This is a genomic window from Pedobacter sp. JCM 36344, from assembly GCF_046546555.1.
GTDB lineage: Bacteria > Bacteroidota > Bacteroidia > Sphingobacteriales > Sphingobacteriaceae > Pedobacter.
Genome location: NZ_JBKHKK010000011.1, coordinates 56,732 through 114,402 on the forward strand (window position 1 = coordinate 56,732; position 57,671 = coordinate 114,402).

Sequence of the window (57,671 nt, forward strand, 5' to 3'; positions counted from 1 at the left end):
CATATGTCCCCTCTCTTCTTTCCTCAGCAAACGATCGCATCGTCAGTGAGGGGATTAAAAACAAAAACAAAAATGGGGAAAGTGCGAAAAAGCTACTGAGTTCTGCGTATCCATAATCCAAAATAGAGGTATCCGGAAAAAACCAAAGAAGCAAACCTGCAGTCAAAAGAAAAACTCCAATGGTTATATATGCCATCAATGAGTTTAAAAGACTGAAGAGTTCTCTTTTGAATACAGCGTACATGTTTCTGATTAAAAGTTGTAACCGACACGCAGGCCGAGGAAAGAACGGGTGCCATTACTTCTTGACCATCCTTCATAACGAATACTTGCATCAATACTTCCTCTATTGCTAATAGGGAATTCCACCCCTAAGGTTGGGTTGTAAGCAAAGGCTGTACCGCTACCGTTGCCATTTGCACTAGAAATAGATATACCGGCTTCAGCACTACCATAAAGATACTCCGAAACAAAGTATCTTAAACCAGCTTTCAATGGCACAAAACCTTCCCTATATTTTATATCAGTAAAAACAGCATCACCGTTGAAACGTAGGTAGCCTATGTTTACGGTAAAGTTTAAATTAGCGTTTATTGGGCTTTGGAAAAGTATTGAAGGCCCTACGCCATAATTGACATTTGACCCGAAGTTACTCTGCGGAAAGGCAAAGTCGATACCTATGCCTAGCTTGGAACTGGAAAGCTGTGCATAGATGCTACTTGAGACAAGTATAAGGATAATTGTTGCGGATATTCTTCTCACGTGTTATTGAATTCTAGGTGGCTATGATATAAACTATAAGCGAAGGTAACAAAAAACACGTTTTATGAGGGAATTACAGCCTCGTCCTATGGTAGATCTTATAATCCAAAGTTATAAGCCAATCTTAAGCCTACAAATCTAGAGGGTGCTTTACTATTTCCAGACCATGCTTCATATCTTGCGCTGAGGTCGATAGTACTTTTATCCGCCACTGGAAACTCAATACCAATATGAGGAGTATAGATGAAAGCCGTTTCCGAACCAGAGCTGGTTCCAATTGCAGCACCCAATTCACCACCTGCATAAAAGTTTTCTGCTAAGAAATACCTTGCACCTACCTTTAAAGGCACAGCTCCATAATCAGCCACCTTTAAGGTTGTGTTACCTACTAAAGCAATGTCTTTACCTTTGAAGTTTAAGTATCCTGCTGTCGCAGTAAAGTTTAATTTATTAGCAATGGGAGTTTGGAATTGCAGGGAACCTCCATAACCAAAATCGTAACTATCGGACGAATTTCCTGTGGGGAAGGCGAATTCTGCTCCGATATCTACTTTTGAACCTGTCATCGCCACATCTTTTGTTTGCGCGTTTAGATTGCTGAATCCTAAAACACCTGCTATTGCTGTTGCTAAAAATAATTTTTTCATGTTCTTAAATTTATGTGTATAATTTAATTTGATTGGTCACACAATTACAAAATCCAGGCCAATAGGGGATCCGCCTATTAAATTATAATAGAATTCAAGGGTAACGTATTGAAGCTAAGCCGTTAATTTTCTAAAGATGTCTTCTAGTGAAGAAGACTGATTACTCGCCTTTAGATCGATAAGCGTATCATTTGCAACTACAGCACCTTTATTTATGATGATCACCTGATCGCAAAGTGCTTCCACCTCCTGCATGATGTGAGTAGACAATATGACTGTGCGTTCTCTTCCTAAATCCTTAATTAACTTACGAATGTCAGCAAGCTGATTTGGGTCCAGTCCAGAGGTTGGTTCATCCAAAATCAATACTTTCGGATCATGGATTATAGCTTGTGCAAGCCCTACGCGTTGTTTGTAGCCCTTTGACAACATATGAATTTTCTTATGCATCTCTTCCTGTAGCCCTACCTGTTCGATCACATCAGCCACCCGTTCATTTATTTTCGGTAAGTCGTAAGTACTTGCAACAAAATGAAGGAATTCCCGAACGTACATATCGGTATACAGGGGCGTATTTTCCGGTAAATATCCCAAAACCTTTTTGACTTGCAGACTTTGCGTTTGAGTGTCAAACCCTGCAATTTCAGCAGTGCCAGAACTTGGGGTTAGATAACAAGAAAGCATTTTCATAGTGGTGGACTTCCCAGCGCCATTAGGCCCTAAAAAACCAAGTATCTTGCCCCGACCGGCCTCAAAACTAATGGAATCAACTACTTTTTGTTTGTTGTAAGATTTTGATAAACCTTTGACTTTAACACCCATAATCAAAAGTAACTAAATCCTTGAAAATGCCTCAAATCGATACTTAAGTTTATCGATTGATTTTTGCACACTTTTGGCTAAGTTTGCATCACTATGGCAAAAAACAATAACGACGAGCAATTTAAAAATGTTATTTCACACGCTAAAGAATACGGTTTTGTATTTCAAAGCAGCGAAATTTATGACGGATTAAGTGCTGTTTATGACTACGGACAGCTGGGCGCTGAATTGAAGAACAATATTAAATCTTATTGGTGGAAAGCCATGGTACAAATGCATGAAAACATTGTCGGTATAGATTCTGCAATATTCATGCATCCAAAAATCTGGAAAGCGAGCGGCCATGTTGATGGCTTCAACGACCCAATGATCGACAATAAAGATTCTAAAAAACGCTACCGTGCAGACCAATTGCTGGAAGATAAAATCGCCCGATATGAGAAGGACGGAAAAGCAGAAAAAGCAGCGAAACTGCAAACCGATATGGACGATGCTCTCAAAGCGGAAAATCTTCCTTTATTAAAGATATTAATTGAAGAACATGAGATCGTTTGTCCCGTCAGTGGCACAAAAAACTGGACTGATGTTCGTCAGTTTAATTTAATGTTTAGCACTCAGTTTGGAGCAATGGCAGAAGGTTCTGATGAGGTGTACCTGAGACCAGAAACTGCACAAGGAATATTCGTAAACTTCTTGAACGTGCAAAAGTCAGGCAGGATGAAAATCCCGTTTGGTATTGCTCAAATTGGCAAAGCCTTCAGGAATGAAGTTATCGCTCGCCAATTCATTATGCGTATGCGTGAATTCGAACAGATGGAAATGCAGTTTTTCGTTCGTCCAGGTGAGGATGAAAAATGGTTTGCATACTGGAAAGAAGCACGGTTGAAATGGCACCTCGCTCTTGGCACTTCAGCAGAGAAATATCGCTTTCACGACCATGTTAAATTAGCTCACTATGCCAATGCAGCTACCGATATTGAATTTGAATTCCCATTCGGATTTAAAGAAGTGGAAGGCATCCACAGTCGTACAGACTTTGATTTGTCACAACATCAGGAGTTCTCTGGTAAGAAAATGCAATACTTCGATGCAGAATTGAACGATGAGGGAAAGCCATACGGAAACTACATTCCATATGTAATTGAAACATCGATAGGTCTTGACCGTATGTTCCTCCTTACAATGATTAACGCCTTTGAAGAGCAGGATTTGAGTACAGACGAAAAGCAAGATAGCAGAACGCTGTTGAGATTGCACCCCTGCCTTGCTCCTATCAAAGTAGCGATCTTCCCCTTGACTAAAAAAGATGGGCTGCCGGAGAAAGCTCGAGAGATCATGAACAGCTTGAAACTAGATTTCAATTGCATTTACGAAGAGAAAGACGCGATTGGAAAACGTTACCGCAGACAAGATGCCATTGGCACTCCATTCTGCCTGACTATTGATCACCAGACACTAGAAGACAACACGGTTACGATTCGTCACCGTGATACCATGGAACAGCAGCGAATAGAGATTAAGGAACTCCAGTTTCTTATCGAAAGTAAAACAAGCTGGAAGAACTTACTTCAATAACAACAACAATAGAAGGTCTGGACTAAAAAAAGTTCAGACTTTTTTTCTTTACCTAGTTCCTGCAAATGTTGGTCTGCTGTTTGTATTAAAATCACAATAAATACGTTATGCGCACATGAGATTAACAGATCTGATGCTTTTCTTCCTCATTCCTTTGCTATCAGTCAATGGCACTACAGAAAAATCCAGACAGGCATCGACGTGGACAAAAGAAGAGTTACGGGCTGCAAATACTGCTGAAGATGAAAAGTACCTTACCGGCGAAGAGAAAGATATGGTGATTTATATGAATCTGGCTAGAATGGATGGGGAAAAATTTTTCAACACCTATTTTCAGAATTACATGGAGCAACACAATCGCCAGATGATCAAGTACAGCAATTACAAGGAATTGAAGATCAGTAAGAGCGATAAGTATTACAGAAGCCTGGAAACTGATTTAAAAAATGTTAAAGGTATGAGTGCCCTATGGCCGGATGAGGCAATGAGTTGGGTTGCCGAGCAACATGCGAAGGACATGAATAAAAATAATTACGCTACTCATAATTCGCTTGATGGACGTACAGTAAAGGATCGAATAGGCAAAATGTATCCACGTAAAGCGTGTGGTGAAAACCTTGCTTTTGGTTACGCTTCAGGATTAGCTAATATATGTATGTTACTGTTGGACAGGGGTGTCCCGAATCTGGGGCATCGAAAAATTATTCTGAGAGACGATTACAAGTTCAATTATATTGGAATTAGTATCCAGCCCCATAAGGGATACAAGTACTGTTCTGTAACTGATTTTGTGGCACTACCGAGATAATAAATTAGTAACTTCGTCATTTATTGATGATCTGAATGCGCAAAGCCTTATTAAGAATAATAGACTTTTTCTACCCCCCATTTTCACGCTGGTTAACGCTGCATACTTTTAGATATTTAGCTTCCGGGAGCTCTACTGTTACTTCTGGAATCGTCACCTATTACATCTGCTACAATTGGATTTTGAAGCAACAGGATGTTCATATCCACATCCCATACTTCCCAAATTTGATAACTGCCCCGTCTGCAGCCCTTGCAATGGAGTCCTTCATCACTTTTTTTATCGGCTTTCTTTTAAATAAGTATTTAATTTTCACTTCTTCTGACTTAAAAGGAAGGATTCAGTTATTTAGATATGGATCTGTTTGGGTAACAAACATCCTGCTCAATTATGCATTATTGAAGGTGCTCCATGATGCTTTGGGCTTCTATCCTACGGTCTCAAAGATGATCATAGCAGTACTTCTTGCGGTATATAGCTACTTTTCCCAAAAGTACTTCACCTTTAGGGTGAAAAAATAAATTCTTATCTTGCTGCACTAACTAGATTATTCTGAAATGAGCGATTTTAATGATTTCAATAATCCGCAAGTTGCTAATCTTCCCAAACACCTGCGGCAATTTATTGTAGCGCAGCAATATGAGAACTATACGCCGATAGATCAGGCAGTTTGGAGATATGTGATGCGTCAGAATTACAGCTATCTGAAACAAGTTGCTTATTATCCATATATTAAAGGTCTCAACAGCGCAGGACTTAGCATTGAATACATCCCGCGCCTACAAACGATGAATGACCATCTAGGTAAGATTGGTTGGGGAGCGGTAACAGTTGACGGCTTTATTCCTCCCGCAGCGTTCATGGAATACCAGGCCTATCGTGTTCTTGTGATCGCAGCTGATATCCGCCACATCAACCACATTGAATACACTCCGGCACCAGACATTATACATGAATCTGCGGGTCATGCGCCAATTATCGCAGATAAAGATTATAACAGCTATCTAAGCTACTTTGGCTCTATTGGCGCCAAGGCGATGTTTTCATCCAAGGACTTCCAGTTATATGAAGCAATTAGAAAGCTTTCTATTTTAAAAGAAGCAGCAAATACTGCGGAGGCAGAAATTAGAAAAGCGGAGCGTCACCTGCAACGGGTATCGGAAGACATGGGTGAGCCATCTGAAATGGCTTTACTAGGTAGGCTCCATTGGTGGACAGTTGAATATGGGCTCATTGGAACGTTAGAAAAACCGAAGATATATGGAGCTGGATTGCTCTCTTCTATCGGCGAGAGCGCATCCTGCATGCAGGAAAATGTCAAGAAGTTATGGTATAATAAATACACAGTAAATTATCCATACGACATCACGAAAACACAGCCACAATTATTTGTAACTGAAACATTCCAGAATCTAATTGACGTCTTAGAGGAATTTGCGGATACAATGGCATTTAGACGAGGAGGCTCTGAGGGCTTAATTAAAGCTATAGAATGTAAAAATCCTGCTACTGCATTATATAGCTCTGGTTTGCAGGTTACAGGAGTATTTACGGACTTAGGCTTGGACAAATCCGACGAGCTCACCTTTATAAAGACTACTGGCCCCTCAGCACTTTCATTGAATGGCAGGCAACTTGAAGGTCATGGCAAGGAGTACCATAGTTCAGGGTTTTCATCACCTGTTGGAAAACTAAAAGGCAGAAACACTATGCTGGAAGATTTCAACGAACATGAGTTAGCGGAAATGGGATTGTTTATTGGCGGAAGAGCACAACTAATTTTTGAAAGTGGAATAGAACTGGAAGGTAACGTACAAACCATTTTAAAACCCGGAGATAAAATTTTACTGATCACATTTGATGATTGCCGGGTTATAGAAAAGAATGGAAATGTACTATTCATGCCAGAATGGGGTACTTATGATATGGCGGTAGGTGCAAGTATTCTGTCGGTATTCAACGGGGCGGCAGATAAAGATTCTTACGAAGAAATCACTCAGATCAGTAAACAACAGACTAACCACCATGTTTATGATGAGAAAACTATTGAATTACATAGAATTTATGCGACAATAAGATCTATAAGAGAAGGAATAGACAGCATAGATGAATTACCTGCGTTATTCCATACAGTAAAAAAAAACCATAGGCAGGATTGGCTGGCTGCATTGGAAATATTAGAGATTGTACATCATAAAATTGTGCTCCCTTCACTGAAAAAAGAGTTAACAATATATCTTGAACTAAAGGCGATCAATGAAAAAGATTATACAAAATTGATTAACGATGGCCTACATGTTATTGCCAACCCCGTAAGCCAACTAATTACCCTGAAGGATGATAATTCAAATACAGCTGATTAAATTACGATAAATATGAATATAATTATCACGGGAGCAAGCAGTGGAATCGGATTCGAAACTGCATTAGAGTTTACTTTAAGTACGCAAAATACAGTGGTTTGTATTGCAAGGACTGTTGAAAAGTTACGTAAGCTTCTGGAGATCGCTAAGGGTATTACACCGGAATGCACTTTGCTACCGGTTGAGTTCGATATTGTGAACGATGATTACCATGCACTTGTCCCATTTTTACAAGAGAGATTGGGGTCCGTTGATATTTTAATAAATAATGCAGGCTCACTGATCAACAAGCCTTTTTTAGAAACATCGGCTGCAGATATGTGGCAGATGCTGGAGAGCAATGTAATGGGTCACTTTAATATGATTCAGCATGTAGTTCCGCTAATGACTTCTGGTAGTCATATTGTGAACATTGGAAGCATGGGTGGTTTTCAGGGAAGCGTGAAATTCCCAGGCCTATCTGCATACTCTTCTAGCAAGTCGGCATTGCATACGTTGACAGAATGTCTAGCACAAGAACTCTCTCATACCGGTATAAAAATTAACTGTCTGGCTTTAGGATCTGCACAAACCGAAATGTTAAAAATGGCATTTCCAGGTTATGAATCACCAGTTATGGCGTTTGAGATGGGCAAATATGTGGCTGATTTTGCGAAGACAGGCCATCGATTTTTCAATGGAAAAACACTACCTGTTGCTGTTACTACACCTTAACAAGTTTTCCACATTTTACCTGTTCGGGGATATTTTTAATATCTTGGACTTATTGATATGAAGAAAACTTTAATTCTATTCAGTCTGATTTGTGTTAGTATGTCGATTGCAACTGCACAGACTACAATACCAGTTCAGTACCAGGAAATGGTTAACAAGCTGATTCGTCAGCTTCCCGAGCAAAAGGAAAAACAGGAAGAAGTTGTTACTACAACTCCGAACAAACTTCTGGATTTTGCGAAAACCATGCTCGGTATTCGTTACCGCACTGCATCAAGCAGTCCATCACAAGGTTTCGATTGTTCCGGCTTTGTTAATTATGTGTTTAGTAATTTCGGGTTTAAAGTACCCCGATCTTCTAGGGATTTCGCGGCCAGCGGTGAAAGCAAAAAGTTATCAGAGGCAAAGATTGGAGATGTTATTCTTTTCACCGGTACAAACAGCAGGTCTCGCACACCGGGTCATGTTGGAATCGTATATTCTATTGATGGGGATGAAGTCAAGTTTATCCATTCTTCATCCGGACATGCAAAAGGGGTTACTATATCGAGCCTTGATGAGGGTTTCTACAAGAAACGTTTTCTGAAAATCGTAAGTATTCTTTAAACTACAACAATACTACTTTTAAAGCTAGCTCAATTTTACCACCTACCAACAAGTGTTTCGCCAATTCGTGTAGTTCGCGCGTTCTATTAACCGTGTCGCCAATTGTTGCATCCAGCACTTCCTTTACCTCTGTTAACATCATTATGCGATCAACTTCTTCTGCCGAGGGAAAAGAGGAAATATTTCCAAGCATTCCAAGATCATTTCCAGTCAATACTACCGAGTTTCTTACTCCCTCTGGTAAAGCGTCAACCCCTATTCCCAAAGTCGTTAATGGCTTGGGAACCTTAAATAAATTATCTTTAGTTACCCTGCAGTACCAATCTCCCCCCAAGCGGGCTACCAAATCTATCTTCTCCTGATCGATCCTACCTTCGCCATCCAGAATTTCTTCCTTAATATGAATTAGTTTTATCTCGGCGAGAATGAGATTCCCAGCTCCTGGGTTTTCTCCAAGATGGATCACCTCAGTTACCATGCACTCTAGTTGAACTGGAGCCTCCGCAACCCTTGGCGGTTTCACCAACTTGGATGGCAACATCGTAAATCCCGACTTGTCAAACTCATTAACACCTAAAGCATACTCAGTGCTAGATAGGCTCATCTGCTGAACCATGGAATAGTTGACAATATTAATTACGCATTCCTTAACTTCTAAAACGTTCTCGAGGGTATGCTTTGTTGTATTGTCCCTGATCCTTCTAGCGGGAGAAAACACACACAACGGCGGATTAGTGCTAAATATATTAAAGAAACTAAAAGGGCTCAAGTTCACATGACCAGCCTTGTCAATAGTGCTGGCAAAGCATATTGGCCGTGGTGCAATTGCATACTGCAAATAGTTCTGCAACTGCACCGGATTAAGGTCTGACGTTTTTAGTGTAATCATGCTAACCCTATTTCTTTAATGCGAGAATTGAGAACTCACTGTCAAATTTAGTAATGATATTACTCAGGCGTCCCAACCCTGCAACTTCCATTTCAACTATATCTCCTGCTTTCAACCATTGTGTGTTATACGCCGGATCTTTCGATAAACCAGTACCATTAAGTTCTAAAAAGCAACCTGTACCTACTGTTCCAGACCCTATTACATCACCAGGTAAAATATCGGCACCATAGGCACAGCGCTCGATGATCTCGGCAAATGTCCAATCCATATCAGCCATATTGCCAGATGATACATTCACTCCATTTACAGAACAGCTCATACCCAAATTGTAGGCATTACCAATATGACCTTCCTTTGGAGTAGTTTTATATTCTTCAAGTTCATCAGGAGTTACCAGCCAAGGGCCAATAATTGTAGAAAAATCCTTGCCTTTTGCAGGGCCGAGATTTAACAGCATTTCTTCCATCTGCAATGTTCTGGCACTTAAATCGTTCATAATCGTATACCCTGCGATATAGCCATCCGCCTCTGCGGCAGTGATATTCCGTCCCTTTTTTCCTATGACTATTGCAACCTCTAACTCGAAATCTAACTTTTCAAAGTGATCTGGCATGCATTCTACATCTCCCGGACCTTGAATAGCATTGTGATTAGTAAAGTAGAAGATTGGGTACTGATCGAATTCAGCAATCATATCCACCTTGCGATTTCTCCTGGCTGTTGCAACGTGCTGTCGAAACGCATATCCATCTCTGCAGGAAGTTGGATGCGGAACAGGTGCAAGTAGCTCATAGAATACCTCTTCCTTGGGTTCGATTTCTTGCAACTTAATCTGATTATCAATCTTCTTCGCTCTTTCCATTAAAACATCTGATCCCTTTAGAAAATCAGCCATGTTATCTGGCAATTGTTTGTCACAAGAATTAAGGTTGTAAATATGACCATGTACAAAGACACCCAGGTGCTCTGTATCCTCCGTTTTATAAGATACAAGTTTCATATTAAGTTAGATTTAAGTTATTCAAAGCTAGATAAATTTAAGTCATCCAACTCTATTAATTAAATATTGGCTATAACAATAACCTATCATTTGTTGTTTATTAGATTTATTACCTAAATTAGCAATCGCGAAAGAGCATGAAACAATACATTAATACATATCAAGATCAAATAGCAAGGCAAGCCTTGTCTTCCTTCAGATATGCGATGTTGTCAAAGCTTATTTTTGCTCAGTATTCCTTTTCTTAGCCACTCTTTGGCCTTTCTGGTAAAACGTATCACGCGTTTTAAATAGTATCTTTTTTATATTTACTTAAATAACTCACCTACGCTTATGCCTATATATCATACGTTAGGATCCATACCTGCCAAGCGCCATACGGTTTTCCGGAAACCTGACGGAAACCTTTATGCAGAAGAATTGGTATCAACAGAAGGGTTTTCAAGTTTATACTCTTTGGTTTATCACTGCTACCCGCCTACTATTGTAAAGTCCTTGGGAGATCCTTATTCTGTAGAACCAATAATTGCTCGAGAAAAGCATTTAAAGCACACTAGCCTGATCGGTTTTAATATTAAGCCGGAAGACGACTATTTAAAGAGTAGAAAACCGGTACTCGTCAATAGTGATCTACATATTTCGTTGGCAGCGCCAAGAAAGTCAATGACTGATTATTTCTATAAGAATAGTCAGGCAGACGAAGTATTCTTTATTCACCAGGGATCGGGCACACTTAAAACCGGTTTTGGCAAAATAACATTCAAATACGGAGATTATTTAATCGTCCCACGTGGAACTATCTATCAATTAACCTTCGATAATGAAGACAACCGCTTATTTATTATTGAAAGTTTTAGCCCTATCCGCACGCCGAAACGTTACCGTAATCAATACGGTCAGCTTATGGAACACGCACCATATTGTGAGCGTGATATTAGAAGGCCTACAGACCTGGAAACGAATGACGAGCATGGAGACTTTAAAGTGTTGATAAAAAAACAGGGTTTGATCTATCCCTACACCTATGGAACCCATCCTTTTGACTTTATAGGTTGGGACGGCTTTCATTATCCCTGGGCATTTTCAATTCATGATTTTGAACCCATCACAGGTCGACTTCATCAGCCGCCTCCTGTACACCAGACATTTGAAGGCCACAATTTCGTGATCTGCTCATTCGTTCCACGTAAGTATGACTACCATCCGTTGTCTATCCCTGCTCCTTATAATCATAGCAATGTGGATAGCGACGAGGTTCTTTACTATGTAGACGGCGACTTTATGAGCAGAAAGAGCGTAGTTAAGGGACAGATAACATTACATCCTGGAGGAATTCCGCATGGCCCTCATCCTGGATCCGTTGAGAAATCAATAGGAAAGGAAAGCACGAATGAGTTAGCCGTGATGATAGACCCTTTCAAACCATTAATGCTAACAGATTATGCCATAGGGATTGAAGACGAATCCTACTACAAATCCTGGTCTTAACATCGATTTAAGACCGCAAATATACTTAGTGAACAACATTAAGCACATAGTTATACAACAATAAGCATGAGTACACAAACATTTGCGGAGAAGATAAGTAAGGCTCAAGATTTCCTACCTATCAATGGCACAGACTATATTGAATTGTATGTGGGAAATGCTAAACAAGCCGCCCACTATTACAAAACAGCCTTTGGTTTTCAATCGATTGCTTATTCGGGACCAGAAACTGGGGTTCGCGATAGGGCCTCCTACGTTCTGCAGCAAGGAAAGATCAGGCTAGTGCTAACATCAGGATTGAAATCTGAGGGTGCTATTACTGAGCATGCTAAAAAGCATGGCGACGGTGTAAAAGTTTTGGCACTCTGGGTTGATGACGCATACAGTGCTTTTTTAGAAACTACGAAACGTGGCGCTAAACCATATGTAGAACCTTATACTTTGACAGATGAAGATGGCGAAGTTCGGATCTCTGGTATTTATACTTACGGTGAGACTGTTCATATGTTTGTCGAGAGAAAAAACTACACAGGCACATTTCTTCCAGGCTATCAGGATTGGGTTAGTGATTATAACCCTGTCGAGACAGGTTTGCTTTACGTAGACCATTGCGTCGGAAATGTAGGCTGGAATAGAATGAATGAAACCGTAAAATGGTATGAAGAAGTGATGGGTTTTGTAAACATTCTATCATTTGATGATAACCAGATCAATACAGAATATTCTGCGTTGATGAGTAAGGTCATGAGCAATGGCAATGGCTTCTCCAAATTTCCAATAAACGAACCGGCTGAAGGTAAAAAGAAATCCCAGATCGAAGAATACCTGGAATTTCATGAAGGCGAAGGGGTGCAACATATCGCTGTAGCGACAAAAGATATTTTGTCTACAGTAACAAGCTTAAAAGCTCGAGGGGTTGAGTTTTTGAGTGCACCCCCGGAAGCCTATTACAACATGATGCCAACGAGGGTAGGTGAGATCGATGAGGAAATTGAGCAGTTAAAGGAACTGGGGATTTTGGTAGACTGCGATGAAGAAGGCTATCTATTGCAAATATTCACTAAACCTGTCGAAGACAGACCAACATTATTTTTTGAGATCATCCAACGGAAAGGTGCACAGTCGTTCGGAGCCGGGAATTTCAAAGCGCTGTTCGAATCTTTAGAACGCGAGCAAGAGTTAAGGGGTAATCTGTAACCTATTATTCATTTGAAAACTCCGGAGGGGCGGCTATTGGTTTAGCTGCCCTCTTTTTTACAGCAAAAAATGGTTATTTTCGAAAACTGATGAGATGAAGACCGCAATGATACATGTCGTAACCAGAGTAAAGCTTTTTCTATTACGGAGTAAGGAGGCATTTGCGCTATTTCAAAAAAACGATCCGTTGCGACTTGCGGGCGCTACCGCTTTCTTCGCAAATTTTGCCTTACCTCCCATTCTTCTAATATTAATCAGGCTTTTCGGATTCTTTTTTGACAGAAAGATCTTCACAACGAGATTATTTGAGCGGTTGTCCGGCATCCTTGACGAGCAAAGCACAACTCAGATCAGACAAACGCTCAGAAATATCAGAGGGGTAGACCATCAGTGGTATGCAACGCTTATCAGCTTTATATTTTTTTTGTTCGTGGCCACTACCTTATTCAATGTTATAAAAAATTCAATGGACCAGATTTGGTCTATCGGAATTAGCGAGGGGTCAGGATTTCTTTTTAGACTGAAATTACGTGCCAGATCAACGGTGATCATTTTGCTGGCAGGTATACTCTTTTTGACCGGATTCATGACAGACAGCATCCAGGCCTTTATAAGTGGGTATATCAGCAATGCTTCTCCAACGTTTGGAAGGATTTTCTTTTGGGTACTGAATCAGCTACTCTTTGTACTAATCGTAACTATTTGGTTTACAATACTTTTCAGATTTCTAACGAACGGAAGACCAAAATGGATTACCGCAATGAGAGGAGGATTATTAACGGGAATTTTGTTTACTACCGGGAAATTCATTCTTAGAATTTTGCTACCTTTAAGTGGTATTGGAAACATCTACGGCACCTCCGGTTCAATTGTACTAATCATGCTTTTCGTATTCTATTCTTCATTTATCTTCTACTTTGGCGCTTGCTATGTTAAAATATTAAGTGACTCCAGAGATACTCCGATCCGCCCTATAAAGGGCACGTTCAACTATGAAATTAAAGAAATACTTAAAGACGCTTAGGCAGCGTTTGGATGTCTAATCTGCTCAAAGCCCTGCATTTCAAAAACTGCAAGTTTACTCAACAAATTGTAGTGAAGCGTTCCGAAAAAGTTAACTATACCTTCATTGTTTTTTCCCTCAATACAAATACTTTCTTTAACGATTTCTCTTGTCCCAAAACTGGGTTCGTTTAAGATGATGTCTTCGTCCTGGATTTTAAAGTTGTTGGCTTCAATAGAAAATTGTTTTAACATTTCAAGGAAGCTCTGTCCGTTTAGCAATAGTTCTCTGATATTCATAACAGTTTTACTTTTAGTTAGGTAGGGGTATGATATCAATTCTATTGCCAAAAAAAAAGGCAAACACAAAATGTTTGCCTTTTTTAAAGTATTGTTGAAAACTTACAGTTTTAGAACAATCTATAGGCTAAGCCGATCGTAAATAAACTCAATTTAGTATTATTGTAACCATCTTTCCCGATCTTAGATAAACCTTGTTCAAATCGTACATCAATACCCAATTTGCTCACATCCAGACCTGCGCCAAACTGCCAAGCAATGTTCTGTCCTTTGAAATCTCCTGATAAAGCATTACCAGCGGCATTTTTCACTGTCTGTTTGTCGTCCACAATAAAAGACACCACAGGACCTGTATTTAATCTTAATCCAACCCCTGCAGCTCCAATCTTTGTACCTATCAAGATTGGCACATCAAGACTTGTAAACTTTACAGTATTTTCAGCACCAGCATCATTTTTTAGCGTAGTGTTCTTTCCGCTTAGATACAGCTCTGGTTGCAAGTGTATACCTGCTGCGCCAATACGTGCCCACAGACCTGCATAGTAACCTGCGCGGTTGTCACTGCTAAAAGTGCTTTCAGTACTTAACTTCGAGAGGTTTGTTCCGGCCTTCAAACCAAACTGAAAACTTGGTAGTATTTGACTGAAACCAGTCAACCCAGAGCCTAGCAATATTGCTAATAGGATTATTTTTTTCATGGTGTAAAATTTAGTGTCTTATATAAATTATTTAAGTAAAAATATGAAATTTTAATTTCAAAACTAATTGCATACTTTTATATAACAAATATGATAGCCGCAGCCTTTGTTTTAAATATCATATCACTATGTTAATTAAGACTCCTGATGGATTTTACCTTTAACGTTTACTCGCTCATTCTCCTTCTCTGCGGAAAAATTACGCTCCTTTTATCCTACTATGTTTATAAAAAAGAAGACGGTGCAGTAAGGTTATTTGGGATCATGATGTTTACCAATGCCATCTGGTCTATCGCCTACGGTCTCGAACTTGCAAGTCTTTCTTTATCTCAGATCACATTTTTTATCAACATCGAATATATTGGTATCACTACCCTTCCGCTGAGTTGGTTCTTGTTTTGTTTGCACCTATCCGGTAAAGAAAAATGGTACAAAAGACCCTTTAACTTTGGAACACTGATGGTAATAACAATAGCGACTATACTTACTGTGTGGACGAACAATTGGCATCACCTCTACTACACATCAATAACAATAGACAATTCGAACTATTTTCCAATGGCAAAAATTGACACAGGAATTGGCTATCACCTTTTCACTATCTACTTTTACATTCTCCTTGCCATAGGAAACTATCTTTTGTTTGCAAAGTTTCGCACAGCAGACCCAATTTATCGCAGACAAAACTACCTGATCATTGTAGCGTCTTTGATTCCATGGATTGCAAATATCACCTATCTCGCTGGCATAAGACCTTTAGGCAATCTAGACATCACTCCATTTGCATTCGTTGCTACTACATTTTTAATTGCGGTGGCTATATACCGTTTTAAATTGTTCGACATCGTGCCTATTGCACGAGGAAAAGTGATGGATCTGATGCAGGATGGCTTTGTAATTCTCGATAACAAAAAGCGGGTTATTGATTGTAATCTTGCATTCAAAAAATACCTGGAAAGCAGCAAGAGGAACAACGTTATCGGCGCAACTCTTGAGGAACTTTTGCCTGGGCAAACGGCGTTTCATCGATCGATCGAAAACCGCTATGCTGGACACGTAGAGCTTAAAATTTCTAATGAATTCGGTGTATTTGATCTTGATGTTGACATTCGCTGCTTGGACAATAATCAACCTAATAGCGATGCCACTATTGTTAAAATGCAGGATTTGACCCAGTTCAAAAAGGATGCGATAAAGTCAAAGGAGCAAACGGAGGAACTAAAACGATTAAACCAGCTCAAAGACAGGATTTTCTCCATTATTGCTCATGACTTACGAGCCCCGCTAGTAAATCTTTCAGAAGTACTAAAAATGATCTCCGATGATGAGATTTCGCCGGAAGAATTCAAAATGCTGGCGCCTATTTTAAGTAAAGACATAATTTACACTACTGATCTCCTGGAAAATATTCTTCACTGGTCCCGCAGTCAGCTTAAAGGCTTTGGGATTAACAAAGGGTTTTTCGATTTAAAGGGTCTTGTTGTAGATGAGGTAAGCTACCACATGCCCTCCGCAAGGGCTAAAAATATAACGATCGTGCAAGATGTATTTCCAGGAGCAATGATCTATGCAGATATGCTAATGATTCAGATCGTGATTAGAAACATACTCAACAATGCAATTAAATTCTGTTACGACAAGTGCGAGATAAAGATATTTGCAGTCTACACTAAAGAACATTTTATTAAACTCTGTATTGAGGACAATGGAACAGGAATGGAGGAATTAATACTTGAAAGGCTCTTCAGCGGAGAAAATCAATCAAGAAGAGGCACAATGAATGAAAAAGGCACCGGACTTGGAATGGTTGTCTGTAAAGAATTTATGGACCGCAATGATGGCAAAATTTCTGTAAGCAGTGAAATAAGCATAGGAACTAAATTTTGTTTGTATCTGCCAGTGGATGAATCTAAAAGTTAAAACGTAGAAACAGCCAGGACTATAGTACCTGGCCTTTGTAGTAGTAGGATTAATAACTATCCTCCAGTTACGTCGTCAATCGCCTGTTGTTCTTTCAAAGCATCAACATTATTTTTAGACCCAAAATTAGTTGTCTTTTCTGCAAAATAATCCAAAATGCTTTTTATGGTGTCCAGATTATCTGCAACTCTTTGGTGCATATCAGGTAGGTCTTGATCTAGTTTTTTATCGCTTAGTTCTATATTGTCTACTTCAATCTTACCAATCTTCTGTATAATTGCCTGTTGTGAATGTTGCAAGTCTTCTAATTCTCTTACAATTTTCTCCATCAATTCAAACTTTTTTAAAGTATCCATTATTAGTGTTTCTAGGTAAATTAATATTTTAATTATATATTGAATCAACCAATTACCTTGCCAAAATTGAAGTACACGACTAGTAATCTGGCTTAGAATATGATACATTAACAAAACTGAAAAGCCAGATTTGGATAACTGATAAATAACTAATACTTTAGTTATTTTTAAATGGAACCTTATGAAGAAGTGTTTAATATTTATATTCGCCATTATTATTTTCCAGACAGTTGGGCTTCAGGCTCAAAGTATTGTGGATAATGATAAACTTTTAGAATTTTATCAGACTCAGCGGTATAGCGAGGCAGCGGCCTACCTGCAAACGGTTTTTATGGAGGATACTCAAGACCCAAAAGAACTATCGCAACTTGCGTATTCCAGCTTAATGGCTGGTAAGCTTGCTGATGCCGAGAAAAGCTATTTAAAATTATATACTCAGCAACCTACAAATCTCTCAACACTATTTAGCCTCGCCAATATCAGCATTAGAAGAGGCATAGATGAAAAGGCCAAGGGATATTACGAGGAGGTCCTAAAATTAGACAGCACAAACTTCAATGTGTATAAGCAACTGGCAAGCTTAAATAAAGACGATATCAATACTGAAAGAATAAAATACTTACGAAAGGCAAACACGCTTAACCCTACCGATGCGGATGTTGCTTTCAGCCTTTGCGAGATTTATTTTAACATGAATTTTTTTGGTGAAGCAAGCAAGGTCTTACAGCCGGCCCTTGCCGCCGATAGCACCAATCTTCAATTGCTCAAAATGAAAATGCCTATTAGTATGGCAAATAAAAAATATGACGAATCGATTGCAACGGGATTTAAGCTCCTAAGCTTTGGAGATAGCTCCACTTTTGTACTCAATAACTTGGCTAAGTCATATTTTCTAAAGCTTGATTATCGCAATGCCTTGAAATATTTTCTAATAATAAGGGATAAATCGTTCGATAATGAAGGTCTGTATTATAATATTGGTCTAAGCTACCGAGGGATCAAAGATTATAAGAATGCTGCCCCCTATTTCGAAAAAGCCATAACAGAAGGAATTTCTACTAAGATTGCTTCCTACTATGGTCTTCTTGGTGACTCATTTGAAGAGGTCAATAAAAATGAAGAGGCAAATGTAGCCTACAAGCGTGGTTTGTTATTTGAAAATAACGGTAGTTTACTATATAATATAGCATTAGTATATGAGACTAGGCTGAACGATAAGAAAAACGCCATCAGCTATTATGAACAGTATTTAAAGACCATAAATGAGAAGGAGCAGCCCAAACTGATTACTTTCATAAAAAACAAGGTTGTCGAATTAAAAAAGTAGTTAGCGTTTAATCAGCTTAGCTACATACTTTCCAATAATGTCGAACTCAATATTAACAGAATCATTAACATTGACTTCCTGAAGATTAGTGTGCTCGAAGGTATAAGGAATAATAAATACAGAAAACTCATCATCTTCGGAAGCAACCACCGTTAAGCTAATCCCATTCACGCATACAGAACCTTTTTCCACTGTCACATTACCCTGATTGCGATCATACCTAAACCTGTATTCCCAACTTCCGTCAAGTTCTTCCCTTTTTATACAAACAGCTGTCTGATCTACATGACCTTGAACAATATGGCCATCTAAACGGCCATTCATTTGCATGCAGCGCTCCAAATTAATTTTACTACCCAGCGTCAAATTGTTGAGGCTTGTCTTCCGCAGGGTCTCTTCAATCGCAGTTACCGTGTGACTGTTGCTTTCTAAAGCGACTACAGTAAGGCATACTCCACTATGGGCGACACTTTGATCAATCTTCAATTCATTGCTAATTGAAGATTTAATAGTAAAATGAACATTAGTACCCTCATGATTGATTGCTAATATTTCCCCTAACGTTTCTATTATTCCTGTAAACATCTTCTTTAAAACTTCAATCTATTCTTTCTCCAATTATCATTCCCCAGGAGCTTAGCAGCTATACCATCAATTTCAGGAGCTTTAAACGCCATCACACCCACCAGTGCTGCGATAAAAGCTTCATCCTGATCATCGTGAATCAGACTTTCAATGTTGAAATACTTACCTACAAAATGTGTATCAAAGTTTCCAGTCCTAAAAGCGTCGTGTTGCATTACAAATTTCCCAAAGTTTAAAGTCGTTTTAATACCGGTAATGTCATATTCATCAATTGCCCTGATCATTCTTTCAATTGCCTCGGCACGGTCGCTACCAAATACTATTAATTTGGCAATCATCGGATCGTAATAAATTGGAATTTCCATCCCCTGTTCAAAGCCATCATCTACTCTTACTCCGTTACCCTTAGGTGTGATGTAAGTTTCTAAAGTACCGATATCGGGTAAAAAGTTGTTGTCCGGATCCTCGGCGTATATACGCAACTCAATGGCATGACCACTAATCTTTAGTTCCTCCTGTGTGTAATTCAATGGTTCTCCACATGCAATTCTAATCTGTTCTTTAACCAGATCCAGCCCTGTAATCATTTCAGTTACCGGGTGCTCTACCTGAAGTCTGGTATTCATTTCAAGAAAGAAGAAATCAAGATTCTCATCCAGAATAAACTCTACAGTTCCAGCACCTATATAGTTGACAGCTCTTGCCACATCAACTGCACAGTTGCCCATCCGGGATCGCATATCTTGAGTTAGGATACTTGATGGCGCCTCTTCAACTACTTTTTGATGTCTTCTCTGAATAGAGCACTCTCTTTCAAACAGGTGTACAATATTTCCATGCGTATCTCCCAAAACCTGGATCTCTATGTGCCTGGGGGATGATACGAAACGTTCAATAAAAACAGCTCCATCTCCAAAGGCAGAAACTGCTTCACTGACAGCTAATTGCATCTGCTCCTCAAAATCTTCTTCGGTATTTACAATACGCATTCCCTTACCTCCTCCACCAGCCGCAGCCTTAATCAGTATAGGAAAGCCAACCTCCACTGCCCTGCGCTTTGCTTCGGCAACATCAGTAATGGCTTCTTCTGTCCCCGGAACCATTGGGATATTGTATTTTAAAACTGCCGCTTTTGCAGAGAGTTTGTTACCCATTATCTCCATAGCCTCTGGTGTTGGCCCAATAAGTATTAAGCCAGCCTCTTTGACCATTCTCGCAAAATTCGCGTTTTCAGAAAGAAAACCGTAACCTGGGTGGATTGCCTCGGCACCTGTGATTTTACAGGCCTCAATTATCTTTTCTCCGACTAAGTAGGATTGATTTGATGGCGCTAGTCCGATGCAGACGGCTTCATCAGCATATCTAACATGCAAGGCCGCCCTATCGGCATCAGAGTAAACAGCAACTGTTTTGATTCCCATTTCTCGTGCAGACCGCATAATTCTCAGTGCTATTTCACCGCGGTTAGCTATCAGGATCTTTTTCATTAGAGATTCTTAATATTTTCTAGCGTAAAATCAATCATTCCAGCATCAATGCCCAAATGAGTTACCATCCTGATGGTATTTTTCCCTGTGATGTTACAGGCAATTCCTTTAGTAGCCATTAATGCAACAACCGCTTCGGCAGAGCGAGAAGAAGCTACCTCAAAAATTACAATATTAGTTTGAACAGGCATTACCGACGCCACGTAACTGGCCTTGCTTAAAGCATCAGCAAGTGTGGCCGCGTGATGATGGTCTATTGCGAGTCGCTCAACATGATTGTCCAACGCATAAATACCTGCTGCTGCAAGATACCCCGCCTGCCTCATCCCACCACCAAAAGCCTTTCTTATTTTGATAGCTTTTCTTATAGTTTCTTTGGAACCAAGCAACACAGAACCAATGGGGGCACCGAGGCCCTTCGATAAGCAGACAGAAATGCCGTCAAAGTACCTACCGTAGTTTCTTGCACTGTCTCCTGTTGCTATAAGCGCATTGAAAATCCTTGCCCCATCTAGATGAAGCTTTAATCCTTTTATTTTACAAAGTGTTTGGATCGGCTCAATCTGGGATAAACTATAACAGGATCCGCCACCTTTATTAACCGTATTCTCCAATACAACTAATGTTGAACTAGGATAGTGAATATTGTATTCATTAATTTCAGGTTCAATAAGCTCTGGTGTTAGAATTCCTCTCTGGCCATTTAATAAACGAACCGATGCCATTGAATGGTAAGCAATTCCACCACCTTCATAACGGTAAACATGTGCAGTCTGATCACATATAACCTCATCCATCGGCTGGGTAAAGCATTTAATAGCTATCTGGTTGGTCATAGTCCCAGAAGGGCAGAACAAACCAGCTTCCATATTGAAGATGCTGGAAAGTTTAGCCTCCAGTGCATTCACTGTTTCATCCTCTCCGAACACATCATCACCAACTTTCGCCGTCATCATAGCATCAAGCATACCCTGTGTAGGCTTGGTTACTGTATCACTTCTAAAATCAACTATTAGGGCCATAAACTATTGTTAAACACAAATATTCATTTTTTTTTTGTTTTAAACAGGTGACACAGAAAAAATAAAGCGAGCGATTCTGTTCTTTTTTTTATGCTCTGGAAGCAATAATTCCAGCTTTTTGTTTGTGTAAAAGGAAAGAGACAATTTTAAATTTGGATATTAAAATAACAAACGTATTTTAGCTTAGTGTTTATTTAACAATATGGTAACATCAAAACGACGAGCAATGCGTTAAAAAGTGACCTTTAAACACAATTAAACGTAGAAAAACTTAAAACAACCAAAACTAAAAGACAAAATTTATGAAAGAAAACCATGTTCAGGCCGTAGGATTATTGACTTTTATTCCTAAATCTAAGTAAGATGATAGTTATTGCAGACGGTGGCTCTACCAAAACAAATTGGTGTTTAATTAACGAGGCGGGCAGAAAAATTTTATTTAACACAGAAGGTTACAACCCATACTTTTCGAGTGAAGAATATATTGTTGAATCATTAAATAACTCTTTACCAGATCATCTTGAAAAAGAAAAACTAACTGAAGTTCATTATTATGGCGCAGGGTGTTCTACAGATGCAAAACGTAAAATCGTTTACGATGCGATGAAACGAGTTTTCACGAACGCAGAAGTTAAAATCGGGCATGACCTTTTAGCATCTTGTCGTGCGCTACTTGGTGACGAGCCAGGCTTTGCCGCGATTTTAGGTACGGGCACTAACAGCTGTTTATATGACGGCACAGATATAAGCCTGAATATCGATTCACTAGGCTATTTCCTGGGTGACGAAGGAAGCGGTTGCTATATTGGCAAAAGGATTCTTTCTGACTATATGAAAGGATATATGCCTAAAGGATTGAGAGAAAGCTTTTACGATAATTTTGCACTAACCAACGAAGACATATTCGACAACATTTACAACAAACCGCTTCCTAATCGTTTCTGTGCAGGTTTCAGTAAGTTCTTGTACGATTTCAAAGACAGTTATGAAGATTATACTTATTCGACTATTGAGTATGCATTTACTGCATTCTTTGAAAATTTAGTTATACACTACCCCAACTATAAAGACTATAAACTGAACTGTGTGGGTTCTGTGGGTTACAGCTTTAGAGATATTTTAAGTGTTGTTGCAGACAAATATGAGATGGGTATCGGTAAGATCATCCGCTCTCCTATAGATGACCTGGTAAATTACCATCTGCACACATCAAAGAAATAAAATAAAAAAGCCCCATATGGGGCTTTTTTATTTTATTTCAATAAGAGTTTAGAAAGATATTTCCTTACCAAACAACTTGGCATATTTCCTTTTATCAAACTTGTAAAGTGTTGCCGCCCGAAAGGACACTCCTTGCTGCTTTTCTTCCAAATCTTTGAGGATGCCAAAACTTAGCATTTTCTTTCTAAAGTTTCTTTTATCCAGCTTCTTATCTCCAATTACCTCATAAACATTTTGCAGCTGCGTAAGTGTAAATTTTTCAGGCAATAGTTCGAAAGCTATAGGCTGATGCTTGATTCTTCTTTTGATTTTTTCAAGTCCAGTTTCAAAAATCTTTTTATGGTCGAACGCGAGTTTAGGCAAATCTTTTACATCTATCCAATTTGCCTTTTTAGCATAAGTACTAATCGGCTTTACGGCCTTATCTCCTCCAAGTCTAAGCAGTGCGTAATAAGCAATGCTAACTACTCTTCCCTGCGGGTGACGGTTAACATCACCGAAGGTATAATACTGCTCCATGTAGATGTTGCTTAAACCGGTGAGCTCATTTAAGATCCTTCCAGCGGATTGATCCAAACTCTCGTTTTCACCAACGATATTTCCCGGCAAAGCCCACCAATCTTTGAAAGGCTCTTCATTTCTTTCAATTAGTAGAATTTTCAATTCTCCTTCATCAAATCCGAAAACAACACAGTCAATGGAGAAAGTGGAATCAAACTTTGGTAAAATTTCGTTCAAAATATTTAATATTTAAGATTCATTAATTTTCCACCACACGCATCTTTCAGTCTTACAAATATAGCCTGATTCTGGTAAATTAAGACAAAGATAAGATTTGCAAAATAGGAATATAAAACCATTTAAATATACTTGCCCGCTCATTACAAAAAAAATACATTAAAAATTACTTAGTGTAAATATTACACCTTATATTCGTATATATTATGAAGCCAAATATTAAAAATATTGCTGTACTCACTTCAGGCGGCGATGCTCCCGGAATGAATGCCTGCATTAGAGCAGTAGTTCGGACTGGGATATATAACGGAGTGAATATGTTTGGGGTTTTACAAGGATACCAAGGATTAATAAATAACAATATTATCCCGATGGACGCGAGATCGGTTAGTAATACAATACACATGGGTGGTACCATTCTTAAAACTGCCCGCTGTTTAGAGTTTAAAACAGAAGAAGGGATGGAAATTGCATTTAAGAATTTACAATCACGAGATATTGATGGTTTGGTTGTAATTGGGGGCGATGGTACATTTACAGGTGCTCAACGCTTCGGCGAAAAGTTTGGAGTACGGGTGATGGGTGTTCCAGGTACAATTGACAATGACCTGTATGGATCAGACTTCACGCTTGGATACGACACCGCGATTAATACTGTCATTGAAGCAATAGATAAGATCAGAGACACTGCTGACTCGCACGACAGGTTGTTTTTCATAGAGGTTATGGGTAGAGACTCCGGTTGCATTGCCTTAAGAAGTGGTATCGCAAGCGGAGCGGAAGCAATTTTGTTACCAGAGAAAGAGACCAGCCTAGATGAACTGATCGCTCAGTTGGAAACAGGAGCCTCCACCAAAAAATCCTCAAGTATCGTTATTGTATCTGAAGGAAATAAGTTTGGCGGAGCATATGACATTGCAAAAAAGGTTAAAGAACGCTTTAATCACTATGATACAAAAGTGACCATATTAGGTCACCTTCAAAGAGGTGGTAGTCCAAGCAGTTTTGATAGAATATTGGGAAGCAGACTTGGTTTTGCGGCTGTGAATGAAATACTTAGAGGAAATACCATGCAAATGGTTGGCTTAAGGGGCAATGAAATTGTTACTACAAGCATCGAAGAAGCATTGACAAGGCACTTCTTTAAACTGGAAAATGACTTATTAGAAATGACAAAAGTATTGTCGATATAAATATTAATGATAGCAGTAGTATATAGCGGTTCTAAAACGGCTTTCTGGAAGATCGCCAGAGATGGAAAAACCATCGCTGACTGTACTATGCCCGGTATCAATCCGTGCTTCAACGATCAAAAAGCAATTCTTCAATTCCTCAATAAAAAAGCAACGCTGATAAATCACGCCGAGAGCATCAAAAAGATTTATGTCTTTGCTGCAGGTGCTTCCTCAAAAGAGCGCAGAGCAGAATTGTCCGAAACCCTCGGCTTATTTTTCAAGAACAGCAAGATCAAAGTGAGGGATGACCTTTATGGAGCTGCGATCTCTGCTTGCTATAATACTAGTGGCATCGTAGGTATTTTAGGGAGCGGTTCAAACTGCTCGTATTTTGACGGAAAAAAATTAGAAAAAAACAACTTCGGACTTGGCTTTGTTCTAGGCGATGAAGGATCTGCAAATTACTTAGGTAAAATTATCCTTAAAAGCTTTATGCAAGGGAAATTACCTAAAGAACTTCAAACTGAGTTTGCTTCGAAATATAATCTTGACAGATCACAAGTTTTGGATAGAATTTATAAGAAGCCGATGGTTCAACAGTTCTTGAGTTCATTTTTTGACTTTTATCTAGATCATCGCAATCACCCTTACATAGCCGCGATCTTAGATAAAGCATTTAATAATTATTTCAAGACCTATCTTTTACCAACGTTAAAATTACATCCTGGCAACGCGATACATTTTGTAGGCATTGTGGCCGGGAACTTTCAGGACGAGCTTCGGGCAATGGCAGCCAAGCATGGATTGGAAATTACCTCGATTACGAAAGAACCCATATACAATCTATTAAACTACTATTCAAATTAAAAAAATGAGCAAAATTGGAATAAACGGCTTTGGCCGTATCGGCAGACTGGTATTTAGAGCTGCTTTAAAAAGAGGATTAGATGTCGTTGCAATCAATGATTTAATTGAGCCAGATTACATGGCGTACATGTTGAAATATGACACTACTCACGGTCGTTTTGACGGTACAATAACCGTTGAAAACGGCAACTTGGTTGTTAATGGTAAAACGATACGTATTACTGCGGAAAGAGATCCTGCAAACCTTAAATGGGATGAAGTTGGTGTAGAAACAGTAATTGAGTCAACAGGTTTATTTTTAACTGAGGTTGATGCTCAAAAGCACATTACTGCGGGTGCAAAGAGAGTTGTATTGTCAGCTCCTGCTAAAGACGATTCAATTCCTACCTACGTAATGGGAGTTAACCATGACAAATTAACTGCTGATCAAACTATTGTTTCTAATGCGTCATGTACTACAAACTGTTTAGCGCCAATCGCTAAAGTTCTGAATGACAACTGGGGTATCGCTGAGGGCTTAATGAGTACAGTTCATGCGATAACTGCAACGCAAAAAACTGTTGATGGCCCGTCTGCAAAAGACTGGAGAGGTGGTCGTGGTGGTTTCTCCAACATCATTCCTTCTGCAACAGGTGCTGCAAAAGCGGTTACTAAAGTTATTCCTGAATTAAAAGGAAAATTAACAGGCATGGCCTTCCGTGTACCGGTAGCAGACGTATCAGTGGTAGATTTAACTGTACGTTTAGAAAGACCAGCAACTTACCAACAAATTAAAGATGCTATGAAAGCTGCTTCTGAAGGCGCTTTGAAAGGTGTTTTAGGATATACTGAAGACGAAGTTGTTTCGTCTGACTTCATCGGAGATGATCATGCTTCAATTTTTGACGCTAATGCAGGTATCGCATTGAATGATCACTTCGTTAAAGTTGTTTCATGGTATGACAACGAGTGGGGCTATTCATCAGCTCTGGCGAAATTTGTTGAGTACTATGGAAACTTAAAATAAAATTCGTTCATACGAGTTTATATTTGGTTAGATAAAGGGATGTTCGTGGATACGACACATCCCTTTTCCTTTATTGAAGTTATCCTTTCACCTATCTAGGTCGAAAATTTAATGGTCAGCAGCCATTATTCGCCTTTTGGCATAGGCGGCAGCTATAATCATCCCCATTCCAATCATGATAGATACATCTGCGAAGTTGAAAACCCCAGTCTGAAAGACGATGAAATCGATATGAAGAAAATCTGTGACTGATCCAAACATAATTCTATCATAAAGGTTTCCAATGCCACCCCCTATTACAAATGCAGCACCGATGATGGTCAGCCTGGAAAGTCTTACTTTGGTAAGAATAAAATACAGTCCCGTTGACAACACGATAGCCGGAAGAATAATTAATAGGGCAAATTTCAGGAACTGTGGGAGAATGCTCCCCACACTTAAGAAAGCACCAGTATTCTCCACCTTTGTTAGTGTAATATTATCGGTAAAAACTTTTATATTCTCATAATAGCCCACCTCTTTTCTAACGATGTTCTTAGAAATTTGATCGCAACCGACATTACAGATCACAATCAGCAAAATTGCAAGTCTGGTAATTCTCAATTTCATAACAAAATTATTTTAGCTAAAATTAGCTAAAATAATTCACAACTAATTTTTGTTGTTCTTTCCTATTAACTAGTCCGCAGGTTTGCAAACTGATAACCTTCGCTAACTTGCGTTTTTTCTTTAACCTGAGTAAACGCAACCTTCACGTCATCTTGAAGCTGAGTAATTACATTTCTGGCCTTGTTGTATGAACATTGATAAATGTCGTGCGCGTTCTGCAATTTGCCTGCCTTAGTATGTTGTCTACTAGTTTTGTAATTGTGGAGTTCTGAGTGTATTGTTCGCTCCACTTTACCTATTTTTAATGTTTTTGCTTCATATAAAATCACCCAATCGTCGTAATTGGCATATTTTGTTAAAGCTGTATTTAAGTCATTTACACGACCTTTTGTATCACCTGTACACCCAACTTTGATCAATTTTCCTTTCAAGGAGCCGGCAATGTAAACGAAACCAACTTTATGTTCCACTAATGCTGCTGCCACTTTACTGGGGTCACATTGTGGACAAAAACCAGCGATGGTCTTAAGATGGTGTGTTGAGTCATTTTCGCACTCTTCTGTGTTGACGGCAATAACCGCGTCTAATTCAGACATATCGGCTTTTAATTCATCAGTCATCCCCATGCCTTTTGCATCATATAATAGCTCGTAAGAGACTTTGTGTTTTTTAAAAAACTCTTGTTGCTCCTTCGTAAGCTGGTCTTTAGTAATCATTTTATAAAAATACGAATATTTGTTGAGTTACCCTTTATCTGAACCAATCAATGAATATCTTATAAGGCAAGGGCATATATGGTAGTGCGCGTTAATGCCCGTTCAGTCATTGTTCACACTTGGTTCACATCAAAGCCACAAACAGGTACCTTTTTGTGAGCAAAGTGTGTGCTAGGTGTGTTTTATGTGAGCACTGGCCTGCACTAGTACCTAAGCTCAGCCGCTATTTGCATCGAACCTACAGCTAAAGACATATAACATTATAATTTAAATTAAATAGGTATCTTGTAAAAAAACAATTTAAATCACAATTTAAAAAAGCAAAACCATGGGAAAGATTAAAAAAGGAATTCTTGGCGGTGTGTCAGGAAAAGTAGGTGCAGTTGTTGGCGCGCACTGGCGAGGTATCGATTATTTACGAGGATTGCCGAAATTGCAAACAAAACCAAGAACGGATCTCCAGCATGCGCAAACCTCCAAACTGACGTTATTCAGAGGATTCCTGTTGGGTATTGCCAGTACAGTAGAAAAGTGTTTTCAAAATCACACCAAGTACACTGAAATGAACGCGGCGCTGTCTTACAATATGACACATGCGGTAGCAGGATCATACCCTGAGTTTGAAGTTGATTTCCCAGCCCTACTTTTTGCAAAAGGCGAGCTGCTTGGATCATGGGGTCCTAAAGCATTATCTAAAGAAACCAGTCAGTTGACAGTTTGCTGGAAGAACAGGCCATTTTCTAATATGAGTGCCGCGGGTGATAAAGTGCAAGTAATTATGTATTGTGTCGAAACAGAGGAATTTCACATCTATGAACAAATTGGTACGCGCTCTGACAAATCAGTAACACTAGCAATTGAGGGTGGTGTAAGTGGCCACACCGTTCATTGTTACTTAAGCTTTTATTCAGAAGCATTTAAAATTTCTTCCACCAACGAGTATATCGGAGAAATTCCGGTGAAATAATTATCTGTAATTTGAGTTGTTATGAGAAAGCTTTTAACCGTGATTGCACTGACACTTATTCTAGGGAGTTGCACAAAAAAGGAGGCCTTCGAGAAAGTGTATCTTTCTCATGTCATCAATCCAGGTGAAAGCTTTAATGAGTATCCATCAGAGATCGACAGCGCGATCACTTTCAATGTTCATCAAGAGAAAGTAGGCAAAACACTTGGCGCAAATCCAAAGGTGTGGTATGGTGTAAAGTTCGGTGATACCGTTGTAAGAATTCAGACAAATAAAGCGGACCCTAACTATTCGAATGAAAAGTTTATTCGCGGGAAGTTTATGAATACTCAGAAAACATCATTGCTTGTCCAAATTGCAGATAATTTTGGCTACAAGGCTAAATTTTACCTGATATCACTAAAAAATCATCAACTAAGCGTGACAGAATTAAGACGGCCGACAGCTCAAGAAGGGGATTTGAATTACATTGGATTAATACATCTCGGTAGCGAAGGCTACCTCCTAAACAACGATTTTTTGATTAACCCGGTTAATTCCCAAGTTTACTTTTTAAAGAGGGAAAATCAGGATGAAAGAATTCAAGGACAGTATTTACTAAAATCCCCCGACAAGGGAACGCTCGTTTTCATGAAAGATTCTTCGCTATATCAAGTAAATTATGAGAACGATGAGTCGATCAATGTTCCTTTAAGGATTGATCCTACAAAACCGGGGTTGTATATGTATATCCAGGAAAACTATGTTTGGAAATCGAAACGACCAAGGTTGAGCTTCCTAATGGAAGATAAAAACCCGCTTGTAACAAATTAATACGCTTACTTTTACATTTGGATATGTCGGCACATCATTTAACTTTGGTAAAAATCAGATTTATTTTAATATTAACCCTTAATCAAATATAAACTCAAATGAAAAATTTATTCTATGCATTAGTCCTATCTGTCTTCCTTTTTAGCTGCAGCAAACATGAATCAGTAATTGTCCCAAAACTTCTTACCGAGACGGAACGTTTCAATTCTTACCAGGAAGGAGATGCGTTATTTATTATGAAATATGGTACAGAGGATCGAATAAAAGACGACAAAAACGCTACAGGTGAGTTCAATATAAAGTTTAGGGATACAACTATTTTTATCCAAAACAGCCCTTCTGATCCTGCTGCAAAGACTGACAAATTCTCGTTCGCTCAATATGTGAATACTCAGAAAACTACAATACTTGCGCAGGTTGCGGGTAAAGAAGGTGAAATTGCGCCAATTTACCTCATCAATTTAAATGAAAATAAAATTGACGTTATCAGCCTTTCACGCCCGTCCACCGGTGCTAAAGACAAAGAATATACACAAGGCCTAATGAAGGTTGGTAAAACAGGATTTGTTGTTAACAATGATTTCTTTATTACCAACGTGAATGCTAAAGCTTATTTACTTAAGAGACAAAACCCAGAGGAACGAATTCAAGGCATGTATTTCAACCTTTCACAGGACAAGCAAACACTTGTTTTCTTGACGACTAATTCTTTATATCAAATTCATTATGCAACTAATCAGGCGAATACGCATGTTTTACCTGCAGACAAGAGTACTACTCCAGAGCTTGCAGCGATTTATATAGCTAATAACTTTAAATGGGTCATTGAAAACAACATTGCATTTCTTAAAAAAATCGGGGGAAATAGTGATAAAGTAGTCGACATCTCAGAGTTCAAATAACTTAAAGAGCTAATGATTTTCGTATATTAGTTTGAGAAAATTAATATTCATGAAAACAGCTCATAAGTTGCCGCTTTTGGCAATGCTTACAATTTTTGCCGCTTGTAATGATAGCGGCAAAAATTCGTCCTCTAATAAATCAGACTCATCAGGGAACGCACTATTAGTCAAAAGTGAGCTCCCATATCAAACTCCACCATTCGATAAAATTAAGGACAGTGATTTCAAGCCTGCATTCGAAGCAGGAATGAATGCACATTTGTTTGAAATTGAGAAAATTGCATCGAATCCCGAAATGCCTTCGTTTGAGAATACGTTAGTAGCCATGGAGAGATCCGGCGAACTTCTAAATCGTGTTAATAATGTTTTTAATACGCTGACAGGTGCCAATACCAACGATGGTTTGCAGAAACTTCAGGAAGAGATTGCACCAAAACTCGCTGCACATCAGGATGCAATCTATCTAAATACGCAACTTTTTAGGCGAATAGCAGATATCTATAATAAGAGGACTACTTTAACACTAGACCCCGAGTCCACAAAATTGATTGAATATTTTTATCAGACTTTCGAGCTAGCTGGTGCTAAACTAGGTGATTTAGATAAGAGCAGTCTTAAAAAGCTAAATGAGCAAGAAGCGTCCCTAAGCGCCAAATTTTCTAATCAATTGCTGGCAGCTGCAAAAGCCGGATCAGTTGTGATTACAGATAAATCTGAACTCGCAGGATTGTCTGATGGCGACGTTAGCGCAGCAGCACAAGCTGGCAAAGACAACAAACAAAATGGTAAATGGATCTTGAAGCTTCAAAATACTACACAACAGCCTATGTTGCAAAGTCTTTCTAACCGTACTACGAGACAGAAATTGTTTGAGGCTTCGTTTAACCGCGCAGAAAAAGGCGATGCAAATGACACCCGTAAAACAATTTCTGAGATAGCAAGAATCAGAACCGAGAAAGCGAAACTAATGGGCTTCGCTAACTATGCGACCTGGAAGCTTCAAGACCAAATGGCTAAAAGTCCTGCCGTTGTAGAAACTTTCTTCGCTAAATTAGTGCCTTCTGCAACAGCTCGAGCAAACGCAGAAGCTACTGATATTCAATCAGTAATTGATCGCCAGAAAGGCGGCTTCAAACTTACAGCTTATGATTGGGATCACTATGCAGAGCAAGTTCGCAAAGAGAAATATGACCTTGACGAAAATCAGATTAAGCCTTATTTTGAGTTAAACAGCGTATTGAAGAATGGTGTGTTTTATGCTGCAACAAAACTTTACGGAATAACTTTTAAAGAGCGCACTGACCTTCCCGTTTATCAAGAAGATGTTAAGGTATTTGAGTTGTTTGAAGAAAATGGAACCGCAATCGGCCTTTTTTATTGTGACTATTTCAAAAGAGACAATAAATCTGGTGGTGCCTGGATGAGTAATCTGGTAGGGCAGTCTGGATTGCTTGGCACCAAGCCAGTAATTTATAATGTTTGCAACTTCACCAAACCTCAGAAGGGTGAGCCAGCACTCATTAGTTTCGATGATGTGACGACGATGTTTCATGAATTTGGACATGCCTTGCATGGTTTCTTCGCAAGTCAGAAGTATCCTAGTCTCTCTGGAACCAGTGTGGCGAGAGATTTTGTTGAATTTCCTTCGCAGTTTAACGAGCACTGGGCAATGGATCCAGTGATTTTCAAAAACTATGCAAAGCATTATAAGAGTGGGGAATTGATGCCGCAAGCTTTAATTGACAAAATAAAGAAAGCATCTGCATTTAACCAGGGATATTCACTAACTGAAACCCTTGCTGCAGCAGCATTGGATATGCAGTGGCATAAGCTTACTGCAAATGACCCATTGCAAGACGTAGACAAATTTGAAACGGCGGCACTAAATAAAACTGGTTTGGCTTTGTCGTATGTTCCGCCAAGATACAGGTCAAGTTATTTCTTACACATATGGGCGAATGGCTATGCCGCAGGGTATTACGCCTATTTATGGACAGAAATGCTAGACAATGACGCATATTCCTGGTTTGAAGAGAACGGTGGCTTGAGCAGAGCTAACGGGCAGCGGTTTAGAAATATGATTTTATCGAGGGGTAATACGGAGGACTATGGGAAGATGTTTAAAGATTTTAGAGGTCATGCCCCAGATATTACGCCGATGTTGAAGAACAGAGGTTTACCTACGAAGTAAGGATTGTGGGATATGCTAAACCTTCTTATGCTGGATACGCACTGCGTTAAGTATCGCCAGCAACGCTACGCCTACATCTGCAATTACAGCTTCCCACAGTGTCGCTATACCGCCAGCACCGAGGACAAGAACGACGATTTTCACTGTCATTGCGAAGGCAATGTTCTGCCAAACAATACTTTTTGTTATTTTACCAATTTTTATGGCAGTGATGATCTTTCCAGGCTGGTCATTTTGAATAACAATATCAGCAGTCTCTATTGTCGCATCGCTACCTAAGCCACCCATAGCAATACCTGCATCGGCCAGGGCAACTACTGGTGCATCATTCACACCATCACCAACAAAGGCAATTATGCGGCCCTGCTGTTTCAGGTCTTCTACCTTTTCTACTTTGTGTTCTGGCAACAATCCGCCGAATGCCTGGTCGATTCCTAGTAAAGTTGCTACTTTACTCACCACACTCTGCTTATCCCCGCTTAGCATGACAGTTTTAAGTCCCAATGCATGCATTGTCTTAATTGCTTCGCGTGCATCTTCTTTAACCTCATCGGCGATACTTAAACAACCCGCATAACTTCCGTTTATTGCAACCATCACGACAGTATCCTCGATGCTTTCGGTCTGCTCATCATAAGAGATATTAAATTTTTTTAACAGGTTTGCATTCCCGGCAAGAACTGCTTTTCCTAAAATACTCGCTTTTAATCCATGCCCAGCTACCTCTTCAAAATCTTTCACGTCCAATTCAAAGTCAATACCATTTTCTTCAGCATAGCTCAATATTGCTACCGCTATCGGATGCGTAGATTTGCTTTCCAGAGCCGCTACAAATTTAATCAATTCTTCTTCGGAATAACCTTCAACCAATACATCCTGAACTTTGAATACGCCTTTAGTCAAGGTTCCTGTTTTGTCCATGACGATGGTGTCTACTTTCGTCATCACGTCCAGAAAGTTTGACCCTTTAAAGAGAATTCCATTCTTTGAAGCCAACCCAATGCCGCCAAAGTATCCCAGGGGAATAGAAACGACCAGCGCACAAGGACAGCTGATCACCAGGAATACTAAGCCTCTGTATAGCCATTCCTTAAAGCTATAATCCGCCACAAAGAAATATGGTATAACAATCACTAAAACGGCAAGCAAGAAGACAATTGGTGTGTATATTTTGGCAAAACGGGATAAAAACAATTGAGTCTGTGATTTTCTGGTGGTTGCATCTTGAACCATCTCCAATATCTTACTAAGCTTACTGTCCTTAAATAGTAACTTCACCTGGACTTCTGCAAGCTGATGTAGATTAATCATACCCGCATACACTGCATCGCCTTTTGATTTGGTATCAGGCTTGCTTTCGCCAGTCAAGGCGGCAGTATTGAAGGTGGCTTCATTTGAATAAAGTATCCCATCTAATGCGACTTTCTCTCCGGGCTTAACTTCAATAACTTCTTCTAGATTAACATCAGCCGGGGCAATATTTGTTGTTTTACCGTCCCGGATCACGGTAACAGAATCCGGTCTGATGTCTAATAAAGCTTTAATACTCCTTTTAGCTTTAGCGACCGCTGCATCCTGGAACCACTCTCCTATCGAATAAAACACCATAACAGCCACGCCTTCACTGTAAGATCCAATGGCAAAGGCCCCTAATGTAGCAATGCTCATCAGGAAAAATTCATTAAAGAAATCAAATCTGATAGCCTTACGATAGGCGAGAAATAGCACATTATACCCTGCTAAAAGATAGGCAGACATATAAACTGGTAATGAAATCGCCAGGGACAAATGTAGGTTAAAGCCAAGTTCCATGACCTGCATGATAACTAGCATCAAGAAAGCGGTTAGTAGTGGCCAATGGCTTAGCCAACTATTTTGCATCATTTATTTCCAACCAATGGCCGTCGGGATCTTTAAAATAGATTTGCTTCACGCCGTCAACTCTGTTTGTAATGGTGCTCGCTTTCCCTGGCCAATCTTCATAATGGACTTTTTTAGCGTCCAGATTTTTAACGAAATCCTCCACAGAGGCTACACTGAAACACAAATGTTCATTCTTATCGTGCTCGTTTCCCACTTTAGCTCCCTGAATTAAATGCAGCTGACCAGCAGAGCCAAGCGTGAACCAAGTGTGGCGATTGTCTTTAAACGGTTCAGGGATCTCCTGCAGATTCAAGACACTTTTATAGAATGCTGTCGCCTTTGCCAGATCGGCAACATAAACAGCGATATGATTTAAAACAGTAACCTGCTTTTTAGTCTCGATTTGAGCCATAACTTTTTGAACTGGAGAGGTGACTAGTAAGATGAAGGCGATAAATAGTACTTGTTTCATTATTGTTTGCTAAGATTTCTTAAGCAAGATCGTTAAAATTCTTGGCATTTGACTTCTGTCATTATCATCAAAATATTCGTCCAGTGCCAACAGTTGAAGCCCATGTTTCTTACCTGCGATGATGAAGTCAGAAACATTATGATTAAAGCAATCTACTACTTGCTGATTGCCCTCCTCTGTATCAAACCTTGCTTTCGTGCCTGTATATTGCATAAAAGGATGCAATTCGCCGATATATACATAACCACCAGGATTTAGCGATTTACCAACTTCATTGAATACATAGTCCAGATTTTCTATGTGTTCTAAAATTAGACTGAAGGTGACCAGGTCATATAAACCATCCTTGAAATTCCATTTACGGGTGATGTCAGCCTGTTTAAACTGCACTTTGTTTGAGGTGAATTTATCCTTAGCTCTCGCAAGCATTTGATCTGATAGATCCACTGCAGTAATCTGTACCGCTTTGTCTATCAACCACTCCGTATTTTTACCGGTTCCACAGCCAATTTCGAGTACCCTATTGAAAGACACACTTGCCAATATCAATTTTAAGGCAAGCCCTTCAAGATCCCTAGTTTTGTTATCGTTAGTATCGTATTGAGCCGCCCAAATGTTGTACGCTTGTTTAGTATTCATATTGACACAAACTTACGTGATTTCGACTATTACTTTTAAAGATTTTTTGATTCAGTTTGAATAATTAGCCTGTAACTGCCTCAGTGATAAAAAAGATGTTTAGTACCACGTAAACAACCAGTAAGGTGATAGAGGAGATCTTATCAAATTTATTGGCAGCGCTAAGTTTGTCTTGCTTAATAAGTCTTAGGGAATAAGCGGTAGAGACAATAACCACAAGTATAAATACAAGCGTGATACCATGAAGTGTATCAACCAATGTGAAGCTAGTGGTTTCTGGTAGCGAGCCATCAATTATATATTTGTTACCAATGACAGCGAAAAGCGACCCCACACTTAGACCAAATCGGGAATCGATACTGTCTGCGTGGATATAAAAGCACATAAATGCAATGAAAAATGCCACATACATTCCCAAGAACATTTTCCAAAAGATCCCAATGGCGTCCCTGCTAATTCCGACACCCACCTTAAAATTACTGTATTCTGTATGAGGAACTTTAAATGACGTGTCGCCAAATGCTGTCTCATAAACCTTTATGCCAGAGGAAACTTTCAAACTATCGATATTCCAGCCGCTGAGCGTAAATCGGGGATCAAATTGTTTTCCCAAAGTATCAGGAACAAAAATTAAGGATTGGGAATCAAATTGCGAATTCTCGACAGACAGTCTTAGAATCTGGTGATCAAAGGGGAAATTATCGATCGACCAGGAATCCTTCATCAGGCACTGGATCTTCATCAGCAAATAAACTTCCTTGCCCGTGCTGTCAATCGTTGAAAAGGACTTAGTAACAGTCTTCGCCTGTGGTATTTCCAAATTTTCTACAAAATCAAAGTCCCTGTTCTTATACTTTAACCACAGCCAAAAGTCTACAGTAAATTGTTTCTCTTTAAAATCGATATCGTGAATGCTGGTCACATAAATACCACTCCTGACCGTATCAGGTATAGTATATTGAGCAGATAAAGATGAGACGAAGCAAATGATTTGCAACGCAAACAGGAGCGAAAATACTTTAAGTGTTTTCAAAAGGATAGTAAGTTTTAGGCGATACTATAAAGATAAGAAAATAACTTTAAGCAGGTTATCCCTTGAAAGCCTCAGAAAGTAATTGGTAGGATCTTAATTTCGCTTGATGATCGTAGATATGAGAACTAGCCATAACTTCATTTACCTGCGTCTGTTCTAAAAATCTCTGAAGATTTTCTCGAATGGTCTCCCTACCCCCAATAAAAGTGCAAGCAAGCATTTGATTGGCCTGCGCCTCTTCATATACATCCCAAACATCCTCCATATTATCTACGGGGGGCTGCAATAACATACGCTTGCCAGTTACGATGCCCTTGAATAATTGGAACAACGAAGTCGCCAGCTTATTGGCCTCAGCATCTGTATCAGCAGCTACAACATTTATACAAGCAAGCACATAGGGTGCTGCCAACTGCGCAGAAGGTTTAAAGTTTTTACGATAGATATCAATTGCCGTCAGAAACTGTGCAGGTGCGAAATGACTGGCGAATGCATAAGGTAATCCGAGTGCAGCCGCAAGATGAGCACTATCAGTACTTGACCCAAGAATCCAGATTGGAATATCAAGGCCTTCGCCCGGAATAGCTCTTACACTACTTTTGGCATTTTCAGTTGAAAAATACTGCTTCAACTTCAATACGTCTTTCGGAAAATCATTAGCAGCATTAAAGCGCTCTCCCCTAATCGCGATAGCTGTAACCTGGTCCGTCCCAGGCGCTCTGCCCAAGCCCAGGTCGATACGTCCTGGAAAAAGAGATTCTAACGTTCCAAATTGCTCGGCAATAACTAGTGGGGAATGATTTGGTAACATAATACCCCCCGAACCGACTCTAATAGTTTTGGTTCCCCCGGCAATATGTCCGATTACTACAGACGTGGCCGAACTCGCAACGCTGATCATGTTGTGATGCTCTGCCAGCCAATATCTATTAAATCCCCAATCTTCCACATGTTGCGCGAGGTCTAAACTGTTTCTAAATGTATCTGCAGGAGTTTTGCCCTCAATTACTGTGGCAAGATCAAGTACTGAATATGGTGTGTTGCTAAGAAGTGTTTCCATGTTATAGTTGTAGGAACAAAATTACAGCCTAATTCTACGAAACTGCTTTCATGTAATGTGATATGACTTTAAATCCACTTTTTACTATCTTGCCATTTTTAATCCAGAAAGAATGAGATTTTTAAGTCGTTGCCTGTTAATCAGTTTTGTTGTGTGTGCTAGTGCTTTTTGTGTTTCCGGTCAGTTACAGAAAGCCGTTATACCGGGAGACTTTGCCGATCCATCAGTAATTAGAAAAGGGAATCAGTATTATGCTGTAGGAACTTCATCAGAGTGGGCTCCACACTTTCCAATTTATACTTCCACAAACCTGAAGGACTGGAAACAAACAGGCTTTGTATTTGATAAGGCGCCAGAGTGGACATCAGGATCATTTTGGGCCCCGGAGTACTACTTTCATAACAACACCTACTTCTTATATTATACCGCAAGACGTAAAAAAGACAATGTGTCTTACATCGGTGTTGCTACGTCTGCCTATCCTGACCGTGGTTTTATAGACCATGGAATCATTATCGAATATGGTAAAGAAGCGATTGATGCGTTTGTATACAATGAGAACGGAGAGCTGTTCATCACTTTCAAAGCATATGGACTCGACAACCGTCCAATTGAAATTTTAGGGAGCAAACTTTCTGCAGACGGTTTAAAACTGGTGGGTAAGCCCTTCACTTTATTTAAAGATGACAAGAAGGTTGGTCTAGAAGGCCAAAGTATCATCAAGAAAGATGGCTTCTACTATTTGTTTTATTCAGCAGGGAATTGCTGTGGAGTTCAGTGTGATTATAACGTGAGGGTAGCGAGGTCAACAGATTTCAAGGGTCCCTACATAGATTTTGATAAGAATCCAATTTTACAGGAGAATGCCGATTGGAAGTGTTCTGGCCATGGCACTTTCGTTAATACGCCTGAGGGAAAGACATTTTATTTGTACCATTCATATAATAGAAAGACCACTGTTTATACAGGCAGACAGGGAATGCTTGCAGAGTTAACCTGGCCTGTTCCTGGAGCATGGCCTGTTTTCAGAGAAGCAAATGGTAGTAATGTTAATAGGACTAGTAGCAATGTAACCGATGACTTTTCTGCTGCAAAACCATCTTTGGACTGGCAATGGGATTTCCGCAACTCTAGTCCTGTTCTGAAGCAAGTTGGCGGAAAATTACAGGTTTCTGGAAGTATCAATGCGAAGAACAAGTCGGGAGTTGCAATTACAAAACGGCCTGTTTCAACCAATTTTGAAATGGTTACTACCGTTGTAAACTACAATACTGCACAGAAAGGTTTAGTTTACTACGGAGACGCCAATTCCTCAATAGGCATCGGTGTAATTGGTAGTAGCGTTGAATTTTGGGAAGTTAAAGGCGATAAAAGAGCAGTGATTGCTAGCGGCCCAATTACCTTAAAAAGTCTTGTCACGCTAAAGCTCAGCGTTGATCAAGACCTTAGCTGCAAGGTATTTTACAAGACTGGTTCATCGTCATGGAAAGAACTATCAGGCTCAGAAAGACCTAAAGTTGATTTCCTAACGCAATGGGACAGAAGCCCAAGGATCGGTTTAAATTTTAAAGGAAGTACGAATCAAAACGCAATATTCTCGTCGTTTATGTTAACTTATAACTAGATCAGCTTATTAAGAACATTGTACTATCACTGCAATTCAGCAATCAGCTCTTTTGCTTTTGAAGCATTTGCAGTCCCTTCAGGAACTTTTTTCAACCATTCTATCGTGGCTGGCTTGTTGTCTTCTTTCAAGAAGCTAAGTGCTACATAGTAGGCTGCATCATATTTAAATGCTGATTCCCCTTTATAAAGACTCATAAAAATTGTTCTAGCCTCATATTCCTTGCCTGTTTCAACGAGCGTGATCGCGAAGTAATAGGCAAGGAATAGGTTTTGAGGGTTAAGCCTATATTCACTTTGCAGTACCCTTTTAGCTTCATGGTATTTTTGGCTATTAAAATATTTTGCTCCTTTAGAAATATTGACCTCCGAATCGTTACCTCGCTCTGCTACTGACATCTGTCTGCTGATAGCATATTTTTCATAAAGACCTGACGACCATGAGGACCAAATTAAGAGGCCGACAATCAACACGGCAGCAATGCTGACGTATTTGATATATGGTTTAACAAACTTATGTTCTTCTTTCATCGTTTTAGTTGAGCTGCCTACCTTGCTTGCTTTAGCACGATGGCTGCTAAAGGCGGAATATCTAAAGAAATAGAGTATTCTCTTCCACTACATTCTTCGTGTTCAGGAAGTAAAATGCCCTTGTTAGCTTTACCACTGCCGAAGAATTCTTCCGCATCAGTGTTAAATATCTCTTTCCATTTGGCTTCAAATGGCAACCCAACCTTATAATCCTGCCTAAACACAGGTGTTAAGTTCAAGATAACAATTAAGGTATCCTTAGCCTTTACCCCTTTACGTTGATAAACAAAGATTGAGTGCTGCGCATCATCTGCATTGATCCACTCGAATCCTTCATGCGAGAAACTATGCTCGTATAGTGCTGGTTCTGACTTGTAAAGTTTATTTAATGCCCTAACGGTAGTCTGCATTCCTAAATGTGGCGGGTGCTGCAAAAGATGCCAGTCTAACGAGTTCTTAAAATCCCACTCGTGGGTCTGTGCAAATTCATTTCCCATGAAAAGGAGCTTGCTACCCGGTTGAGTAAACATGTAAGCATACAAAACGCGCAGGTTTGCGAACTTCTGCCACTCATCTCCAGGCATTTTATAGATCATGGAAGATTTACCATGTACCACTTCATCATGCGAAAAGGGAAGCATAAAATTCTCGCTGAAGGCATACGTAATGCTAAACGTCAGCTGATGATGGTGGTGTTTTCTAGCGATTGGATCATTCTTAAAATACTTTAAGGTGTCATTCATCCAACCCATCATCCATTTCATGCCAAAACCGAGGCCACCGGCATGAACAGGATGAGTCACGCCCGGATAGGTACTGCTCTCTTCAGCAATGGTATGCACACCCTCGTAATTGCTGTAAACAGCCTCATTCATGTCTTTCAGGAATAATATGGCGCCTAGATTCTCCCGACCACCATACTCATTAGTTGCAGCATCTTCGGCCTTTCTTGAGAAGTCAAAATAGAGCATGGACGCTACAGCATCTACCCTCAAACCATCGGCGTGGAATTTATCAAACCAGTATAAGGCATTACTGATCAAAAACGAGCGAACCTCGTTCCTATCGTAATTGAAAATATAAGATTTCCAGTCTGGATGGAAACCTTTACGCATATCGGCATGCTCATATAAATGAGTACCGTCAAAGTTATATAACCCATGGGCATCTCCAGGAAAATGGGAAGGTACCCAATCCATAATCACGGCAATATTACTATTGTGAAGTTCTTCAATAAGGGACATCAACTCCTGAGGAGTTCCATGTCTGGAGCTCGCAGCGAAGTAACCAGTGATCTGATATCCCCAAGATGGATAGTAAGGATACTCCATTATTGGCATAAACTCAACGTGAGTAAAACCCATATCCAGGATATAGGGCACTAGGCTGACTGCGATTTCTTTATAAGTTAATACCCGCTTAGGCTCAGTCGGATCACGCTGCCAGGATCCCAAATGCAGTTCATAGACCGACATTGGTTGGTTAAGCGCATTAAGCTTAGGCCGCTTTTTAAGCCATGCTTTGTCTTTCCAGGTATAGTCGTTATCCCATACCATTGAAGCATTTTTTGGAGGGTGTTCCCAGCGTTTAGCATAGGGATCTCCTTTTTCCAACTCCTCACCGTTGAAACCTTTGACGGCGTATTTATATATTTCCCCTTTTCCAACTCCGTCAATAAAGCCTTCCCAGATCCCAGATTCATCAATCCTTTTATTAAGGTAGTGTGCGCTTTTGTTCCAATGATTAAAATTGCCGATCACCCTTACTTCTTGTGCATTTGGCGCCCATACAGAAAAATAAGTTCCCTCCGTTTTTCCTACCTTGAGCAGATGGGAACCGAACTTCTCATACAACCGAAAGTGCTTGCCTGAAATAAATAATGCGATATCAAAATCACTGAATAAGCTATGGGCAAGCACTTCCATTAGTTGTATATTTTTATAATTGTGAAATTCTTATTGGATCTGAAACGTAAACAGTTACGCTCATCTAACGTAAAATCGATCAATTCTTTATCATCAATGGTAATTTTATTGACTTTGAAAGGTAGCCCGATGATGTTGTGGTTGTATAATTCGTAGGTAGGGGTATACAACCCTGTTCTGCTTTGTTCTATCACAAGATTAGTTGCTGAACCTTTAACAGTAAACTTTTTCTCCGAGTAGATGTCCTGTTCATAAGCGAAGGTATCTCCATGATCCTCGTAAAGGAATGAGTTAACTTCATAATCGCAGAAGTAAACATTTAACATAACTTCGTCGACGTCTTTCTCCCCTACGTATTGCATCACGGGATATTCTGGAATTACAGAACCAGCCCTAATAAACAAAGGCATGTGATCCAGCGCCGCAGCAATATTGTACTCACTTTCTCCGGTTAATACTTCGTGTGTCCAGAAATTAACCCATTTTCCCTTCGGAAGATAAACCATTCTCGAAGTAGCGCCTTGCTCTAAAACAGGACATACCAATATCTTATCTCCAAAAGTAAACTCATCCTGACGGAAACTATTGCTGATATCTTCCTGCTCAAGCATAACCAGCGGTCTTAGAATTGGGAATCCATAACGGTGATGCTCCCAGAATACAGAGTAAAGGTATGGCATTAAGCGATATCTCAGTTCTATATATGTTCTATTGATACTGGTAAATGGCTCTCCAAAGCTCCATGGTTCACGTTCAGCAGTATCTCCCGCTGAGTGAGCTCTCATGAAGGGGGAAAAAGCTCCCAATTGAATCCATCTTGTAAATAGTTCAGCATCCGGCTCTCCGCTGAACCCTCCGATGTCTGTACCAACAAATGGTACTCCGGAAATCGACATCCGTTGACACTGGATGTTACCAAGCTTCAAATGCTCCCAAGTCGCAACATTGTCTCCTGTCCAAACACATCCATAACGTTGCATACCAGAGTATCCCGCACGGGTTATAGTAAATGGACGCTTGTTGCGCATTAATTTCTTTAGGCCGTCATAAGTTGATCGAACCATCTGCATGCCGTAGACATTGTGTGCTTTACGGTGAGAACCTCGAAATCCATCGTAATTGTGCCTAACATCATTAGGAAATGTTCCTGAACCAAAAACTGCAGGTTCATTCATGTCATTCCACACGCCTGCTACGCCAATCTCTACTAATTCTTTATAAAGATTGCCCCACCATTCCCTAACCGCAGGGTTAGTGAAGTCTGGAAACTGGCACCTGCCTGGCCATACATGGCCTTCCATAAAATAATCGTCACTTCTGCGACAGAAAAAGTTATTCTCTTTACCCTCTTTAAATACCCAATAGTTATCATCAACCTTAATTCCCGGATCAATCATTACAACGGTTTTAAAGCCATCATCGGCCAGCTCTTTGATCATTCGTTTAGGATCAGGGAAATGGGTCTTGTTCCAGGTGAAGCAACGGTACCCGTCCATATAATCAATATCCAAATAAATGGCATCACAAGGAATATTTCTTGATCTAAATCCTTCTGCGATCTCTTTTACTTTTTTCTCAGGATAGTAACTCCAACGACATTGATGATATCCTAATGCCCATTTGGGAGGCATCGGGTGAGTTCCGGTCAGCGTTTGATAACGCTTAACCACGTCCATCATATGCGGACCGTGGATGTAGTAATATTGTAATTCCCCACCATCAGCCCAGAAGCTGGTCTTGCTATTGTCTTCGCTTCCGAAGTCAAAATAGGATCGGAATGTATTGTCGAAGAAAATACCGTAAGCTGCCTTATCGTGAACTCCAGTGTAAAAAGGAATTGTACGGTATAATGGATCCTGATCCCAGCCAAATGAATATGCATCTGTATTCCAATTTTGGAAGTGACGCCCACGTAAGTTCATGTTGCCCGACTTATCTCCTAGTCCAAAGAAATTTTCTTCCTGCTGGCATTTTTTAGTCGCGTAAACATAGTAACCACCAAACTCTACATTCTCTTCCCAGTGCATCGGTACGGCATCTTCGCTCATGACCATTTGACTCTGGTTTTCGATAAACGAAATGTGAAAATCCGATTTACGGATTTTGCAGGTGATCGTATTCGTAGACACAGTGTAACTGTCTTCCACTTCTTCAAGTTTGAAAGTCGTCACCTTTTGATCCACAAAGGGTACAGCATAAGAAAATTCATCTAAGAAAACACTGTGTGGCGCAAGGCGCACGCGAATGATCTCATCGCTAACTACCCTAATTTCAACCCTGGCACTTCCGTCGCCAAAGAAAAATTTATTACCCTCGACAGATGCCTTCTCAACACTGCCAAGATATTGCTTAACAATTGGCTGTAAATGAGTAACCGGGTTATTTAAGTGCTGAACTGCTTCTTCAACGGCTTCCTGCTTATTTATAATTTTATTGGTCTCCTTGTTTGGATCAGTAATTTCTTCCATAAAAATCTCTTGAGTGTATATCTTCCCTGTTCGATAGCTTAATTTATACATCTAAAGTGTTAAAATTTCCACGAATACCAAAGTAATATTAAAAGATAAACCCGTTTTAAAAAAAAGCCCTGACTGTACAGTACAGTCAGGGCCTCCCAAGAAGTAATAAATTTGAACTATGGATTGAAAGTTAAGCCAATATAGTACAATGCGCCAACAGAAGGATTTCCGTAAGAAGTATAGTAATATTTGTTCAAGATGTTTGATCCACCCAGTTTAATCATTGTTTTTACAGAAGGGATTTTCAGGTTGATTTGAGCATCCACTGTTCCGAACGCAGGAACGTCCCCAGAAGAAAATGAAGAGTTCCAGTAGAATGCATCCTGCCAGCGGTAAGCAACATTAAAACCTACATTTTTCACAATTTCGCTATTACCCAATCCTAAGTTATAACGTACGGTAGGCGTGTTAAAATCGTTGATATAAGCTGTTGGAAGATCACCGATCTCATTGTAAGAAACGTTTCCACTCAGGTTGTAATTGGAAATTCGGTAATCAAGACCAAAGGCTGCACCATAGGAAGTAACCTCTCCTTTAGCATTAACCGGAACACCGAATTTAGAAAAATTACTACCGTTTTGTTGGTAAACGTCAACAGACGTAATGAAGTTTTTGTACTTGTTGTAGTATCCGTAAGCATCAATTAGCAAGTTACCACCAATTAATCCTTTGTAACCAACTTCATAAGCCTGAACACTTTCAGGCTTTACGCCCTCTGCATCAAATGTATATTGCTGTAACAACGTAGCATCAGGTGTTCCTGTTGCAATTGAAGACTGGAAAGCCCTATAGCTTACATCCGTAAATGGAATATTTGTAGTTAATAAATTGTATTTGTTGAGGCTACCTGGCAAACCACCAATTAGACGCTGACGACCACCCGCAACTGAAAGGTCAATGTACTGGTTTTGAGTAGTAGGGTTGCGATAACCTGTTTGGTACGAAACGCGTATGTTGTTATTTGGAGCTACAGTATAAACACCGGTAACCCTTGGGGTAAAGCGACCCTTGAAGTTATCATTTTTATCATACCTTCCCGCAACAGTTAATTTCAGCTTTTCATCAAAAAGTTTTTTACCCAATTGTGCGAAAGCACCGTATTCTTTGATATTGATCTCGTTGTTTAAATCATCAAAGATAGTACCACCTGATCTCAATTGATACAAACGATAAGAACCACCAACCTGCAGGTCAACCACGTTGTTTAACGCGTTAGAGAAGTTGTACAAGCCTTCGTAATGGTAAAGATTTGTTTTATCGTCAAACTTCGCTCCTTTTCCAGAAGAAATGGTGCTATTGATGATGCCATTCTTAACGTTCTCAAATTGGGTTGTACCTGGTACCAGGCGACCCTGATCTGCAAAGCCACGAGCAGTGTTATGTGCAGTCATATCATCCGCACCTTGAGCACGCGCATTTGAGTAAGCTAAAGCATATTGAGCAAACCAACCTGAAGTAGGATTTGTAGCAGGCCCAGCACTTGGACGGTATGCCTCGTTAATGAATGATCCGAGAATTGATGATATGTAAGAATCTCCAGAACGTTCCTGAGTTGTATAACCCCTCAAGAAAAAGTCTTCACCTTTTAGTTCCAGTTTGTATTGTCCAATACTAAAGTTCTTCAATGAATAACGATCTGACCCCGTGTACACTGAGGTACCTGTACCCCAGCTAGCTTGAGCAATAGCTTCTACCGTCGAAGATAGTTTGTAATGCATCGCACCAGATGCTTTCAACGACTGCGTATCGTAATCTACCAAATTCGCTTCATTATAACCAGTTCTCGACACATCCTGACTTGGTGTAGTTCCCTTGGCTAAGCTATACAACACAGGTAAGTATGGAAGGGCAGGACGCAAGGATGCATATGCAGGATTACCATTAACTGCAGCAACTAATTGTGGGTAGGTTGCTCCCGATCCGATCAATTGGTTAAATGCACCAAATCCTGCTGGTGAAGCATTTTTGAAACCATTGGATAGACCCAATGCAACCGTTCTTAAATTGATATTTGTCTCATCTCCGTAAACGTTAACTCCATCATAATTGGGGTCAGTTTGTCTATTTCCAGCCTTGAAGGTACGCGCACTCCTATCGAAGTTATTGTAGTTGCTCGCTTGCCAGTCCTTAGCTTGTAAGAAGGAAAAAGTTCCTTTTATAGCAAATCTGTTGTTCCAGGCTTTAGCCAAACGAACATCTAACTGTTTATATTCTTGGTTACCAGTGTTGTCGTCATTGACATGATTAATCCCAGTTTTTACCTGGAAGCTCGCACCTTGATAAGCAAATGGATTTTTCGAGTTCATCAACATGGTACCATTGATACCACCTGCACCATACAATGCAGAAGAAGCTCCAGGTAACAATTCTACATTATCAACGTCAAGATCATTCAGACCAATGATATTTCCAACGGAGAAATTTAAACCTGGTGCCTGATTGTCCATTCCATCCACATACTGGTTGAAACGTGTATTGCCGTTCGAGTTAAATCCCCTGGTATTAATAGACTTAAAAGTTAAACTCTGCGCACTTACCTCCACACCTTTCATGTTAGTTAATGCATCGTAAAACGACGGCGTGGGAAGCTCTTTTAATGTGGCTTGCCCCATTCTTTCTATCGATACTGGAGATTCCAAAATACGCTCTGGTGTACGTGAAGCTGATACGACAACCTCCTGACCAAGAATAGCAGCAGACTCTAACTGAAAGTCCACATTAGTCGCAGTTCCGGTAACTTCTTTTTCAATTGAAGTATACCCAACATAAGTTACTACGATTGTAAAGGGAGTTTTTTCGTTAGTAGTGAGTGCATATTTACCACCGTTATTGGTGGCTGTACCCGTCGTCTTTCCTTTAATGGTGATGCCTACGCCAGGCATTGCTGAATTAGTAGTTTTGTCTATGACAACCCCACTAATAGTTACACTTTGTGCCTGTGCCGCTACAACTGTAAAACACAATAATAAAAGCGCAAACGCTGCTTTTGTAAAAGTTTTGCTCATACTGTAATTTTATAAATGGTTAATTATATTCTAAATCTAATACAAATTTCCAATTATCCAAGTTGACCTTTAGTTATTCTTGAATACATATTTTCAATTTATTATAATTGATTAAGTTTTATCTTAAATTGCAGGACCGAATATATTATTTACCGATCTTGGCAAACAATTAATTGAGCAGCGATGAATAAAATAAAAGCCACCATAACCATTATTATACCTGTTTTGTTAACTTTTTCCCTCAATACTAAGTTCGGTGACACTCCCCCTCTATTAAAGTTTCTTAACCCTTTTACGGGCTTCTGGCAAAATGCAGAAAGACTGGCCGCTCATAAAAATAAAAATGTTATTTTGAAGGATACCAGGCAAGATGTTCAAATTGCCTTTGACGACCGCATGATTCCCCATGTTTTCGCACAAAACGATCATGATGTCTATTATGCTCAGGGATATGTTACGGCCATGCATCGATTGTGGCAAATGGACTTTCAAACTAGATATGCTGCAGGAAGACTATCTGAAGTTGTGGGTAAAAAAGCGATCGAACTGGATCGCTATCAACGAAGAATGGGAATGGTTTATGGAGCAGAAAATTCATTAAGAGGAATGATGGCTGATCGGGAATCTAAAGAAATGATTCTTGCTTACACTGCTGGTATCAACGCGTATATACATTCTCTGTCGACTGCAGAACTGCCTCTGGAGTATAAGCTTCTGGATTTTAAACCTGAAGACTGGACTCCAATAAAATGTGCATTACTGTTAAAGCAGATGTCGGCCGTCCTGGCTATGGGCTCTAACGAGTTCTACATGACTAACATCAGAAAAAAATTCGGCACCGATGTTGTCAAAGATCTTTTTCCTGACTACCCTTTCAAAGAAGATCCTATCATCCCAGTCGGGACTAAATGGGATTTTGATCCCATGCCTATTCCGCAAGCACCTGCACCATTCGCTGACGAGACAGCGAGCAACATTAAAACCAAGGAACTGGAAGAAGGAATCGGCAGCAACAACTGGGTTTTATCAGGCAAAAAAACTGCATCTGGTTTTCCAATACTCGCTAACGACCCACACCTGGATTTATCTCTTCCTTCCATCTGGTATCAAATCCAATTACATGCACCCGGGTTAAATGCATATGGAGTTTCGCTGCCAGGTGCCCCAGGAATCATTGTCGGCTTTAACCAAAACATTGCCTGGGGAGTAACGAACGTGGCTGCAGACGTCCTGGATTTCTATCAGATTAAATTTAAAGACAATTCCCACAAAAGCTATTGGTACAATAACAAATGGAATGACACTAAGGTGCGTTATGAAAAGATTGCAGTACGTGGCGAAGGAACAGAAATAGACACTGTGTTTTACACGCACCATGGTCCTGTAGTTTATACTCAAAAACCAAAAGACTTTAGTAAAGCTTCCAATGTACCAACTGGGAATGCACTTCGATGGATCGCACATGATGAATCCAATGAACTGAAAACTTTTTATCTAATGAACAGGGGCAAAAACTACTCAGACTACCGTAAGGCTTTAACCTATTTTTCTGCACCAGCGCAGAATTTCGCATTTGCCTCTGCAGAAAATGACATCGCCATCACTGCAAATGGCCGATTCCCTTTAAAATATAAAGATCAAGGGAAATTCATATTAGACGGTACAGATCCAAAAGCAGACTGGCAGGGTTGGATCCCAGCGGTCCAAAATCCAACAGTAAAAAATCCTTCACGGGAATTTGTAAGCTCAGCAAACCAATCTTCTACAGATCAAAGTTATCCATATTACATTAACTGGGAGTTCAGTCCATATGAGCGCGGTAAGCATATCAATGACCGCCTTACTGCAATGAAAGGTGCTACAGCCGATAGTATCAGGCTAATGCAGACCGATAACTACAGCATCTTTGCTGAAAATGTGGTGTCCACTTTTATAGGTCTGGTTAATAAAGGAAATTTAAATGCCACCCAACAGGAGGCTTTATCTAAAGTGGCCGACTGGAACAAACGATATGATGCAAACGCGATTGCAGCCAGTATTTTTGACCTGTGGAATAAAAGGTTAATGTTCGACATCTGGGATGACGAATTTACGGTAGCTAATGTTCCTATGCGTTATCCTTCGAGGGATAGAACACTTCATCTTATTTTGGACGAACCGAATTCACGCTGGGTGGATAATGTAAATACACCCGTTAAAGAGACACTCAGCGATCTGGTCAATGAATCATTTAAGTGGAGTTGCGACAGTCTGGAACGTAAGTACGGATCAATAGGGAAACCTTGGGAATGGGCTAATGTTAAGCATACCAATGTGCCTCACTTGGCTAAAATTCCTGGTTTCGGGTCAAAAACATTACTGATTGGTGGAGGTAAAATGACCATAAATGCCCAGAGCGAAACAAACGGACCATCATGGCGAATGGTTGTTGAGTTAGGAAAAACTCCAAAGGGACATGGCGTTTATCCAGGTGGACAATCAGGTAATCCCGGAAGCAAATATTACGATAACATGATTGATACCTGGGCAAATGGAGAGTTATACGATCTATACTTCATGCAAAGCGCTGATGATGCCTCCGCTAAAATAATTTCGAACCTTAAAATATCTAAAAAGAAATAACATGGTGTTCCTCGTAGTAATCATCGCAGCATTTTTATTGCAAATGGTATTGCCGTGGTGGGTAATCGTTATTATTTCTTTTGCAATCTGCGGACTTATCGGCAAGACAGGTAAAATATCTTTGTGGTCGCCTTTTTTTGCAATACTGCTATTGTGGACAGGTATGGCTCTGTATAAAAGCATTCCCAACGAACACTTGCTGGCTTCAAGAGTTGGTGAAATGCTTGGGGTAAAAGCGTGGTGGCTTGTGCTGGTATTAAGTGGTGTACTTGGTGCTTTCGTCGCGGGTATTAGTGGTTTTTGTGGTTATCATTTCAGAAAAGCAGTGCTCACCAAGAAAACGACTTCCTAATTACAAGTTGTTGCGTATTTTCGAGCCGTGAATGAGTTAGCAAAGCAAGTATTTTCGATTGCAAAAAACAAAGACTTTGAAGAAATTGGATTAGCCATTTTTCGCTATCAGGCCAATAACTGTGCAGTCTACCGTGACTACATACGAAACCTGAATATTAATCTCTCAGAAGTCAGTTCGCTAAAAAAGGTACCCTACCTTCCTATATCATTTTTCAAAACTCATGATGTCTTAAGCGATGTTTTGAATAAACATCAAATTATTTTCAGTAGCTCTGGAACCACAGGTACATCACAAAGCAAACACCTCGTTACAGACCTAAGTATTTACGAACTGAGCTTCAGGAAAACATTTGAATTGTTCTACGGACCTGCTGCTAATACTTGTATTTTGGCTTTACTACCCTCCTACCTTGAAAGGGATGGTTCTTCGCTCATTTACATGATCGATGCCCTAATTAAGGATAGCAATCATCCTGACAGCGGCTACTTTTTGCACGATCATAATGACCTTAAAAGTAAACTACAAAAACAGCAACAGGCCGCGCAAAAAACAATACTGATTGGCGTAACCTATGCTTTGCTTGACTTTTTAGATAACCATAAATTAGATTTCCCTCAACTCATTGTAATGGAAACAGGGGGCATGAAAGGTAAGCGAAAAGAGATGGTACGCGAAGAGTTGCATGACATTCTTAACACAGGATTTGGGGTAACTTCGATACACAGCGAATACGGAATGACTGAACTGCTGTCTCAGGGTTACTCAAATGGAGAAGGAATATTTAACTGTCCGCCATGGATGAAAATTACTTTAAGAGACACAAATGACCCCTTATCCGCGATAGATGCACAAAAAACAGGCGGCATAAACGTCATAGACCTGGCAAATATCAACTCTTGCTCTTTTATTGCAACTCAAGATCTTGGACGCATGTATCCAGATGGTTCATTTGAAGTGCTCGGTCGTTTCGATAACTCCGATATTCGAGGCTGTAACCTGTTGATCAGTTAGTCCGCGATTATCAAATAGTAATTTTTCTTCCCTTTTTGAGCAATAATGAATTTACCACTTAATAAACTGCTTGAGGTAATCACATCAGCTGGGCTTGCCAACTTGTCTCTGTTGATAGATACACCACCTGCTTGGATCAGCTTTTTAGCCTCGCCTTTCGAGGAAAATACTGCCGACTTCTCCGCAAGCAATGTTGCCAAATCTATTCCCTCCGCTAATTCAGCTTTTGAGATCGTAAATTGTGGGATTCCTTCAAAGATTTCCAGAACCTGATCATCATTCAAGGTTTTGAAGAATTCTAATGAACCGTTGCCAAATAAGAAATCTGAAGTAGTGATAGCAGTTTGCAAAGCCTCATCAGAATGCGTTCTGACAGTGATATCCCCTGCCAATGCTTTCTGCAAAATCCTTTGATGTGGAGCCTCATTGTGTGATGCTTCCAATGTTTCAATTTCGTGCTGGGTTTTCAAAGTGAAGATTCTAATCCACTTCTTTGTATCGTCATCTGAAGCGTTCAACCAGAATTGATAGAATTTGTATGGAGATGTTTTACGAGCCTCAAGCCATACTGCACCGCTTTCTGTCTTTCCAAACTTAGTACCATCGGCCTTTTTTATCAACTGGGTAGTTAGCGCGTAAGCCGTACCAGCGTCTTTTCTTCTGATCAACTCAGTTCCCGTAACAATGTTCCCCCACTGATCAGAACCACCCATCTGGATCAGACAGTTGTGGTGCTTCCACAGGTAATAGAAATCATAGCCTTGAATTAACTGGTAGCAAAACTCAGTGAAGGATAAACCTGATTCACCTTCCAGTCTCTTTTTGACACTGTCTTTGGCCATCATGTAATTCACAGTGATGTGCTTACCAATATCTCTAATGAAAGTGAAAAGACTCATGTCTTTGAACCAGTCGGCATTATTGATCATAACAGCTCCGTTTCCAGCGTCATCAAACTTTAAAAACCTGCTGAGTTGCTTTTTCAGCTCATTAAGGTTATGCTCCACCATTTCCTCTGTCTGCAGGTTGCGCTCAGCTGACTTTCCTGATGGATCGCCAACCATACCTGTCGCCCCGCCAACCAAGGCGAAAGGCTTGTGACCAGCTCTTTGGAAATGAATTAAAGTCATGATCTGCGTAAGGTGACCAACGTGTAGTGAGTCAGCTGTGGGATCGAATCCTATATATCCGGCAGTCATGCCTTCGTTCAATTTATCCTCCGTTCCAGGCATAATATCCTGCAACATTCCGCGCCAGCGTAGCTCTTCAACAAAGTTGGTCATTGTATTTACGTTTGCGGCAAATATAGGAAAACCTTCCTTAACCAATAAAAATCGCTACTTTTAAATAATGAATTTTCTTTCCCACTACTATTTTGAGCGAGATACTACCGATGTTAATGTAATTATCGGAGTTGTATTGCCCGATTTCGTTAAGAATGCAGACAAGTATTATAATCTTTATCCCGCAAAAGAAATCCATTCGTTTAAAGATGATCTACATCAACTCAGCTTATACAAGGGCTGGAAAAGACACGTTAAAGTAGACGCCCTATTTCACTCCTCCACATTCTTTACAGCACAAACACTAATTTTAAAAAAGTTATTACTGCCAGTCATGGAGGGCAGTCTCGTGAAACCATTCTTTCTGGCCCACATTGGATTGGAGTTATTACTTGACCACCTGCTTTTAACCAATGAAGATATCAATGTTGAGCTTTTTTACGATGCTCTTAAGACTTCTGACAAGGTTGCCCTGGATCATTTCTTAAAAAATTGTGGTCTGACGAATACGACTACGTTCTTCAATTTCCTGAATGGATTTATATCAAGCAAATACCTGTTTAGCTACCATAAAATCGAAAACATTGCCTATGCCTTAAATAGAATCTGTATGCGTATATGGGACAACCCGTTCTCCCCTGAACAAGTAAAACAAATTACGCTGCAACTGGAAGCCTACAAGGAAATCCTCGCAACATCTTATTTTTCAATTTTCAATGAGATCGAACCTCAACTAAAATAACCCTTAATTTGTATCTTCGCTTTATGTCACTATTCGATGTAAAGGAGAAAATGGATGCGCTGGCTGCTGAACTCAACCAACATACCTACAACTATTATGTATTGGCAATGCCTACTATCGCTGATTATGAGTTTGATAAAAAACTCGCGACATTAAATCAGCTGGAACTGGACAACCCCGATCTGGCAGATCCAAACTCTCCGACGCAGAAAGTTGGTGGAGACATCACAAAAAACTTCGTTACCATTCCCCATCGATGGGCAATGTTGTCCTTAGGAAATACTTACAACGAGCAAGATCTAAGGGATTTCGATGAGCGTGTTAGGAAGTCCATCGGGGATGATTTCCAATATGTTTGCGAGTTAAAGTTCGACGGGCTCTCTATTAGCCTAACCTACGAGGATTCCAAACTAGTGAAGGCAGTTACCCGTGGTGATGGGAGCAAAGGTGATGACGTTACTACCAATGTAAAAACGATAAACAGTATTCCACACTGGCTAAAATCTAAAGATGTGCCTCCTTTATTCGAAATTAGAGGAGAGATCTTCATGCACCGGGCGGCTTTCGATAGATTGAACAATGAGCGTGAAGCGCTGGGTGAGGTACAGTATGCAAACCCAAGAAACTTTGCTGCAGGCACTGTTAAAATGCAGGACTCTAAAGAAGTTGCTAAACGCCCGTTGGATTGCTTTCTATATTCCTTAAATACAGACAAGAACTATTTTAAAACACATTGGGAAAGTTTACAATCTCTTAAGGACTGGGGCTTTCATATCTCCAAAGACGCAAAGCTGGTAAATGGAATAGATGATGTGCTGGATTTCATAACTTATTGGTCTGAGCATCGATTTGGATTGAGTTATGATATTGACGGCATCGTAATTAAGATTAACAGCTATGCCCAACAACAAGAACTCGGTTTCACAGCTAAATCTCCAAGATGGGCTATTTCTTATAAGTATAAAGCTCAGGAAGTAGAGACTTTACTTGAAAAAGTGACCTACCAGGTAGGTCGTACGGGAGCTGTAACTCCAGTAGCCAACCTAAAACCCATACAGCTAGCAGGCACAACTGTTAAGCGTGCAACATTACACAATGCTAACGAAATTGAACGACTGGATCTGCACGAGGGCGACAGTGTCTTTGTAGAAAAGGGCGGTGAGATCATTCCTAAAATCATCAATGTAAATCTGGACAAGCGTATAAAAGGTGCATCAAAAATAGTATATCTAACCCACTGTCCGGAATGTGGCACAAAGCTGATCCGAAAAGAAGGTGAAGTCGCTTTTTATTGCCCCAATGATGAAGGCTGCCCTCCTCAAATAGTCGGTAAGATTCAACATTTCATCGGAAGAAAAGCAATGAATATTGACGGATTAGGTAACGAGACCATCGAAACCTTTTATCAGCGCGGTCTTGTAAAACACATCAGCGACCTATATACATTGAAAGATAAGTCTGACGAGTTAAAACTTTTGGATCGTTTCGGGGACCGTTCCATAGAAAACATGCTGAATGGCATTGAGCATTCTAAACAAATGCCATTTGAAAAGGTATTGTTTGGACTAGGCATCAGATACGTAGGCGAAACTGTTGCTAAGAAACTGGCGTTTGGCGCTAAAAACATTGAGAACCTCATCAATTCGACATTGGACGAACTGACGGCGATAGAAGAGATCGGTGGCAAGATAGCAGAAAGCATTCTCGAATACTTCTCCAAACCGGAACATTTGGATCAGATTGCCAGACTAAAATCCGACGGTTTACAATTTATAACTCAGGAAAATGAAGTTGCATTAAAAAGTGATAAATTAACTGGAAAAACATTTGTAATTTCGGGCGTTTTTGAAAATTACAGCAGAGAGGAGTTGAAAGATTTGATCGAAAGTAATGGTGGTAAGATTTTGAGCGGCATATCAGTCAAATTGAACTACTTGCTCGCTGGTGAAAACATGGGGCCATCGAAATTGGATAAGGCTAAAAAACTAAATATACCGCTCATAACAGAGGGTAATTTATTTGAAATGTTGAAATAATAAACTAAAAATGAACAAATTTCATGGAACGGGTGTCGCTTTGGTTACACCATTTAAGGCAGATGGATCGGTAGATTTTGAAGGTTTGAAAAACCTGATCAACTATCTGGTCGATGGAAAGGTAGAGTACCTGGTATCCCTTGGTACAACAGGCGAAGCATCAACCCTTAATAAGGATGAGAAGAAGAAGATTTGGAAGTTTACAGCAGAAATAAACAACGGACGGCTACCATTGGTAGCAGGCATTGGGGGCAACGACACGCTTGCAATTGCAAAAGATATGAAGGAATTTGACACCGAAGGTTATCACGCTATTCTTTCGGCAAGTCCATATTACAATAAACCAACACAAGAAGGTATTTACCAACATTATAAATTGCTCAGCGAGTCTTCATCACTTCCAATATTCCTTTACAACGTCCCTGGAAGAACGGGAAGCAACATGAGTTCAGATACTACTTGCAGATTGGCCAATGACTTTAAAAACATTATTGGCATGAAAGAAGCATCGGGCAATTTTGATCAGTTCAATCAAATCATGCGTGATAAACCAAAAGAATTCCTTCTGATCTCTGGAGATGATCCGGTTGCATTGCCTATGATCTCATTGGGAGCCGTAGGAGTAATCTCTGTGATTGGAAATGCCATGCCTCAGCAATTGTCGGCCATGGTTCGTCTCTGTCTTAAGGGGGACTATGCAGCAGCCTTGCCGTTGCACTTAAATCTGATCGAATTTACAAGACTGATGTTTGCAGAGGGAAATCCTGCAGGGGCAAAAGCAGCATTAAAACATTTCGGTGTTTGTGAAGATCATTTGAGACTTCCTTTGGTGAAGGTTTCGCAATCGCTGCGTCAACAGATCATCACGGAAAGCGATAGAATTACGAATTATAACATACTATAAAAAAACCGGCCTAATGATTAGGCCGGTTTTTTTATGCTTACTCCATCGCAAACTGATTCTCTTTGTAGTACCCATTTTGGAGCTTCTCTGAAACTTCGCTGAAGGCATCCAAAGTTCTTTGGACATCTTCTAAGGTATGCATTGCTGTTGGTATCAATCGCAGCTCGATTAAGCCCTTAGGAATTACAGGATAGACAACGATTGAACAGAAGATACTGTAGTTCTCTCTCAAGTCCATAGTAAGCGCAGTAGCTTCCAATAATTCTCCTTTTAAGAAGACAGGAGTAACCATGGTATTCGTTATACCGATATCAAAGCCACGCTCCTTTAATCCTTTTTGAAGAGTAGTTGCTATGGTCCAAAGTTTCTCTCTCAATTCCGGACTATTTTTTAACAAATCCAGCCGCTTCAATAGCCCTATGACCATCGGCATAGGTAAAGCTTTTGCGAAGGTTTGAGAGCGCATATTATAACGGAAGAAATTAGTGATTTCTACACTTGATGCTACAAATGCACCGATCCCTGCCATAGATTTAGCGAATGTTCCAAAATAGACATCCACTCCCTCAATACAGTTTTGTTCTTCATGCGTACCAGCACCGGTAGGACCCATTGTTCCAAATCCATGTGCATCATCAATTAACAATCTGAATTTGAAATCGTTTTTAAGCGCAACCAATTCCTTCAGTTTACCTTGAGCACCAGACATACCGAAAACACCCTCAGTGATCACAAGAATACCGCCACCAGTTTGCTCAACTAGCTTTGTCGCTCTTTCCAACTGCTTACGGGCACTATCAATGTCATTGTGTTGGTAAACAAAACGCTTACCCATATGTAGACGCAGACCGTCGATGATACAGGCATGGGATTCACCGTCGTACACAATTACGTCATTCCTGTCAACAAGGCTATCGATGATCGAAACCATTCCCTGGTAACCAAAGTTCAATAGAAAGGCATCAGGTTTCCCTACAAATGCGGCAAGCTCTTGCTCCAGTTGCTCATGATAGTTAGAGTTTCCAGACATCATTCTGGCACCCATCGGGTAAGCCATTCCAAATTCCTCTGCACCCTGGGCATCAGCTGCTCTCACCTCAGGGTGGTTAGCCAATCCCAAATAATTATTTAAACTCCAAACCAAATGTTCTTTACCTCGAAAGTTCATGTGTGGAGCAATCTCACCCTCCAATTTCGGAAATGAGAAGTATCCATGTGACCACTTTTGATGCTGCCCGATTGGGCCCATCCGCTTCGCTAACTTTTCAAAAA

Annotated in this window: 52 protein-coding genes (2 of these 52 running past the window's edge); 26 read left to right on the plus strand and 26 right to left on the minus strand. The window is 40.0% G+C overall.

What is annotated here, in order from left to right; translation table 11 throughout:
- The 4 genes from gldF to ACHFIZ_RS12090 form a co-directional block, all read right to left on the minus strand.
- Positions 1–244 carry the 5' portion of a gliding motility-associated ABC transporter permease subunit GldF gene (gldF, locus tag ACHFIZ_RS12075; RefSeq protein WP_410886153.1) on the minus strand. Its footprint begins 485 nt before the window's first position, so only the first 244 of its 729 coding nucleotides appear in the window; it begins with the start codon at positions 242–244; the stop codon falls past the left edge of the window.
- 8 nt (positions 245–252) lie between these two features.
- Complete coding sequence (locus ACHFIZ_RS12080; protein WP_410886155.1) at positions 253–762, minus strand: outer membrane beta-barrel protein; 510 nt, start codon at positions 760–762, stop codon at positions 253–255.
- 98 nt (positions 763–860) lie between these two features.
- Positions 861–1,409: a hypothetical protein gene (locus tag ACHFIZ_RS12085; protein WP_410886157.1), complete on the minus strand. Its 549-nt coding sequence runs from the start codon at positions 1,407–1,409 to the stop codon at positions 861–863.
- Positions 1,410–1,523: 114 nt separating this feature from the next.
- Positions 1,524–2,231, minus strand: coding sequence for an ATP-binding cassette domain-containing protein (locus ACHFIZ_RS12090; protein WP_410886159.1), 708 nt, complete (start codon positions 2,229–2,231; stop codon positions 1,524–1,526).
- A 93-nt stretch (positions 2,232–2,324) separates the two neighbouring features.
- Here ACHFIZ_RS12090 and ACHFIZ_RS12095 point away from each other — a divergent pair, with 93 nt between their 5' ends.
- From ACHFIZ_RS12095 to ACHFIZ_RS12120, 6 genes are all read left to right on the plus strand, one after another.
- Positions 2,325–3,806, plus strand: coding sequence for a glycine--tRNA ligase (locus ACHFIZ_RS12095; RefSeq protein WP_410886161.1), 1,482 nt, complete (start codon positions 2,325–2,327; stop codon positions 3,804–3,806).
- Positions 3,807–3,921: 115 nt separating this feature from the next.
- The gene (locus tag ACHFIZ_RS12100; protein ID WP_410886162.1) at positions 3,922–4,614 is read left to right on the plus strand and encodes a CAP domain-containing protein; all 693 of its coding nucleotides are present in this window, start codon (positions 3,922–3,924) and stop codon (positions 4,612–4,614) included.
- A gap of 35 nt (positions 4,615–4,649) precedes the next feature.
- Positions 4,650–5,135 carry a GtrA family protein gene (locus ACHFIZ_RS12105; RefSeq protein WP_410886164.1) on the plus strand — a complete coding sequence of 162 codons (486 nt, stop codon included), beginning with the start codon at positions 4,650–4,652 and terminating at the stop codon, positions 5,133–5,135.
- Between the two features lie 36 nt (positions 5,136–5,171).
- Positions 5,172–6,977 (plus strand): aromatic amino acid hydroxylase, encoded by a 1,806-nt coding sequence (locus ACHFIZ_RS12110; RefSeq protein WP_410886166.1) that lies wholly within the window; start codon positions 5,172–5,174, stop codon positions 6,975–6,977.
- 12 nt (positions 6,978–6,989) lie between these two features.
- Entirely contained in the window at positions 6,990–7,691 is a 702-nt protein-coding gene (locus ACHFIZ_RS12115; protein WP_410886168.1) for an SDR family NAD(P)-dependent oxidoreductase, read from the plus strand.
- A gap of 57 nt (positions 7,692–7,748) precedes the next feature.
- A complete protein-coding gene (locus tag ACHFIZ_RS12120) occupies positions 7,749–8,297 on the plus strand; it encodes a C40 family peptidase (RefSeq protein WP_410886169.1) in 549 nt (182 codons plus the stop codon).
- A gap of 1 nt (position 8,298) precedes the next feature.
- Here ACHFIZ_RS12120 and ACHFIZ_RS12125 read toward each other — a convergent pair whose 3' ends face one another.
- Both ACHFIZ_RS12125 and ACHFIZ_RS12130 read right to left on the minus strand, forming a co-directional pair.
- Positions 8,299–9,186 (minus strand): flavin reductase family protein, encoded by an 888-nt coding sequence (locus ACHFIZ_RS12125; RefSeq protein WP_410886171.1) that lies wholly within the window; start codon positions 9,184–9,186, stop codon positions 8,299–8,301.
- A gap of 7 nt (positions 9,187–9,193) precedes the next feature.
- On the minus strand, positions 9,194–10,189 hold the full coding sequence (locus ACHFIZ_RS12130; protein ID WP_410886173.1) for a fumarylacetoacetate hydrolase family protein: 996 nt from the start codon (positions 10,187–10,189) through the stop codon (positions 9,194–9,196).
- Positions 10,190–10,522: 333 nt separating this feature from the next.
- Between ACHFIZ_RS12130 and ACHFIZ_RS12135 the strand changes: the two genes are divergently transcribed.
- From ACHFIZ_RS12135 to ACHFIZ_RS12145, 3 genes are all read left to right on the plus strand, one after another.
- Positions 10,523–11,677, plus strand: a complete 1,155-nt coding sequence (locus tag ACHFIZ_RS12135; protein ID WP_410886174.1) for a homogentisate 1,2-dioxygenase — start codon at positions 10,523–10,525, stop codon at positions 11,675–11,677.
- A 66-nt stretch (positions 11,678–11,743) separates the two neighbouring features.
- Positions 11,744–12,874 (plus strand): 4-hydroxyphenylpyruvate dioxygenase, encoded by a 1,131-nt coding sequence (gene hppD, locus ACHFIZ_RS12140; RefSeq protein WP_410886176.1) that lies wholly within the window; start codon positions 11,744–11,746, stop codon positions 12,872–12,874.
- Positions 12,875–12,968: 94 nt separating this feature from the next.
- Positions 12,969–13,898 carry a YihY/virulence factor BrkB family protein gene (locus tag ACHFIZ_RS12145; RefSeq protein WP_410886178.1) on the plus strand — a complete coding sequence of 310 codons (930 nt, stop codon included), beginning with the start codon at positions 12,969–12,971 and terminating at the stop codon, positions 13,896–13,898.
- Here the strand turns inward: ACHFIZ_RS12145 and ACHFIZ_RS12150 are convergent.
- Together ACHFIZ_RS12150 and ACHFIZ_RS12155 are read right to left on the minus strand one after the other, a co-directional pair.
- Complete coding sequence (locus ACHFIZ_RS12150; protein WP_410886180.1) at positions 13,895–14,176, minus strand: hypothetical protein; 282 nt, start codon at positions 14,174–14,176, stop codon at positions 13,895–13,897. The two genes, ACHFIZ_RS12145 and ACHFIZ_RS12150, sit on opposite strands and share 4 nt — an antisense overlap.
- A gap of 110 nt (positions 14,177–14,286) precedes the next feature.
- On the minus strand, positions 14,287–14,874 hold the full coding sequence (locus tag ACHFIZ_RS12155; protein WP_410886182.1) for a porin family protein: 588 nt from the start codon (positions 14,872–14,874) through the stop codon (positions 14,287–14,289).
- Positions 14,875–15,021: 147 nt separating this feature from the next.
- On the opposite strand from ACHFIZ_RS12155, the gene ACHFIZ_RS12160 reads away from it, so the two are divergent.
- A complete protein-coding gene (locus tag ACHFIZ_RS12160; protein WP_410886184.1) occupies positions 15,022–16,794 on the plus strand; it encodes a histidine kinase N-terminal 7TM domain-containing protein in 1,773 nt (590 codons plus the stop codon).
- Between the two features lie 56 nt (positions 16,795–16,850).
- Here the strand turns inward: ACHFIZ_RS12160 and ACHFIZ_RS12165 are convergent, their stop codons facing one another.
- The gene (locus tag ACHFIZ_RS12165) at positions 16,851–17,150 is read right to left on the minus strand and encodes a hypothetical protein (RefSeq protein ID WP_410886186.1); all 300 of its coding nucleotides are present in this window, start codon (positions 17,148–17,150) and stop codon (positions 16,851–16,853) included.
- Positions 17,151–17,331: 181 nt separating this feature from the next.
- On the opposite strand from ACHFIZ_RS12165, the gene ACHFIZ_RS12170 reads away from it, so the two are divergent.
- Positions 17,332–18,477: a tetratricopeptide repeat protein gene (locus tag ACHFIZ_RS12170; protein WP_410886188.1), complete on the plus strand. Its 1,146-nt coding sequence runs from the start codon at positions 17,332–17,334 to the stop codon at positions 18,475–18,477.
- Here the strand turns inward: ACHFIZ_RS12170 and ACHFIZ_RS12175 are convergent, their stop codons facing one another.
- From ACHFIZ_RS12175 to ACHFIZ_RS12185, 3 genes are read right to left on the minus strand one after another with little or no spacing between them, the layout of a single operon-like run.
- Positions 18,478–19,062 carry a riboflavin synthase gene (locus ACHFIZ_RS12175; RefSeq protein WP_410886190.1) on the minus strand — a complete coding sequence of 195 codons (585 nt, stop codon included), beginning with the start codon at positions 19,060–19,062 and terminating at the stop codon, positions 18,478–18,480. It lies immediately after the preceding gene.
- Between the two features lie 5 nt (positions 19,063–19,067).
- A complete protein-coding gene (accC, locus tag ACHFIZ_RS12180) occupies positions 19,068–20,549 on the minus strand; it encodes an acetyl-CoA carboxylase biotin carboxylase subunit (RefSeq protein ID WP_410886192.1) in 1,482 nt (493 codons plus the stop codon).
- Complete coding sequence (locus ACHFIZ_RS12185; protein ID WP_410886194.1) at positions 20,549–21,571, minus strand: threonine aldolase family protein; 1,023 nt, start codon at positions 21,569–21,571, stop codon at positions 20,549–20,551. The genes accC and ACHFIZ_RS12185 overlap by 1 nt, the downstream gene beginning before the upstream one ends.
- A gap of 363 nt (positions 21,572–21,934) precedes the next feature.
- Here ACHFIZ_RS12185 and ACHFIZ_RS12190 point away from each other — a divergent pair, with 363 nt between their 5' ends.
- Complete coding sequence (locus ACHFIZ_RS12190) at positions 21,935–22,792, plus strand: N-acetylglucosamine kinase (RefSeq protein ID WP_410886196.1); 858 nt, start codon at positions 21,935–21,937, stop codon at positions 22,790–22,792.
- A gap of 48 nt (positions 22,793–22,840) precedes the next feature.
- On the opposite strand, the gene ACHFIZ_RS12195 is transcribed toward ACHFIZ_RS12190, so the two are convergent.
- Positions 22,841–23,530, minus strand: a complete 690-nt coding sequence (locus tag ACHFIZ_RS12195) for an NUDIX hydrolase (RefSeq protein ID WP_410886198.1) — start codon at positions 23,528–23,530, stop codon at positions 22,841–22,843.
- A gap of 206 nt (positions 23,531–23,736) precedes the next feature.
- Between ACHFIZ_RS12195 and pfkA the strand changes: the two genes are divergently transcribed.
- Genes pfkA through gap form a run of 3 tightly spaced genes read left to right on the plus strand, consistent with a single transcriptional unit; the run spans position 23,737 to position 26,578 of the window.
- On the plus strand, positions 23,737–24,723 hold the full coding sequence (pfkA, locus tag ACHFIZ_RS12200) for a 6-phosphofructokinase (RefSeq protein WP_410886200.1): 987 nt from the start codon (positions 23,737–23,739) through the stop codon (positions 24,721–24,723).
- A 6-nt stretch (positions 24,724–24,729) separates the two neighbouring features.
- Entirely contained in the window at positions 24,730–25,572 is an 843-nt protein-coding gene (locus ACHFIZ_RS12205) for a hypothetical protein (RefSeq protein WP_410886202.1), read from the plus strand.
- Between the two features lie 4 nt (positions 25,573–25,576).
- On the plus strand, positions 25,577–26,578 hold the full coding sequence (gene gap, locus ACHFIZ_RS12210) for a type I glyceraldehyde-3-phosphate dehydrogenase (protein ID WP_410886204.1): 1,002 nt from the start codon (positions 25,577–25,579) through the stop codon (positions 26,576–26,578).
- A gap of 108 nt (positions 26,579–26,686) precedes the next feature.
- Here gap and lspA read toward each other — a convergent pair whose 3' ends face one another.
- Complete coding sequence (lspA, locus tag ACHFIZ_RS12215; RefSeq protein ID WP_410886206.1) at positions 26,687–27,187, minus strand: signal peptidase II; 501 nt, start codon at positions 27,185–27,187, stop codon at positions 26,687–26,689.
- 65 nt (positions 27,188–27,252) lie between these two features.
- Complete coding sequence (locus tag ACHFIZ_RS12220) at positions 27,253–27,903, minus strand: GIY-YIG nuclease family protein (RefSeq protein ID WP_410886208.1); 651 nt, start codon at positions 27,901–27,903, stop codon at positions 27,253–27,255.
- Positions 27,904–28,231: 328 nt separating this feature from the next.
- On the opposite strand from ACHFIZ_RS12220, the gene ACHFIZ_RS12225 reads away from it, so the two are divergent.
- The 4 genes from ACHFIZ_RS12225 (at position 28,232) to dcp (ending at position 32,776) form a co-directional block, all read left to right on the plus strand.
- Positions 28,232–28,870, plus strand: a complete 639-nt coding sequence (locus ACHFIZ_RS12225; RefSeq protein ID WP_410886210.1) for a DUF6266 family protein — start codon at positions 28,232–28,234, stop codon at positions 28,868–28,870.
- Positions 28,871–28,891: 21 nt separating this feature from the next.
- Positions 28,892–29,683, plus strand: a complete 792-nt coding sequence (locus ACHFIZ_RS12230; RefSeq protein ID WP_410886212.1) for a hypothetical protein — start codon at positions 28,892–28,894, stop codon at positions 29,681–29,683.
- A 98-nt stretch (positions 29,684–29,781) separates the two neighbouring features.
- Positions 29,782–30,585: a hypothetical protein gene (locus ACHFIZ_RS12235; protein ID WP_410886214.1), complete on the plus strand. Its 804-nt coding sequence runs from the start codon at positions 29,782–29,784 to the stop codon at positions 30,583–30,585.
- A 49-nt stretch (positions 30,586–30,634) separates the two neighbouring features.
- Complete coding sequence (gene dcp, locus ACHFIZ_RS12240; RefSeq protein ID WP_410886216.1) at positions 30,635–32,776, plus strand: peptidyl-dipeptidase Dcp; 2,142 nt, start codon at positions 30,635–30,637, stop codon at positions 32,774–32,776.
- Positions 32,777–32,791: 15 nt separating this feature from the next.
- Here the strand turns inward: dcp and ACHFIZ_RS12245 are convergent, their stop codons facing one another.
- The 5 genes from ACHFIZ_RS12245 to ACHFIZ_RS12265 all read right to left on the minus strand — a co-directional run bounded on the left by ACHFIZ_RS12245 (position 32,792) and on the right by ACHFIZ_RS12265 (position 37,843).
- Entirely contained in the window at positions 32,792–34,660 is a 1,869-nt protein-coding gene (locus ACHFIZ_RS12245) for a heavy metal translocating P-type ATPase (protein WP_410886218.1), read from the minus strand.
- Positions 34,647–35,111, minus strand: coding sequence for a VOC family protein (locus tag ACHFIZ_RS12250; protein ID WP_410886220.1), 465 nt, complete (start codon positions 35,109–35,111; stop codon positions 34,647–34,649). The genes ACHFIZ_RS12245 and ACHFIZ_RS12250 overlap by 14 nt, the downstream gene beginning before the upstream one ends.
- Positions 35,112–35,120: 9 nt before the next feature.
- Positions 35,121–35,750, minus strand: coding sequence for a class I SAM-dependent methyltransferase (locus ACHFIZ_RS12255; protein WP_410886222.1), 630 nt, complete (start codon positions 35,748–35,750; stop codon positions 35,121–35,123).
- 64 nt (positions 35,751–35,814) lie between these two features.
- Complete coding sequence (locus ACHFIZ_RS12260; protein ID WP_410886224.1) at positions 35,815–36,783, minus strand: hypothetical protein; 969 nt, start codon at positions 36,781–36,783, stop codon at positions 35,815–35,817.
- A 55-nt stretch (positions 36,784–36,838) separates the two neighbouring features.
- Positions 36,839–37,843: an LLM class flavin-dependent oxidoreductase gene (locus ACHFIZ_RS12265; protein WP_410886226.1), complete on the minus strand. Its 1,005-nt coding sequence runs from the start codon at positions 37,841–37,843 to the stop codon at positions 36,839–36,841.
- Between the two features lie 112 nt (positions 37,844–37,955).
- Between ACHFIZ_RS12265 and ACHFIZ_RS12270 the strand changes: the two genes are divergently transcribed.
- Positions 37,956–39,467 carry a glycoside hydrolase family 43 protein gene (locus ACHFIZ_RS12270; protein ID WP_410886228.1) on the plus strand — a complete coding sequence of 504 codons (1,512 nt, stop codon included), beginning with the start codon at positions 37,956–37,958 and terminating at the stop codon, positions 39,465–39,467.
- A 26-nt stretch (positions 39,468–39,493) separates the two neighbouring features.
- On the opposite strand, the gene ACHFIZ_RS12275 is transcribed toward ACHFIZ_RS12270, so the two are convergent.
- From ACHFIZ_RS12275 to ACHFIZ_RS12290, 4 genes are all read right to left on the minus strand, one after another.
- Positions 39,494–39,997, minus strand: a complete 504-nt coding sequence (locus ACHFIZ_RS12275) for a hypothetical protein (RefSeq protein ID WP_410886230.1) — start codon at positions 39,995–39,997, stop codon at positions 39,494–39,496.
- A 17-nt stretch (positions 39,998–40,014) separates the two neighbouring features.
- On the minus strand, positions 40,015–41,922 hold the full coding sequence (glgB, locus tag ACHFIZ_RS12280; RefSeq protein WP_410886232.1) for a 1,4-alpha-glucan branching protein GlgB: 1,908 nt from the start codon (positions 41,920–41,922) through the stop codon (positions 40,015–40,017).
- Positions 41,922–44,390, minus strand: coding sequence for a glycoside hydrolase family 31 protein (locus ACHFIZ_RS12285; protein WP_410886301.1), 2,469 nt, complete (start codon positions 44,388–44,390; stop codon positions 41,922–41,924). Before ACHFIZ_RS12285 ends, glgB begins: the two co-directional genes overlap by 1 nt.
- 167 nt (positions 44,391–44,557) lie before the next feature.
- Positions 44,558–47,446 carry a TonB-dependent receptor gene (locus ACHFIZ_RS12290; RefSeq protein WP_410886234.1) on the minus strand — a complete coding sequence of 963 codons (2,889 nt, stop codon included), beginning with the start codon at positions 47,444–47,446 and terminating at the stop codon, positions 44,558–44,560.
- A gap of 183 nt (positions 47,447–47,629) precedes the next feature.
- Between ACHFIZ_RS12290 and ACHFIZ_RS12295 the strand changes: the two genes are divergently transcribed.
- The 3 genes from ACHFIZ_RS12295 to ACHFIZ_RS12305 are packed head-to-tail and all read left to right on the plus strand — an operon-like array spanning position 47,630 to position 51,434.
- Positions 47,630–50,068, plus strand: a complete 2,439-nt coding sequence (locus ACHFIZ_RS12295) for a penicillin acylase family protein (protein ID WP_410886236.1) — start codon at positions 47,630–47,632, stop codon at positions 50,066–50,068.
- A gap of 1 nt (position 50,069) precedes the next feature.
- Entirely contained in the window at positions 50,070–50,420 is a 351-nt protein-coding gene (locus tag ACHFIZ_RS12300) for a hypothetical protein (RefSeq protein ID WP_410886238.1), read from the plus strand.
- Between the two features lie 27 nt (positions 50,421–50,447).
- Positions 50,448–51,434 (plus strand): acyl transferase, encoded by a 987-nt coding sequence (locus ACHFIZ_RS12305; protein ID WP_410886240.1) that lies wholly within the window; start codon positions 50,448–50,450, stop codon positions 51,432–51,434.
- Here ACHFIZ_RS12305 and tyrS read toward each other — a convergent pair.
- Positions 51,431–52,717, minus strand: a complete 1,287-nt coding sequence (tyrS, locus tag ACHFIZ_RS12310; protein ID WP_410886242.1) for a tyrosine--tRNA ligase — start codon at positions 52,715–52,717, stop codon at positions 51,431–51,433. The two genes, ACHFIZ_RS12305 and tyrS, sit on opposite strands and share 4 nt — an antisense overlap.
- 67 nt (positions 52,718–52,784) lie before the next feature.
- On the opposite strand from tyrS, the gene ACHFIZ_RS12315 reads away from it, so the two are divergent.
- Genes ACHFIZ_RS12315 through dapA form a run of 3 tightly spaced genes read left to right on the plus strand, consistent with a single transcriptional unit; the run spans position 52,785 to position 56,399 of the window.
- On the plus strand, positions 52,785–53,459 hold the full coding sequence (locus ACHFIZ_RS12315) for a hypothetical protein (protein WP_410886244.1): 675 nt from the start codon (positions 52,785–52,787) through the stop codon (positions 53,457–53,459).
- A gap of 23 nt (positions 53,460–53,482) precedes the next feature.
- Positions 53,483–55,495 (plus strand): NAD-dependent DNA ligase LigA, encoded by a 2,013-nt coding sequence (gene ligA / locus ACHFIZ_RS12320; RefSeq protein ID WP_410886246.1) that lies wholly within the window; start codon positions 53,483–53,485, stop codon positions 55,493–55,495.
- 10 nt (positions 55,496–55,505) lie between these two features.
- Positions 55,506–56,399, plus strand: a complete 894-nt coding sequence (gene dapA / locus ACHFIZ_RS12325) for a 4-hydroxy-tetrahydrodipicolinate synthase (RefSeq protein ID WP_410886248.1) — start codon at positions 55,506–55,508, stop codon at positions 56,397–56,399.
- A 37-nt stretch (positions 56,400–56,436) separates the two neighbouring features.
- Here the strand turns inward: dapA and ACHFIZ_RS12330 are convergent, their stop codons facing one another.
- Positions 56,437–57,671 carry the 3' portion of an aminotransferase class I/II-fold pyridoxal phosphate-dependent enzyme gene (locus ACHFIZ_RS12330; protein ID WP_410886250.1) on the minus strand. The gene runs 7 nt beyond the window's last position, so the window shows 1,235 of its 1,242 coding nt (coding positions 8–1,242); its start codon lies beyond the right edge, outside the window — the gene reads right to left on this strand; the stop codon is at positions 56,437–56,439.

Coding starts and splice junctions, on each gene's coding strand:
- ACHFIZ_RS12085 (WP_410886157.1), bottom strand. CDS start 1,409: ATGAAAAAATTATTTTTAGCAACAGCAATAGCAGGTGTTTTAGGATTC.
- ACHFIZ_RS12090 (WP_410886159.1), bottom strand. CDS start 2,231: ATGGGTGTTAAAGTCAAAGGTTTATCAAAATCTTACAACAAACAAAAA.
- ACHFIZ_RS12095 (WP_410886161.1), top strand. CDS start 2,325: ATGGCAAAAAACAATAACGACGAGCAATTTAAAAATGTTATTTCACAC.
- ACHFIZ_RS12100 (WP_410886162.1), top strand. CDS start 3,922: ATGAGATTAACAGATCTGATGCTTTTCTTCCTCATTCCTTTGCTATCA.
- ACHFIZ_RS12105 (WP_410886164.1), top strand. CDS start 4,650: ATGCGCAAAGCCTTATTAAGAATAATAGACTTTTTCTACCCCCCATTT.
- ACHFIZ_RS12110 (WP_410886166.1), top strand. CDS start 5,172: ATGAGCGATTTTAATGATTTCAATAATCCGCAAGTTGCTAATCTTCCC.
- ACHFIZ_RS12115 (WP_410886168.1), top strand. CDS start 6,990: ATGAATATAATTATCACGGGAGCAAGCAGTGGAATCGGATTCGAAACT.
- ACHFIZ_RS12120 (WP_410886169.1), top strand. CDS start 7,749: ATGAAGAAAACTTTAATTCTATTCAGTCTGATTTGTGTTAGTATGTCG.
- ACHFIZ_RS12125 (WP_410886171.1), bottom strand. CDS start 9,186: ATGATTACACTAAAAACGTCAGACCTTAATCCGGTGCAGTTGCAGAAC.
- ACHFIZ_RS12130 (WP_410886173.1), bottom strand. CDS start 10,189: ATGAAACTTGTATCTTATAAAACGGAGGATACAGAGCACCTGGGTGTC.
- ACHFIZ_RS12135 (WP_410886174.1), top strand. CDS start 10,523: ATGCCTATATATCATACGTTAGGATCCATACCTGCCAAGCGCCATACG.
- hppD (WP_410886176.1), top strand. CDS start 11,744: ATGAGTACACAAACATTTGCGGAGAAGATAAGTAAGGCTCAAGATTTC.
- ACHFIZ_RS12145 (WP_410886178.1), top strand. CDS start 12,969: ATGAAGACCGCAATGATACATGTCGTAACCAGAGTAAAGCTTTTTCTA.
- ACHFIZ_RS12150 (WP_410886180.1), bottom strand. CDS start 14,176: ATGAATATCAGAGAACTATTGCTAAACGGACAGAGCTTCCTTGAAATG.
- ACHFIZ_RS12155 (WP_410886182.1), bottom strand. CDS start 14,874: ATGAAAAAAATAATCCTATTAGCAATATTGCTAGGCTCTGGGTTGACT.
- ACHFIZ_RS12160 (WP_410886184.1), top strand. CDS start 15,022: ATGGATTTTACCTTTAACGTTTACTCGCTCATTCTCCTTCTCTGCGGA.
- ACHFIZ_RS12165 (WP_410886186.1), bottom strand. CDS start 17,150: ATGGATACTTTAAAAAAGTTTGAATTGATGGAGAAAATTGTAAGAGAA.
- ACHFIZ_RS12170 (WP_410886188.1), top strand. CDS start 17,332: ATGAAGAAGTGTTTAATATTTATATTCGCCATTATTATTTTCCAGACA.
- ACHFIZ_RS12175 (WP_410886190.1), bottom strand. CDS start 19,062: ATGTTTACAGGAATAATAGAAACGTTAGGGGAAATATTAGCAATCAAT.
- accC (WP_410886192.1), bottom strand. CDS start 20,549: ATGAAAAAGATCCTGATAGCTAACCGCGGTGAAATAGCACTGAGAATT.
- ACHFIZ_RS12185 (WP_410886194.1), bottom strand. CDS start 21,571: ATGGCCCTAATAGTTGATTTTAGAAGTGATACAGTAACCAAGCCTACA.
- ACHFIZ_RS12190 (WP_410886196.1), top strand. CDS start 21,935: ATGATAGTTATTGCAGACGGTGGCTCTACCAAAACAAATTGGTGTTTA.
- pfkA (WP_410886200.1), top strand. CDS start 23,737: ATGAAGCCAAATATTAAAAATATTGCTGTACTCACTTCAGGCGGCGAT.
- ACHFIZ_RS12205 (WP_410886202.1), top strand. CDS start 24,730: ATGATAGCAGTAGTATATAGCGGTTCTAAAACGGCTTTCTGGAAGATC.
- gap (WP_410886204.1), top strand. CDS start 25,577: ATGAGCAAAATTGGAATAAACGGCTTTGGCCGTATCGGCAGACTGGTA.
- lspA (WP_410886206.1), bottom strand. CDS start 27,187: ATGAAATTGAGAATTACCAGACTTGCAATTTTGCTGATTGTGATCTGT.
- ACHFIZ_RS12220 (WP_410886208.1), bottom strand. CDS start 27,903: ATGATTACTAAAGACCAGCTTACGAAGGAGCAACAAGAGTTTTTTAAA.
- ACHFIZ_RS12225 (WP_410886210.1), top strand. CDS start 28,232: ATGGGAAAGATTAAAAAAGGAATTCTTGGCGGTGTGTCAGGAAAAGTA.
- ACHFIZ_RS12230 (WP_410886212.1), top strand. CDS start 28,892: ATGAGAAAGCTTTTAACCGTGATTGCACTGACACTTATTCTAGGGAGT.
- ACHFIZ_RS12235 (WP_410886214.1), top strand. CDS start 29,782: ATGAAAAATTTATTCTATGCATTAGTCCTATCTGTCTTCCTTTTTAGC.
- dcp (WP_410886216.1), top strand. CDS start 30,635: ATGAAAACAGCTCATAAGTTGCCGCTTTTGGCAATGCTTACAATTTTT.
- ACHFIZ_RS12245 (WP_410886218.1), bottom strand. CDS start 34,660: ATGATGCAAAATAGTTGGCTAAGCCATTGGCCACTACTAACCGCTTTC.
- ACHFIZ_RS12250 (WP_410886220.1), bottom strand. CDS start 35,111: ATGAAACAAGTACTATTTATCGCCTTCATCTTACTAGTCACCTCTCCA.
- ACHFIZ_RS12255 (WP_410886222.1), bottom strand. CDS start 35,750: ATGAATACTAAACAAGCGTACAACATTTGGGCGGCTCAATACGATACT.
- ACHFIZ_RS12265 (WP_410886226.1), bottom strand. CDS start 37,843: ATGGAAACACTTCTTAGCAACACACCATATTCAGTACTTGATCTTGCC.
- ACHFIZ_RS12270 (WP_410886228.1), top strand. CDS start 37,956: ATGAGATTTTTAAGTCGTTGCCTGTTAATCAGTTTTGTTGTGTGTGCT.
- ACHFIZ_RS12275 (WP_410886230.1), bottom strand. CDS start 39,997: ATGAAAGAAGAACATAAGTTTGTTAAACCATATATCAAATACGTCAGC.
- glgB (WP_410886232.1), bottom strand. CDS start 41,922: ATGGAAGTGCTTGCCCATAGCTTATTCAGTGATTTTGATATCGCATTA.
- ACHFIZ_RS12285 (WP_410886301.1), bottom strand. CDS start 44,390: ATGGAAGAAATTACTGATCCAAACAAGGAGACCAATAAAATTATAAAT.
- ACHFIZ_RS12290 (WP_410886234.1), bottom strand. CDS start 47,446: ATGAGCAAAACTTTTACAAAAGCAGCGTTTGCGCTTTTATTATTGTGT.
- ACHFIZ_RS12295 (WP_410886236.1), top strand. CDS start 47,630: ATGAATAAAATAAAAGCCACCATAACCATTATTATACCTGTTTTGTTA.
- ACHFIZ_RS12300 (WP_410886238.1), top strand. CDS start 50,070: ATGGTGTTCCTCGTAGTAATCATCGCAGCATTTTTATTGCAAATGGTA.
- tyrS (WP_410886242.1), bottom strand. CDS start 52,717: ATGACCAACTTTGTTGAAGAGCTACGCTGGCGCGGAATGTTGCAGGAT.
- ACHFIZ_RS12315 (WP_410886244.1), top strand. CDS start 52,785: ATGAATTTTCTTTCCCACTACTATTTTGAGCGAGATACTACCGATGTT.
- ligA (WP_410886246.1), top strand. CDS start 53,483: ATGTCACTATTCGATGTAAAGGAGAAAATGGATGCGCTGGCTGCTGAA.
- dapA (WP_410886248.1), top strand. CDS start 55,506: ATGAACAAATTTCATGGAACGGGTGTCGCTTTGGTTACACCATTTAAG.